This window comes from Serratia sp. YC16 (assembly GCF_009707615.1).
Classification (GTDB): domain Bacteria; phylum Pseudomonadota; class Gammaproteobacteria; order Enterobacterales; family Enterobacteriaceae; genus Serratia; species Serratia surfactantfaciens.
Map to the genome: position 1 here is coordinate 1 of NZ_WLYN01000015.1, position 55087 is coordinate 55087.

The 55087-nt window shown below is 60.4% G+C and carries 59 protein-coding genes (1 of these 59 cut by a window edge); 19 read left to right on the top strand and 40 right to left on the bottom strand.

The annotated features are described in order from the left end of the window. Positions 1-106 precede the first annotated feature (106 nt). The 8 genes from fusA to fkpA form a co-directional block, all read right to left on the bottom strand. Positions 107-2221: an elongation factor G gene (gene fusA / locus GKN89_RS22775; RefSeq protein WP_025159914.1), complete on the bottom strand. Its 2115-nt coding sequence runs from the start codon at positions 2219-2221 to the stop codon at positions 107-109. A 93-nt stretch (positions 2222-2314) separates the two neighbouring features. Continuing rightward, a complete protein-coding gene (rpsG, locus tag GKN89_RS22780) occupies positions 2315-2785 on the bottom strand; it encodes a 30S ribosomal protein S7 (RefSeq protein WP_004956203.1) in 471 nt (156 codons plus the stop codon). Between the two features lie 96 nt (positions 2786-2881). Further along, positions 2882-3256: a 30S ribosomal protein S12 gene (gene rpsL / locus GKN89_RS22785; RefSeq protein WP_004930426.1), complete on the bottom strand. Its 375-nt coding sequence runs from the start codon at positions 3254-3256 to the stop codon at positions 2882-2884. 143 nt (positions 3257-3399) lie between these two features. Beyond that, positions 3400-3687 carry a sulfurtransferase complex subunit TusB gene (tusB, locus tag GKN89_RS22790; protein ID WP_019456119.1) on the bottom strand — a complete coding sequence of 96 codons (288 nt, stop codon included), beginning with the start codon at positions 3685-3687 and terminating at the stop codon, positions 3400-3402. 9 nt (positions 3688-3696) lie between these two features. Continuing rightward, the gene (gene tusC, locus GKN89_RS22795) at positions 3697-4056 is read right to left on the bottom strand and encodes a sulfurtransferase complex subunit TusC (protein ID WP_063918427.1); all 360 of its coding nucleotides are present in this window, start codon (positions 4054-4056) and stop codon (positions 3697-3699) included. 7 nt (positions 4057-4063) lie between these two features. Further along, on the bottom strand, positions 4064-4453 hold the full coding sequence (tusD, locus tag GKN89_RS22800; RefSeq protein WP_019456121.1) for a sulfurtransferase complex subunit TusD: 390 nt from the start codon (positions 4451-4453) through the stop codon (positions 4064-4066). Beyond that, positions 4453-5175, bottom strand: a complete 723-nt coding sequence (locus GKN89_RS22805; RefSeq protein ID WP_019456122.1) for a transcriptional regulator — start codon at positions 5173-5175, stop codon at positions 4453-4455. Before GKN89_RS22805 ends, tusD begins: the two co-directional genes overlap by 1 nt. A 347-nt stretch (positions 5176-5522) precedes the next feature. Next, positions 5523-6362 (bottom strand): FKBP-type peptidyl-prolyl cis-trans isomerase, encoded by an 840-nt coding sequence (gene fkpA, locus GKN89_RS22810; RefSeq protein ID WP_019456123.1) that lies wholly within the window; start codon positions 6360-6362, stop codon positions 5523-5525. Between the two features lie 356 nt (positions 6363-6718). On the opposite strand from fkpA, the gene GKN89_RS22815 reads away from it, so the two are divergent. Then, positions 6719-6946, top strand: a complete 228-nt coding sequence (locus GKN89_RS22815) for a protein SlyX (RefSeq protein ID WP_019456124.1) — start codon at positions 6719-6721, stop codon at positions 6944-6946. A 15-nt stretch (positions 6947-6961) separates the two neighbouring features. On the opposite strand, the gene GKN89_RS22820 is transcribed toward GKN89_RS22815, so the two are convergent. From GKN89_RS22820 to kefG, 7 genes are all read right to left on the bottom strand, one after another. Beyond that, a complete protein-coding gene (locus GKN89_RS22820; RefSeq protein WP_154747829.1) occupies positions 6962-8134 on the bottom strand; it encodes a MalY/PatB family protein in 1173 nt (390 codons plus the stop codon). Position 8135: 1 nt separating this feature from the next. Then, a complete protein-coding gene (gene nhaC / locus GKN89_RS22825) occupies positions 8136-9575 on the bottom strand; it encodes a Na+/H+ antiporter NhaC (protein WP_154747830.1) in 1440 nt (479 codons plus the stop codon). Between the two features lie 122 nt (positions 9576-9697). Then, positions 9698-10726: a LacI family DNA-binding transcriptional regulator gene (locus GKN89_RS22830; RefSeq protein WP_019456127.1), complete on the bottom strand. Its 1029-nt coding sequence runs from the start codon at positions 10724-10726 to the stop codon at positions 9698-9700. Between the two features lie 92 nt (positions 10727-10818). Next, positions 10819-11406: a peptidylprolyl isomerase gene (gene slyD / locus GKN89_RS22835; protein ID WP_004930407.1), complete on the bottom strand. Its 588-nt coding sequence runs from the start codon at positions 11404-11406 to the stop codon at positions 10819-10821. A gap of 112 nt (positions 11407-11518) precedes the next feature. Continuing rightward, on the bottom strand, positions 11519-11722 hold the full coding sequence (locus GKN89_RS22840; RefSeq protein ID WP_015379274.1) for a YheV family putative zinc ribbon protein: 204 nt from the start codon (positions 11720-11722) through the stop codon (positions 11519-11521). Between the two features lie 14 nt (positions 11723-11736). Continuing rightward, a complete protein-coding gene (kefB, locus tag GKN89_RS22845) occupies positions 11737-13545 on the bottom strand; it encodes a glutathione-regulated potassium-efflux system protein KefB (protein WP_019456128.1) in 1809 nt (602 codons plus the stop codon). A gap of 2 nt (positions 13546-13547) precedes the next feature. After that, positions 13548-14099, bottom strand: coding sequence for a glutathione-regulated potassium-efflux system ancillary protein KefG (gene kefG, locus GKN89_RS22850; protein ID WP_025159909.1), 552 nt, complete (start codon positions 14097-14099; stop codon positions 13548-13550). Between the two features lie 129 nt (positions 14100-14228). On the opposite strand from kefG, the gene GKN89_RS22855 reads away from it, so the two are divergent. Then, on the top strand, positions 14229-16142 hold the full coding sequence (locus GKN89_RS22855; protein WP_019456130.1) for an ABC transporter ATP-binding protein: 1914 nt from the start codon (positions 14229-14231) through the stop codon (positions 16140-16142). A 3-nt stretch (positions 16143-16145) separates the two neighbouring features. Here the strand turns inward: GKN89_RS22855 and tauD are convergent, their stop codons facing one another. From tauD to GKN89_RS22885, 6 genes are all read right to left on the bottom strand, one after another. After that, on the bottom strand, positions 16146-16994 hold the full coding sequence (gene tauD / locus GKN89_RS22860; RefSeq protein WP_154747831.1) for a taurine dioxygenase: 849 nt from the start codon (positions 16992-16994) through the stop codon (positions 16146-16148). After that, positions 16991-17827, bottom strand: a complete 837-nt coding sequence (gene tauC / locus GKN89_RS22865) for a taurine ABC transporter permease TauC (protein ID WP_019456132.1) — start codon at positions 17825-17827, stop codon at positions 16991-16993. The genes tauD and tauC overlap by 4 nt, the downstream gene beginning before the upstream one ends. Further along, positions 17824-18591, bottom strand: coding sequence for a taurine ABC transporter ATP-binding subunit (gene tauB / locus GKN89_RS22870; protein ID WP_019456133.1), 768 nt, complete (start codon positions 18589-18591; stop codon positions 17824-17826). The genes tauC and tauB overlap by 4 nt, the downstream gene beginning before the upstream one ends. Positions 18592-18600: 9 nt before the next feature. Beyond that, positions 18601-19596 carry a taurine ABC transporter substrate-binding protein gene (tauA, locus tag GKN89_RS22875; protein ID WP_154747832.1) on the bottom strand — a complete coding sequence of 332 codons (996 nt, stop codon included), beginning with the start codon at positions 19594-19596 and terminating at the stop codon, positions 18601-18603. 114 nt (positions 19597-19710) lie between these two features. Then, entirely contained in the window at positions 19711-20493 is a 783-nt protein-coding gene (locus GKN89_RS22880; RefSeq protein ID WP_019456135.1) for a PhzF family phenazine biosynthesis protein, read from the bottom strand. A 10-nt stretch (positions 20494-20503) separates the two neighbouring features. Continuing rightward, entirely contained in the window at positions 20504-21106 is a 603-nt protein-coding gene (locus GKN89_RS22885) for a LysE family translocator (RefSeq protein ID WP_063918409.1), read from the bottom strand. Between the two features lie 119 nt (positions 21107-21225). Between GKN89_RS22885 and GKN89_RS22890 the strand changes: the two genes are divergently transcribed. The 3 genes from GKN89_RS22890 (at position 21226) to GKN89_RS22900 (ending at position 23457) form a co-directional block, all read left to right on the top strand. Beyond that, entirely contained in the window at positions 21226-22206 is a 981-nt protein-coding gene (locus tag GKN89_RS22890; RefSeq protein ID WP_019456137.1) for a hydrolase, read from the top strand. Further along, a complete protein-coding gene (locus tag GKN89_RS22895) occupies positions 22203-22436 on the top strand; it encodes a YheU family protein (protein WP_019456138.1) in 234 nt (77 codons plus the stop codon). The genes GKN89_RS22890 and GKN89_RS22895 overlap by 4 nt, the downstream gene beginning before the upstream one ends. A gap of 151 nt (positions 22437-22587) precedes the next feature. Then, on the top strand, positions 22588-23457 hold the full coding sequence (locus GKN89_RS22900) for a phosphoribulokinase (protein ID WP_004930374.1): 870 nt from the start codon (positions 22588-22590) through the stop codon (positions 23455-23457). Between the two features lie 38 nt (positions 23458-23495). On the opposite strand, the gene GKN89_RS22905 is transcribed toward GKN89_RS22900, so the two are convergent. Then, a complete protein-coding gene (locus GKN89_RS22905) occupies positions 23496-23903 on the bottom strand; it encodes an OsmC family protein (RefSeq protein WP_004930372.1) in 408 nt (135 codons plus the stop codon). A 382-nt stretch (positions 23904-24285) separates the two neighbouring features. Here GKN89_RS22905 and crp point away from each other — a divergent pair, with 382 nt between their 5' ends. Together crp and GKN89_RS22915 are read left to right on the top strand one after the other, a co-directional pair. Then, positions 24286-24918, top strand: coding sequence for a cAMP-activated global transcriptional regulator CRP (gene crp / locus GKN89_RS22910; RefSeq protein ID WP_004090925.1), 633 nt, complete (start codon positions 24286-24288; stop codon positions 24916-24918). A 49-nt stretch (positions 24919-24967) separates the two neighbouring features. Next, positions 24968-27046, top strand: a complete 2079-nt coding sequence (locus tag GKN89_RS22915) for a YccS/YhfK family putative transporter (RefSeq protein ID WP_063918408.1) — start codon at positions 24968-24970, stop codon at positions 27044-27046. A 40-nt stretch (positions 27047-27086) separates the two neighbouring features. Here the strand turns inward: GKN89_RS22915 and GKN89_RS22920 are convergent, their stop codons facing one another. The 3 genes from GKN89_RS22920 to GKN89_RS22930 form a co-directional block, all read right to left on the bottom strand. After that, complete coding sequence (locus tag GKN89_RS22920; RefSeq protein WP_074056087.1) at positions 27087-28304, bottom strand: aspartate aminotransferase family protein; 1218 nt, start codon at positions 28302-28304, stop codon at positions 27087-27089. Between the two features lie 130 nt (positions 28305-28434). Then, positions 28435-29010 (bottom strand): aminodeoxychorismate synthase component II, encoded by a 576-nt coding sequence (locus GKN89_RS22925; RefSeq protein WP_063918426.1) that lies wholly within the window; start codon positions 29008-29010, stop codon positions 28435-28437. Between the two features lie 72 nt (positions 29011-29082). Beyond that, positions 29083-30609, bottom strand: a complete 1527-nt coding sequence (locus tag GKN89_RS22930; RefSeq protein WP_019456142.1) for a helicase HerA-like domain-containing protein — start codon at positions 30607-30609, stop codon at positions 29083-29085. Between the two features lie 210 nt (positions 30610-30819). Here GKN89_RS22930 and GKN89_RS22935 point away from each other — a divergent pair, with 210 nt between their 5' ends. Beyond that, on the top strand, positions 30820-31089 hold the full coding sequence (locus GKN89_RS22935; RefSeq protein WP_004930356.1) for a hypothetical protein: 270 nt from the start codon (positions 30820-30822) through the stop codon (positions 31087-31089). A gap of 17 nt (positions 31090-31106) precedes the next feature. After that, entirely contained in the window at positions 31107-31385 is a 279-nt protein-coding gene (locus GKN89_RS22940) for a type II toxin-antitoxin system RelE/ParE family toxin (protein WP_015379287.1), read from the top strand. Here the strand turns inward: GKN89_RS22940 and btsR are convergent, their stop codons facing one another. From btsR to ppiA, 3 genes are all read right to left on the bottom strand, one after another. Beyond that, positions 31386-32111, bottom strand: coding sequence for a two-component system response regulator BtsR (btsR, locus tag GKN89_RS22945; protein WP_019456143.1), 726 nt, complete (start codon positions 32109-32111; stop codon positions 31386-31388). Next, on the bottom strand, positions 32111-33796 hold the full coding sequence (locus tag GKN89_RS22950) for a sensor histidine kinase (protein WP_019456144.1): 1686 nt from the start codon (positions 33794-33796) through the stop codon (positions 32111-32113). The genes btsR and GKN89_RS22950 overlap by 1 nt, the downstream gene beginning before the upstream one ends. Positions 33797-33952: 156 nt before the next feature. After that, positions 33953-34522, bottom strand: coding sequence for a peptidylprolyl isomerase A (gene ppiA / locus GKN89_RS22955; RefSeq protein ID WP_019456145.1), 570 nt, complete (start codon positions 34520-34522; stop codon positions 33953-33955). 353 nt (positions 34523-34875) lie between these two features. Here ppiA and GKN89_RS22960 point away from each other — a divergent pair, with 353 nt between their 5' ends. From GKN89_RS22960 to GKN89_RS22985, 6 genes are all read left to right on the top strand, one after another. Continuing rightward, positions 34876-35214, top strand: a complete 339-nt coding sequence (locus GKN89_RS22960; protein WP_019456147.1) for a PTS lactose/cellobiose transporter subunit IIA — start codon at positions 34876-34878, stop codon at positions 35212-35214. Then, positions 35211-36518, top strand: a complete 1308-nt coding sequence (locus GKN89_RS22965) for a 6-phospho-beta-glucosidase (protein WP_019456148.1) — start codon at positions 35211-35213, stop codon at positions 36516-36518. The genes GKN89_RS22960 and GKN89_RS22965 overlap by 4 nt, the downstream gene beginning before the upstream one ends. Positions 36519-36590: 72 nt before the next feature. Beyond that, a complete protein-coding gene (locus tag GKN89_RS22970) occupies positions 36591-37571 on the top strand; it encodes a LacI family DNA-binding transcriptional regulator (protein WP_019456149.1) in 981 nt (326 codons plus the stop codon). Between the two features lie 188 nt (positions 37572-37759). Beyond that, entirely contained in the window at positions 37760-38944 is a 1185-nt protein-coding gene (tsgA, locus tag GKN89_RS22975) for an MFS transporter TsgA (protein ID WP_004930336.1), read from the top strand. A 110-nt stretch (positions 38945-39054) separates the two neighbouring features. Further along, on the top strand, positions 39055-39303 hold the full coding sequence (locus tag GKN89_RS22980) for an AbrB/MazE/SpoVT family DNA-binding domain-containing protein (protein WP_025159908.1): 249 nt from the start codon (positions 39055-39057) through the stop codon (positions 39301-39303). Next, the gene (locus tag GKN89_RS22985) at positions 39297-39647 is read left to right on the top strand and encodes a type II toxin-antitoxin system ChpB family toxin (RefSeq protein WP_019456151.1); all 351 of its coding nucleotides are present in this window, start codon (positions 39297-39299) and stop codon (positions 39645-39647) included. The genes GKN89_RS22980 and GKN89_RS22985 overlap by 7 nt, the downstream gene beginning before the upstream one ends. Here GKN89_RS22985 and GKN89_RS22990 read toward each other — a convergent pair. Then, positions 39644-40912, bottom strand: a complete 1269-nt coding sequence (locus GKN89_RS22990; RefSeq protein ID WP_154747845.1) for a cytosine deaminase — start codon at positions 40910-40912, stop codon at positions 39644-39646. The two genes, GKN89_RS22985 and GKN89_RS22990, sit on opposite strands and share 4 nt — an antisense overlap. A gap of 303 nt (positions 40913-41215) precedes the next feature. Here GKN89_RS22990 and nirB point away from each other — a divergent pair, with 303 nt between their 5' ends. From nirB to cysG, 4 genes are read left to right on the top strand one after another with little or no spacing between them, the layout of a single operon-like run. Further along, the gene (nirB, locus tag GKN89_RS22995) at positions 41216-43765 is read left to right on the top strand and encodes a nitrite reductase large subunit NirB (protein ID WP_154747833.1); all 2550 of its coding nucleotides are present in this window, start codon (positions 41216-41218) and stop codon (positions 43763-43765) included. Then, positions 43762-44088, top strand: coding sequence for a nitrite reductase small subunit NirD (nirD, locus tag GKN89_RS23000; RefSeq protein WP_019456155.1), 327 nt, complete (start codon positions 43762-43764; stop codon positions 44086-44088). The genes nirB and nirD overlap by 4 nt, the downstream gene beginning before the upstream one ends. Positions 44089-44104: 16 nt before the next feature. Further along, positions 44105-44905, top strand: coding sequence for a nitrite transporter NirC (nirC, locus tag GKN89_RS23005; protein ID WP_154747834.1), 801 nt, complete (start codon positions 44105-44107; stop codon positions 44903-44905). A 50-nt stretch (positions 44906-44955) separates the two neighbouring features. Then, positions 44956-46359 (top strand): siroheme synthase CysG, encoded by a 1404-nt coding sequence (cysG, locus tag GKN89_RS23010; RefSeq protein WP_019456157.1) that lies wholly within the window; start codon positions 44956-44958, stop codon positions 46357-46359. 50 nt (positions 46360-46409) lie between these two features. On the opposite strand, the gene trpS is transcribed toward cysG, so the two are convergent. From trpS to GKN89_RS23065, 11 genes are all read right to left on the bottom strand, one after another. Then, complete coding sequence (trpS, locus tag GKN89_RS23015) at positions 46410-47417, bottom strand: tryptophan--tRNA ligase (RefSeq protein WP_063918397.1); 1008 nt, start codon at positions 47415-47417, stop codon at positions 46410-46412. A gap of 2 nt (positions 47418-47419) precedes the next feature. Then, entirely contained in the window at positions 47420-48118 is a 699-nt protein-coding gene (locus GKN89_RS23020) for a phosphoglycolate phosphatase (protein ID WP_019456159.1), read from the bottom strand. Further along, positions 48111-48788, bottom strand: coding sequence for a ribulose-phosphate 3-epimerase (gene rpe, locus GKN89_RS23025; protein ID WP_019456160.1), 678 nt, complete (start codon positions 48786-48788; stop codon positions 48111-48113). The genes GKN89_RS23020 and rpe overlap by 8 nt, the downstream gene beginning before the upstream one ends. A 51-nt stretch (positions 48789-48839) precedes the next feature. After that, positions 48840-49652 carry an adenine-specific DNA-methyltransferase gene (dam, locus tag GKN89_RS23030; protein ID WP_004930319.1) on the bottom strand — a complete coding sequence of 271 codons (813 nt, stop codon included), beginning with the start codon at positions 49650-49652 and terminating at the stop codon, positions 48840-48842. An 84-nt stretch (positions 49653-49736) separates the two neighbouring features. Further along, a complete protein-coding gene (locus GKN89_RS23035; protein ID WP_154747835.1) occupies positions 49737-50747 on the bottom strand; it encodes an SPOR domain-containing protein in 1011 nt (336 codons plus the stop codon). A gap of 156 nt (positions 50748-50903) precedes the next feature. Then, complete coding sequence (gene aroB, locus GKN89_RS23040; RefSeq protein ID WP_154747836.1) at positions 50904-52004, bottom strand: 3-dehydroquinate synthase; 1101 nt, start codon at positions 52002-52004, stop codon at positions 50904-50906. Between the two features lie 106 nt (positions 52005-52110). Beyond that, entirely contained in the window at positions 52111-52632 is a 522-nt protein-coding gene (gene aroK / locus GKN89_RS23045; RefSeq protein WP_004391482.1) for a shikimate kinase AroK, read from the bottom strand. Positions 52633-52981: 349 nt separating this feature from the next. Further along, positions 52982-54226 carry a DNA uptake porin HofQ gene (hofQ, locus tag GKN89_RS23050; RefSeq protein ID WP_154747837.1) on the bottom strand — a complete coding sequence of 415 codons (1245 nt, stop codon included), beginning with the start codon at positions 54224-54226 and terminating at the stop codon, positions 52982-52984. Further along, a complete protein-coding gene (locus GKN89_RS23055) occupies positions 54223-54579 on the bottom strand; it encodes a HofP DNA utilization family protein (RefSeq protein ID WP_154747838.1) in 357 nt (118 codons plus the stop codon). The genes hofQ and GKN89_RS23055 overlap by 4 nt, the downstream gene beginning before the upstream one ends. Further along, the gene (locus tag GKN89_RS23060; RefSeq protein WP_154747839.1) at positions 54572-55072 is read right to left on the bottom strand and encodes a hypothetical protein; all 501 of its coding nucleotides are present in this window, start codon (positions 55070-55072) and stop codon (positions 54572-54574) included. Before GKN89_RS23060 ends, GKN89_RS23055 begins: the two co-directional genes overlap by 8 nt. Continuing rightward, positions 55072-55087, bottom strand: partial view of a PilN domain-containing protein gene (locus tag GKN89_RS23065; RefSeq protein ID WP_154747840.1) — the 3' portion only. The gene runs 518 nt beyond the window's last position; only the last 16 of its 534 coding nucleotides appear in the window; the start codon falls outside the window, past its right edge; it ends in the stop codon at positions 55072-55074. Before GKN89_RS23065 ends, GKN89_RS23060 begins: the two co-directional genes overlap by 1 nt.

The following is a 55087-nucleotide window of genomic DNA, read 5'->3' on the forward strand; positions in this document are numbered from 1 at the left end:
GTGCGGTTTTGTACGTTCAAATTTTTCTTTAGACACGGCTATATTCCTTACTATAGCGCTCTCCCCTTCTGGAGAGAGCACGGGACTTTGGTTTTAACCCTGCGGCTTATTTGCCACGGGCTTCGATTACGGCCTGAGCGACGTTGTTCGGTGCATCATCATACTTCAGGAATTCCATGGTGTATGATGCGCGACCTTTAGTCAGAGAACGCAGCTGAGTTGCGTAGCCGAACATTTCGGACAACGGTACTTCAGCGTGGATCTTAACGCCAGTCACTTCAGATTCCTGACCGCGCAGCATGCCGCGACGACGGCTCAAGTCACCGATAACGTCACCGGTGTTCTCTTCTGGAGTCTCAACTTCAACCTTCATGATAGGCTCAAGCAGAACTGGTTTCGCTTTCTTAAAGCCTTCTTTAAAGGCGATAGACGCGGCCAGTTTAAACGCCAGTTCAGAGGAGTCAACGTCGTGGTAAGAACCGAAGTGCAGACGAATACCCATGTCTACTACCGGGTAACCAGCCAACGGACCAGACTTAAGCTGCTCCTGGATGCCTTTATCAACGGCAGGGATGTATTCGCCAGGAATTACACCACCTTTGATGTCGTTGACGAACTCGTAACCTTTCGGGTTAGAGCCCGGCTCCAGTGGGTACATGTCGATCACAACGTGACCGTACTGACCGCGACCACCAGACTGCTTGGCGTGCTTACCTTCAACATCGGTAATCTTCGCGCGAATCGCTTCGCGGTAAGCTACCTGAGGTTTGCCCACGTTAGCTTCAACGTTGAATTCACGCTTCATGCGGTCAACGATGATGTCGAGGTGCAGTTCACCCATACCGGCGATGATGGTCTGGTTAGACTCTTCGTCAGTCCATACGCGGAATGACGGGTCTTCTTTAGCCAGACGGCCCAGAGCCAGACCCATTTTTTCTTGGTCAGCTTTGGTTTTTGGTTCAACGGCGATAGAGATTACCGGCTCAGGGAATTCCATACGCTCCAGGATGATTGGAGAGTCTGGATCACACAGGGTGTCCCCGGTGGTCACGTCTTTCAGACCGATCGCAGCGGCGATGTCGCCTGCGCGAACTTCTTTGATCTCTTCACGCTTGTTGGCGTGCATCTGAACGATACGGCCGAAACGCTCGCGCGCAGCCTTAACGGAGTTCAGCACGGTGTCGCCGGAGTTAACAACGCCGGAGTACACGCGGAAGAAGGTCAGGTTACCCACGAACGGGTCGGTAGCGATTTTGAACGCCAGCGCAGAGAACGGCTCGTCATCACTTGCGTGACGCTCAGCCGGAGTGTCTTTGCCATCGTCCAGGATACCGTTGATCGCAGGAACGTCAGTTGGTGCCGGCAGGTATTCGATTACCGCATCCAGCATCGCCTGTACGCCTTTGTTCTTGAACGCAGAGCCACAGGTAACCAGGATGATTTCGTTGTTCAGCACGCGCTGACGCAGAGCGGATTTGATTTCTTCCTCGGTCAGCTCTTCGCCGCCCAGGTATTTTTCCATCAGCTCTTCGGAAGCTTCCGCAGCGGACTCGATCAGGTTCTGGCGCCATTCTTCAGCCAGGTCCATCATGTCAGCCGGCACGTCTTCGTATTCGAAGGTTACGCCTGCGTCTTCTTCGTTCCAGTTGATCGCCTTCATTTTCACCAGGTCGATAACGCCGGTGAATTTGTCTTCTGCGCCGATAGCCAGCTGCAGAGGAACAGGGTTGGCGCCCAGACGAGATTTGATCTGGCCTACAACTTTCAGGAAGTTAGCACCCATACGGTCCATTTTGTTAACGAACGCGATACGTGGCACTTTGTATTTGTTAGCCTGACGCCATACGGTTTCAGACTGTGGCTGAACACCACCAACAGCACAGTAAACCATTACCGCACCATCCAGCACACGCATGGAACGTTCTACTTCGATGGTGAAGTCAACGTGCCCTGGGGTGTCGATGATGTTTACGCGGTGCGGTTCGAACTGCTTGGCCATACCAGACCAGAAGGCAGTAGTCGCTGCAGAAGTGATGGTAATACCACGCTCCTGCTCCTGTTCCATCCAGTCCATGGTGGCAGCGCCGTCATGAACTTCACCGATTTTGTGGTTTACACCGGTGTAGAACAGAATACGTTCGGTAGTGGTGGTTTTACCGGCGTCGATGTGAGCACTGATACCGATGTTACGGTAGCGTGCAATGGGTGTTGTACGAGCCATTTGATTCCTCTATTCCTAGGGCGTTCAAGTTCAGTTAACCCAAGCGGGCCGATTTGACGCGCCCGCTTGGTTAGCATAACTATCGCGTGGTGATTACCAGCGGTAGTGGGCGAACGCCTTGTTGGCTTCGGCCATACGGTGAACGTCTTCACGCTTCTTAACAGCAGAACCTTTGTTCTCTGCTGCGTCAGACAGCTCGTTCGCCAGGCGCAGAGCCATGGATTTATCACCGCGTTTACGTGCAGCATCAACGATCCAACGCATTGCCAGAGCATTACGACGAACCGGGCGGACTTCAACTGGTACCTGATAAGTAGAACCGCCAACGCGACGCGACTTAACTTCTACAGTCGGGCGAACGTTGTCGAGAGCGACTTCGAAAGCTTCCAGGTGATCTTTACCAGAACGCTGAGCCAGGGTCTCCAGCGCGGTATAGACGATTGCTTCTGCAGTAGATTTTTTACCGTCTACCATCAGGATATTTACAAATTTGGCCAGCAGCTCAGATCCGAACTTAGGATCTGGCAGGATTTTACGTTGGCCGATTACGCGACGACGTGGCATGGAAATACTCCGTTGTTAATTCAGGATTGTCCAAAACTCTACGAGTTTATTTTGACATTAAAGTTAAAACGTTTGGCCTTACTTAACGGAGAACCATTAAGCCTTTGGCTTCTTCACGCCGTACTTGGAACGAGCTTGCTTACGGTCTTTAACACCGGAGCAGTCAAGTGCACCACGGACGGTGTGGTAACGCACACCTGGCAAGTCTTTTACACGACCGCCACGGATCAGGATTACGGAGTGTTCCTGCAGGTTGTGGCCTTCGCCACCGATGTAGGAAGTTACTTCGAAACCGTTGGTCAAACGCACACGGCAAACTTTACGCAGTGCGGAGTTTGGTTTTTTCGGGGTAGTGGTATATACGCGGGTGCATACGCCACGTTTCTGCGGGCAGGCTTCCAGCGCTGGAACGTTGCTTTTAGCAGCCTTCACAGAGCGTGGTTTGCGAACCAGCTGGTTAATTGTTGCCATTAAAAAAGCTCCTGGTTTTTGCTTCGTACTAGCTTCGTAAACATGTGATAAATCCCCTCGTATGCACTACTGGCAAAGTACGAGGACGCAGAATTTTATGGCTGACCAGTATGGGTGTCAAGAAATATACAACATCACTCTCATCACCAGGCCATTTGGCTGCGGTGTTGTTCGGTTAATTCAACGAAGTGATTATAGCCGACGACAGTGATTTTGTGCGAAAAATGACCAACCAATCCCCGGGCTTCCAGGTCGTCCTGCAGCGCATAAAGGGATATGGGGGCGGCGAGCAGCAATTCAAGATGAGCGCTGCCGGCAAGGCCTGCCAGCACGCCATCCTGCAGCAGCAATAGCGCGTCGCCCTCCGCCGTCAGGCGCAGCAGCGCAGGCAGGTCACATTGGTTTGGCGAATGGCTCAGGGTATACAGCATCAGAAGATCCTAAAACGTCATCACGGTATCGTAGCCGGCCAGTTCGCGGCGCAGTTCGTCCGGCGCCAGCACCTCGGCGTCCAGCACCCAATCGGTCACCTGGCCCAGCCCGCGCTCCTGCAGCGAAGCCTGGCACAGATAGCACCGTTCCACGTCATACAGCGGCAGCACGCCGAAGGTGGCGATGTAATTGCGCGCCAAAATTTTTTCCGGCTGTTGGCCCGGCAACAGCTGCAGCACGCCGTCACCAACAAAAAACACCCCTAGATCTTCACTGAGCGCCGACGTGGCGAGCAGCGCGTCCAGCCCTTCCCTGCCGCCGGCGCCGCCATGCGGCCCGTGGGTGAAAACAAAAGCGACTCGTTTCATCATATCCTCAGAACTGCACCAGACGGTCGCAACTCAGCGACGCTTCGGCCAGGGAACCCAGCCCGCTCAGGATAAAACCTGGCTGCAGGTTGGCGTTTGCCAGCCCCTGTTGCGCCGCCTCCTGCTCATCGGAGACGCCGCGGCGCAACGCGGCGGCCACGCAGACGTTGAGCGCCACGCCGTGTTGCTGCGCCAGCTGCGCCCAAGCGCGCACCAGATCGAACTCGTCGCTGGCGGGCGCGGTCAGTTGGTTGGCGTTCAGCACCCCTTCACGGTAGAAAAAGACGCTGGAAAGACGGTGCCCTTTCGCCAGCAAAGCCTGAGCGAACTGATAGGCGCTGCTGGCCTGCTGCGTGCCGTAAGCCGGGCCGGTGACCAACAGACAATAATCGAGCATCAACGGTCGCTTCCCGACAGATCGCCGCTCTTGAACTGGCGGATGTACAGATAGACGGTGTGTTTGGAGATATTCAGACGATCCGCCACCTGGTTGATCGCATCCTTGATGTCGAAGATGCCTTTCTCATAGAGGTTTAGCACCACCTGACGGTTCTTGGCGTTATTGGACACCGAGCGGTCGGCGTTCACCTCTTCGATGGTGAACTCCAGCGTCTGCGCCACCAGATCGTCGACAGAAGAGGCGAAATTCACCGACGACGGCACGTCTTGCGTGGCCGGCGGCATAAAGGTCTGCATGATCTGTGAGAACGGCACATCGAGGTTCATGTTGATGCACAGCAGGCCGATCACCCGTTGTTCGCGATTGCGAATGGCGATGGTCACCGACTTCATCAGCACGCCGCTCTTGGCTCGCGTGAAGTAGGCTTTCGACACGCTGCTGTCGTCGCCGGCCATGTCGTGCAGCATGCGCAGCGCCAAGTCGGTGATCGGCGAGCCGATTTTGCGCCCGGTGTGTTCCCCGTTGGCGATGCGCACCGCCGAACTGTTCAGGTCTTCCAGCGCGTGCAATACGATCTCGCAGTGGCCGCCGATCAGCATCGCCAGCCCGTCGACCACCGCTTCATAGGATTTCAGGATTTCATGATCCGTTTGAGTAAACGGACGTTCATTCAGCAAATCAAGTTCGCTGGCTTCGCTGGATAAAAGCGAATTCGACATCGAAGATACCACCCTCATAGATCGCCTGTGCCAGGGGGCGCAGCTAAAATCGCTCGGACCGGCTCGCGGCCGTCGTCAGACATGCGCAGCGCAGTTGGCTGAGATCGACATGAAGCGGCCGGGAACAATTTTAGGTACACGCCCTAAGGGGCAGACGCATGACTGATAAGTCAGAATTATTAGTCTAGCAAAGCGGCCGGAGCAAAGTCCTTGCGTTTGCGCGTGGTATTGACGTTAAGCCCGATGCCCGGCAGGCGTCAAGCGTTCAATGGAGAGAGAGGCGGCGGCGGCCGAAATGAAAACCGCCGCGGAGGGCATCCGCGGCGGTGGCAAACAGAGCGACGAGATTATTTCGCTTTGGCGCCTGCTTTCGCGTCAGCCGGTTTCTCGGCTTTAGCGTCGGCTTTCGGCGCCGCTTTCACGTCCAGCAGCTCAACGTCGAACACCAGCGTGGAGTTAGCCGGGATGCCCGGAACGCCGGTTTTGCCGTAGGCCAGCGCCGGTGGGATCACCAGCTTGATTTTGCCGCCTTTCTTGATGTGCTTCAGACCTTCGGTCCAGCCTGGGATCACGCCGTCCAGACGGAACGACAGCGGCTCGCCGCGGGTGTAGGAATTATCGAACTCGGTGCCGTCGGTCAGGGTGCCTTTGTAGTTCACCACTACGGTGTCGCTGTCTTTCGGCGCTTCACCTGCGCCCGGCTTCTCTACCTGGTACAGCAGACCGGATTCGGTTTTCTTCACGCCTTTTTCTTTGGCGAAGCTGTCACGGTACTTGGCGCCTTTGGTTTCGTTGTCCTTGGCGTCCTGTTCCATCTTCGCCTGAGCGGAAGCCTTCACGCGCGCTTCGAAGCCCTGCAGGGTCTTCTCGATATCGGCGTCGTTCAGCTTGCTCTTGTTGGCGAACGCGTCCTGGACGCCGGCGATCAGCTGATCTTTGTCCAGTTTGATGCCCAGCTTCTCTTGCTCTTTCAGAGAGTTGTCCATGTAACGGCCGAGAGAGGCGCCCAGTGCGTAAGCCGCTTGCTCGTCGTCGTTTTTGAACTTGCCGGTGCTTGGCGCTGCTGCCGCGTCCGCTGGTTTAGCGGCTTCTGCCGGTTTGGCGGCATCGGCTGCCATGACCTGGGTCGCATTCAGAGCAAAAGCCATGGTGGTTGCCAGAAGCGTGACTTTAAACAAAGATTTCATCCATTTCTCCAGTGTCTGAAGCAATGCCCCAAACAATCATTAGGTAAGATAACCGGGCTACTATAGCTGCCTGAAACAAAACAAAACAGTCGCACAGGTAACCAATCGAGTCAAAGTGTGACTCCCACTTTGCCAAGAAGTTTCCCATCCCGCGCTACTCACATGATAAATCAGATTTTTCTTGCAGAATATTCGGCGAGGTTAGCAAAAAACGGCATATCGAGCGCATAACTTTTCAGCACTTTACACTGCCGATCGCAACGTTGCGCGCCGACCAGAGAAATAGCGCGAGCAAACCCGGCGCCAGCTGTTACCATAGCGCCGAATCAGGATTTTATCGCGTCAGAGGTAGCCTCATGCACAATCACGACATTCAAGGTCTGCTACAGCGGCTTGAAGAACTGGAAAGCCGTCAGGCCTTTCAAGAGCTCACCATCGAAGAGCTCAACCAAACGGTCATTCAGCATCAAATGGAAATGCTGAAGATGCGCGAACACCTGCGCATGTTGACCGACAAGCTGCGTTCGACCCAAACCTCGATGATCGCCTCGCAATCGGAAGAAACGCCTCCGCCGCACTATTGATAGCCCGCCATGCGCTCATTTCAGGCGCGCCAGCCCGGCGACGGCGCGCTCGAGATACTGGCGCGGGCATCCCAAATTGATGCGAATGAAGCCGCTCCCCTGCGGGCCGAAACCGCAGCCCATCGACGGTGCCAGCTTCGCCTCCTCCACCAGCGCTCGCTGCAATTCCACATCGCTCAAACCCAGAGCGCGGCAATCCAGCCAGGCGAGATAGGTTCCTTCGGCCCGGGTCAAGGTGCACCAGGGGGCGGCGGCCGCGAGCGCCTGCGCAAACCAGCGCCGATTTTCCGCCAGATAGCCGAGCAGCTCGTCAAGCCAAACCGCGCCACGTTGATAAGCCGCAGTCGCCGCCACCATCGACAGCGCGTTGAACACATCAAGGCCGTGAGCGTTCAGTCGATCAACAAACGCCTGCCGCAGCTGGGCGTTGGGGATCAGGAAATTCGAAATGCGCAGCGAGGAGAGGCCAAAGGTTTTGCTGGCGGACGTCGCCACAATCACCCTTTCGCGATAGTCCTCGTTCAGATGCAATACCGAGGTAAACGTCTCGTCGGGCAGCAGCAGGTCGGCCCAGATTTCATCGGAGATCACCGTGACGTCGTGGGCGTGACAAAGCGCCATTAACCGCTCCAGCTCATCGCGGGTCCAGCAACGGCCGGTCGGATTGTGCGGATTACACAACAGCAGCAGCGGCGGCTTACGCTGCGCCAGGCAGGCGGCCAGCCGGTCAAAATCTATCCGGTATCCCTGCGGGGTTTCCTGCAGCGGATTTTCAAGCACTTCTCGGCCGTTCATGGTGATTATCTTGGCGAACGAGCCATAGTACGGCCCCTGCACCACCACGCCGTCCCCCGGCTGGCTGAGCAGTTGGATCAGCATCGCCAACCCGGGCACCACCCCTTCAACCGAGGTGAACCACTCGCGCCGCAGCGGTAAATCGTGCCGCTTGGTGAACCAGTCGATCGCCGCCTGATAGTAGGCGTCGTCGCGCTCGCTGTAGCCAAAGACGCCGTGTTCCACCCGCTGATGCAGCGCCTGCTGCACCTCCGGCGGGCACGGAAAGTCGAAATCGGACACCCACATCGGCAGCAGTTCGCTGCCGTCCAGTTGCAAATAGCGGTCGATGAAGTCCCACTTCACGGAGCCGGTGTTGTGACGGTCGATAATGGCGCTGAAATTAGTCGTCATGTCAGGCTTCCTTACGCTGCAAATCGTTCTGAGGCTGGAGTTTGGCGATACCGAAGCCGGTGAAGCCATAAATCAGGGCGAACACCACCGCGGCATAACATTGAATCGCCCACGGCAACAGATCGAGCGTGCTCACTCCCAGCGTGGTCGCCATGTAGATGCCGGCGGCCGTCCACGGGATCAGCGGTTCGATGACGGTGCCCGCGTCCTCGACGGTACGCGACAGGTTTTTATTGTCCAACCCCATGCGACGATAGGCCCCTTTGAACAGCTCCGCCGGGATCAGCAGCGCCAGCTTGCCGTCGCTGGTCGCACCGGTCACCAGGATGGTGGTGGCAACGGTAGCGGCGATCAATTGACCGGTGGTGTGCACCACTTTCAGCAGTCGGCTGATGATCACCGTCAGCGCGCCGGTCAGCGTCAACGCGCCGGCAAAGGAGAAGGCGCAGAACACCAGCAGGATCGTGCTCATCATCGAGAACATGCCGCCACGGTTAAGCAGGCGCGGCACGTCGGCGACGATCCCCTCGACGTTGTGGCCCTGGGCGGCGAACATCGACAGATTGAAACCGTCCATCAACGCATTCAGCCCCTGCTGCAGGCTAAAGCCCTGCAGCGCGACGCTGATGGCGATCGCCAGCGCGCAGGCGGCCAGCATGACGGGGATCACCGGCCGTTTGGTCACCGCGCCCCACAGCACCAGCACCGGCGGCAGGATCAGCAGCAGATTGAAATGGTAAAGCCCCTCGAGCGCGCTGACGATTTCGGTCACTTTTTCCGGCGTAGCCACGCTGGCCACCGCGCCGGTGTGCCCGGCGATCAGGTACACCACGGCGGCCAGGATGAAGCTCGGCAACGTCGTGTACATCAGATGCTGGATATGGCTGTAGAGATCGGTATCCGCGACGATGGCCGCGAAGTTCGTCGAGTCGGACAGCGGCGAGATTTTGTCGCCGAAGTAAGCGCCGGACACCACCGCCCCGGCCGCGGCGGCCAGCGGCACGTCCAGACCTGCGGCCACGCCCATCAGCGCCACGCCCACGGTGCCGGCCGCTCCCCAGGAGGTGCCGGTGCATACCGAGATCACGCTGGTGATGAAGAACGCGGCGATCAGAATATATTGCGGGCTGATCAGCTTCAGCCCCCAATACACCATGTAAGGGATAGTGCCGCTGATCATCCAGGTGCCGATCAGGCCGCCCACGCAGATCAGGATCATGATCACCGGCATGGCCTTCGCCAGTTTGGCCACGATGGCCTCGATGATGTCGTCCCAGCGGTAGCCTTGCCACCAGGCCAACGCGGCGGCGATAGCGGCGGACACCAGCAGCAGCGGTTCAATGCGCAGGCCAAACTGGCCATAGCCGATGATGAGCAGCAACAGCATGGCCACAATCGGCAGCGTCGCCAACCCAAGGTTGAGCGTTTTCTTATTATCCATATACGGCTCCTGTTGAAGATGGGGTACTGCAACAGCGTAATGGCTTCGATAACCGGAGGATGTGAGCGCAGACAACTGCCCATGTAATCGGTTTCATGCAATAAAATTGTGTGAGCCGCCTCTCATTCACCGCGCTTGCTTTGCTCATGCGGCTCGCCCGCGGCCACGGAGTCTCGCAGGATAAGTTCGGCCGAAAAGCGGTTGTTCTGCGGCGCAACGCCGCTGCCGCTGTGGATCTGTAGCGCCAGGCGCGCGGCGCGGCGGGCCATTTTTTCGATGGGGTAATGCACGGTGGTCAACGAGGGGTGGAGATATTTCGCCAGGGCAATGTCGTCAAAGCCGACGATCGACAGCGCCTCAGGCAGCTGAATTTGCCGTTGGTGGCAGGTGCGCATCATGCCGGCGGCCATCACGTCGTTGAACGTCACCGCCGCGGTAAAGCGTTGATCGCTGCCCAAAACGCGCTCGGCCGCCAGTTCGCCCCCTCTTTCGTTGAAGGGCACGCTGATGATCCAGGCACCCGGCACCTCAATGCCGGCGGCCGCCATGGCCTGGCGGTAACCCGTTAACCGCTGTGCGCGATCGTCGATCGGCAGATCCGCCGTCACGCAGGCAATTCTTCGATGCCCCTGACGAATAAGCAATTCGGTCGCCGCCTGCGCCGCATTGGCGTTGTCGAGCCAGATGCAACGGTTGGCGATGGCGGGCAGGTAGCGGTTGATCAGCACCAGCGCGGGCGTGTGAGCAGCGTAACGCAGCAGTTCGTCCTCCCTCATGCGCGTGACGTGTGCCACGATGGCCTCACATCCCTGGTTGATGAGAAAGTCGAGGCCGCTTTTTTCCAGCTCCGCCTGATGTCCGCCGCTGCACAGCATCAGGCGCACGCCGGCCTGCCGCGTGATGTCTTCCACGCCTCGCGCCAGGCGCGAGAAAAACGGATCGTCGAGGTTGCCGGTCAGCAGCCCCAGCATATTGCCGCTTCTTTTCGCCAACGCCAGCGCGGCGGCGTTACGGTGGTAGTTAAACTCGCGCATCGCCTTCTCGACACGCTCGCGGGTCACCGGCTCAACGTAGGCGGTATTATTGATCACCCGGCTGACGGTGGCCGTGGAAACGCCGGCACGGCGCGCAACGTCTTTCATGGTGGCCATGACATGTCCTGTCGTGCTGTTCGGCGCCCGGCGCGCCGCGCATAAAAAAGGGCAGCCGATGGCCGCCCTCTTGTCTCGTGATCGCGTTCTGCTTAGTGGCAGCCGCAACCGCCGTTACCGCAACCGCCTTTACCGTGGTCGTGACCATGGTCGTGATCGTGGCTGTGGCCGTGACCGCCGCAGCAGCCTTCACCGTGTTCGTGGTGATGGTCGTGCTCGCCGTGTACGTGACCGTGTGCCAGTTCTTCTGCAGTTGCTTCGCGGATCGCGACAACTTCCACGTTGAAGTTCAGGTTTTGGCCGGCCAGCATGTGGTTGCCGTCAACCACAACGTGGTCGCCGTCAACTTCGGTGATTTCAACCGGTACCGGACCCTGATCGGTGTCAGCCAGGAAACGCATGCCGACCTGCAGTTCGTCAACGCCCATGAAGACGTCTTTCGGTACGCGCTGCACCAGGTTTTCGTCGTAGTTGCCGTACGCGTCGTTCGCGCCGACGTGAACGTCAAAACGATCGCCAACGTCGTGGCCTTCGAGTGCTTTTTCCAGACCTGCGATCAGAGAACCATGCCCGTGCAGATAGTCCAGCGGTGCGCTCACCGGAGACTCATCAACCAAAACACCGTCTTCTGTACGTACTTGGTAAGCCAGGCTGACCACCAAGTCTTTTGCTACTTTCATGATATCTCCTACCGTTGGCTACTAGGACGCACACCGTTATCGGGATGCGCGCCTTTTCCGGACAGATTGTAACGGAAATCTGTCGCGCTGTACCCTCCGGGATAAAAAAACGCTACTTCGGCTGGAAAATGCCGATCACCTGCTCTTGCGGGCGAACGTGTTTTTCCACCTGTTGTTCGGTCTGGCGCTGATGATGGCCGCACTTGACGCACTCCACCACTTCCACCTGATCCTCCCGCCACACCGCCAGCGTATCCATGGCGCTACAGCTCGGGCACACCGCCCCGGCGATAAATCTCTTACGTGTTGCAGACATCGTTATGCTCCCGCTTATTCATATTCATCCCAGCCGTCGAACTGGCGACTTTCTTTTTGCATTTCGCGATGGAACAGCTCTTCCAACTCGCGCCGCGCCTCTTTCACGCGGGAAATTTGCGCCACGTCGCCCTGATGCGGCGGCATCAGTTCACGCAGCATGCGCATATCCAGGCGGCGGAAATGCTGCTGGGCGCGGAAGGCCTGATGCGGGTGCATGCCCAACTCCATCAGCGCCTTGCGCCCCAGTTCCAGCGCGCTGGAGAAGGTCTCGCGGCTGAACTGTTTCACCCCCGCCTGCAGCAACTCATGCGCCTCCACGCGGCCGCGCGCGCGCGCCAGAATGCTCAGGTTCGGGAAGTGCTGCTGGCACAGCCGCACGATCTCCATGGTGTCTTCCGGCTCATTGCAGGTGATCACGATCGACTTGGCCTTCTCGGCGCCCGCCGCGCGCAACAGCTCCAGCTCGGTGGCATCGCCGTAATAAACCTTGTAGCCGTAGCGCCGCAGTACGCCAACGGCGCTGACGTCGCGCTCCAGTACGGTAATGCGCATCTTGTTGGCCATCAGCAGGCGGCCGATCACCTGGCCGAAACGCCCGAAGCCGACGATGATCACCTGCGGATCGTCGTCTTCCACGTACGGCGTTTCCTCATCCTCGTCCTTGGCGTTGTATCGGCGCGCCAAAATGCGGTCGATGGCCTGCATCAGCAGCGGCGTGGTCATCATCGACAGCGTCACCACCACCAGCAGTAAAGAGAGTTGATCCGGCTGCAGCACCTTTTGGGCGCCCGCCGCAGAAAACAACACGAAGGCGAACTCACCGCCCTGGCTGAGCACGCCGGCGAACTGCAGGCGCACCGAGCTGCGCAGGCCGAACAGGCGCGACACGCCGTAGAGCACGCCGGATTTGACCGCCACCAGCGCCAGCACGCCGATCAACACTTCGGCCAGGTGGGTGTAGAGCACGCCGATATTCAACACCATACCCACCGAGATAAAGAATAACCCCAGCAGCAGCCCTTTAAACGGCTCGATGGAAATTTCCAACTCGTGGCGGTATTCGCTCTCCGCCAGCAGCACGCCGGCAATGAAGGTGCCGAGCGCCATCGACAGGCCGAGCGTCTCCATAAACAGCGCCGAGCCGAGCACCAACAACAGCGCCGCGGCGGTGAAGATTTCGCGCACGCCGGAAGCGGCGATATAGCGGAACAGCGGCCGCAGCAGGAAGCGGCCGCCGATCAGCATGCCGCCGAACGCCGCCACCTTGAGCGCGATTTTCGCCCAATCGTCGCTGGTGCCACCCGCGCCGGCCAGAATCGGGATCAACGCCAGCGCCGGGATCACCGCCATATCCTGGAACAGCAGCACCGAAAAGCCGAGCTGCCCCCCTTCGTTGCGGTTCATGCCCTTCTCGCGCATCAGCTGCAGCGCCATCGCGGTGGAGGACATCGCCAGACCGACGCCGCCGATCACCGCCGCCTGCCAGGCAAAGTGCGTCAGGTACAACAACGCGCCCAGCACCGCCGCGGTGATCAACACCTGGCCGGCGCCGGCGCCGAAGATCGAGCGCCGCAGTTCCCACAGCTTGCTGGGGTTCAGCTCCAGGCCGATGATGAACATCAGGAACACCACGCCCAGTTCGGAGAAGTGCAGGATCTCGTCAACGTCGCGAATGAAGCCCAATCCCCAGGGGCCGATGGCGATGCCGGCGATCAGATAGCCCAGCACCGCGCCGATCCCCAGGCGACGAGCGATCGGCACCGTCACCACCGCGGCGAACAGGAACAGTAAAATGGCGGTCAGTAAGGTTGATCCTTCCATGCTCACCGCCCTCCGTGCGGCAGCGGGTGGCTCAGCCACTCGCCGTAGGCGTCCGCATGGCTGCGCAGCACCTCCGGCTTCTGCCGCCGCGCCCAATACACCACGAACGGCGTCAACCAGTGCATATGGCACATTCCGGCGGTCAACTCGAACGGCCGCAGGATATCTTCCATCGGATAATGGTTATAACCGCCGGTGCGATAGGCGCCTTCCGGCTCGCCGGTGGTGATCACCGAGCGCCAGTATTTGCCCGCCAACGCATTGCCGCCCACCCCGCTGGCGAAGCCGCGCGACAAGACCCGATCCAGCCACTCCTTCAGCAGCGCCGGGCAGCTGTAGGTATAGAGAGGATGCTGAAACACGATGACCTGATGCTCACGCAGCAGCTGTTGTTCGTGATGGATATCGATAAAAAAATCAGGATAGTGCGCGTAAAGATCGTGCACGGTGACATGTTCCAACTGCTGCGCCGGTCGAAGCAAAACCCGGTTCGCCACCGAGTCATGGGATTCCGGATGGGCATACAGCAGCAAGACCTTGGGCGGCTGCGACATCATTCCCCTCCAAAGCGTCGTCAGGGTAGCGGTTTTCCGTTACCATGCATCGCAAAGACAAAAACAGCGCGCGGTGCGCGTTCTGTTACCTTAATGATAATTTAACATACTCTGAACATACGGCGCTTTATGATTGTATTCTCCTCGCTACAAATCCGACGCGGCATTCGCGTCCTGCTGGACAACGCCACGGCGACGGTTAATCCCGGTCAGAAGGTCGGCCTGGTGGGCAAAAACGGCTGCGGCAAATCCACGCTGCTGTCGCTGCTGAAGGGCGAGATCGCGGCGGACGGCGGCAGTTTCACCTTCCCCGGCAACTGGGCGCTGGCTTGGGTCAACCAGGAGACGCCGGCGCTGGACGTGCCGGCGATCGAGTATGTTATCGACGGCGACCGCGAGTTTCGCCAGCTTGAAGCCGAACTGCAGGCGGCCAACGACCGCAACGACGGCCACGCCATCGCCACCCTGCACGGCAAGCTGGACGCCATCGACGCCTGGACCATCCGTTCCCGCGCCGCCAGTCTGCTGCACGGCCTCGGCTTCTCCAACGAACAGCTGCAAAGCCCGGTACGCGACTTCTCTGGCGGCTGGCGCATGCGCCTTAACCTGGCACAGGCGCTGGTGTGCCGTTCGGACCTGCTGCTGCTCGACGAACCGACCAACCACCTGGATCTCGACGCGGTGATCTGGCTGGAGCGCTGGCTGAAAAGCTATCCCGGCACGCTGGTGCTGATCTCGCACGACCGCGACTTCCTCGATCCGATCGTCGACAAGATCCTGCATATCGAACAGCAGACGATGAACGAGTACACCGGCAACTATTCTTCGTTCGAACGCCAGCGCGCCACCAAACTGGCGCAGCAGCAGTCGCTGTATCAGCACCAGCAAGAGAAAGTGGCGCACCTGCAAAGCTATATCGACCGTTTCCGCGCGCAGGCCACCAAGGCCAAGCAGGCGCAGAGCCGTATCAAGATGCTGGAGCGCATGGAGCTGATCGCCCCGGCGCACGTCGACAATCCGTTCACCTTCAGCTTCCGTCCGCCGGAAAGCCTGCCGAACCCGCTGCTGCGCATGGAAAAGGTCAGCGCCGGCTATGGCGAGAAAGTGATCCTGAAGTCAATCAAGCTGAACCTGGTGCCCGGATCGCGCATCGGCCTGCTCGGCCGCAACGGCGCCGGCAAATCGACGCTGATCAAACTGCTGGCCGGCACCCTGGAACCGCTGAGCGGCGAGATCGGCCTGGCGAAAGGCATCAAGCTGGGCTACTTCGCCCAGCACCAGCTGGAATTCCTGCGCGCCGACGAATCGCCGCTGCAACATCTGAGCCGCATCGCCCCAAGGGTGCTGGAGCAGCAGCTGCGCGACTATCTGGGCGGTTTCGGCTTCCAGGGCGACAAGGTCAGCGAAATGACCGAGCGGTTCTCTGGCGGCGAGAAGGCGCGGCTGGTGCTGGCGCTGATCGTCTGGCAGCGCCCGAACCTGCTGCTGCTCGATGAACCGACCAACCACCTGGATCTCGACATGCGCCAGGCGCTGACCGAGGCGCTGATCGATTTCGAAGGCGCGTTGGTGGTGGTATCGCACGACCGTCATCTACTGCGCTCCACCACCGACGATCTGTATCTGGTGCACGACGGCCAGGTCGAGCCTTTCGAGGGCGACCTCGACGACTACCAGCAGTGGCTGATCGATCTGCAGCGTCAGGAAAGCCAGCAGGACGCACCGGAAAAAGAGAGCGGTGGCAACAGCGCACAGGCGCGCAAGGATCAAAAACGCCGCGAGGCGGAATTCCGCACCCAGACCCAACCGCTGCGCAAGCAGATCGCCAAACTGGAACAGCAGATGGAAAAACTGGGCGCCGAACTGGCGGCGGTGGAAGAGCAGTTGGCGGACTCCGCACTGTACGACATCAGCCGCAAGGCCGAGCTGACCGACTGCCTGCAAAAGCAAAGCCAGGCCAAATCCGCGCTGGAAGAGACGGAAATGACCTGGCTGGATGCGCAGGAACAGCTGGAGCAGCTAACGCAGGCGTTCGACGCCTAAGCCTCAGGCCTTGTAAAAAGGTTTATCCCCCAGAATGGTCGCGCGGTGCATGATGCGCCGCTGCGGCAGATAATCCGCGTTGGCGTAGTGTTGCGTCACGCGGTTATCCCAGATCGCCACGTCATTCTCCTGCCAGCGCCAGCGCACCTGAAACTCCGGTTTGGTGATGTGAGCAAACAGGAAATTCAGTAAAGTGTCACTCTCCTTCGGCGCCAGATCGACGATCCGCGTAGTGAATCCTTCATTGACGAACAGCGCCTGCCGGCCGCTGACCGGGTGGGTGCGCACCACCGGATGCAGCAGCGGCGGGTTTTTCTGCACCGCCTGTTGCCAGCGCTGATGTTCCTCGTCACTGCCGCGATGCTTGTGCTCCGGGAACGACTTGGTGAAGTCATGCTCCGCGCGCAGCCCCGCCAACAGCGTTCTGAACGGCGTCGACAGCGCCTCGTAGGCGGCGATGCCGCTGGCCCACAGCGTATCGCCACCGGTGGAAGGCAAGGTCTTGGCCGCCAGGATCGCCCCCAGCGGCGGGTTCTCGATAAAGGTCACGTCGGTGTGCCAGTTATCGTTGTCCGGCGGGTTGTCGTCGTGGGTATCGAGCACGATGATCTCTTCCACGTCGGTGGCGTGCGGATAGACCGGATGAATATGCAGATCGCCGAAGCGGCCGGCCAGATCGCGCTGCTGCAGCGGCGTGATCGGCTGATTGCGGAAGAACAGCACCTGATGCTTCAGCAGCGCATGATAGAGCTGTTCAAACTGGCCGTCACCCAGCGGCCGGGCTAATTCGACGTTTTCCACCAGCGCCCCGATGTAAGGCCCCAGCGGGGTGATATTCAGACGTTCGTTCATTGCTGTACTCCATGCCACGGGGTCAATCGACGCTGCAGGGCGCGCAGCCCCAGCTCCAGACCAAAAGCAATCACCGCAATCACGCCGATGCCGGCCAACACTACGTCGGTCGCCAGAAACTCACCGGCGGATTGCACCATAAATCCCAGGCCGCGCGTGGCGGCGATCAGTTCGGCGGCCACCAGCGTCGACCAGCCGACGCCCAGCCCGATGCGAATGCCGGTCAGGATCTCCGGCAGCGCGCTCGGCAACACCACGAAACGCAGCACCTGCCAGCGCGTAGCGCCCAACGCGCGGGCGGCGCGCACCCGCACCTGCGCCACGCTGCGCACACCGGCCACGGCGGAGAGCGTCACCGGTGCGAAGATAGCCAGATAAATCAGCAAGATCTTCGAGGTTTCGCCGATGCCGAACCAAATCACCATCAGCGGCAGATAGGCCAGCGGCGGCACCGGACGATAGATCTCAATCAGCGGATCGAGGATGCCGCGCACCGTGTCGTTCAGCCCCATGGCGATGCCCACCGGAATGCCGACGATCACCGCCGCCAACAGCGCCACCAAAATGCGTCCCAGGCTGGCCGCCAGATGCTGCCACAGCGTGGCGTCCATAAAGCCCTGCGGGCTGGCGATGGTGATCAGCTGGTGCAGCACCTGCTGCGGCGCCGGCAAAAACAGCGGGCTGATCAGCTGCAGCGCCGTCACGCCCCACCAGACGATCAATACCGTCAATAGCGTGGCGCCGCTCAGCCAAACGTTGCGCGGTACGCTGAAACGGCGTACCGGCTTGTCCTGCGGCTGCGCCGCGGCCTTCAGAGTGGAATGCAGGCTCATAGCAAGGCCTCGCGCTGTTGGAAAACTTTGCCCAGCACGTATTCGCGCTGCGCGATAAATTCAGGATCGGACTTAATCGCGCGGCAGGCTTCGCCGTCGGCATAGCGTTGGCCGAAGTTCAGCGACAGCCGCTCCACCACCTGCCCCGGCCCCGGCGACAACAGCAGCAGCTCGCTGGCGAGGAACACCGCCTCTTCGATATCGTGGGTGATCAGCAGCACCTGCTTGCCGGTGTCGCGCCAGATGGTCAACAACAGCTCCTGCATCTGCTCGCGGGTGAACGCGTCCAGCGCGCCGAACGGCTCGTCCAGCAACAGCAGGCGCGGATCGGCGGCCAGGGCGCGGGCGATGCCGACGCGTTGACGCATGCCGCCGGAAAGCTGCCAGATAAAATGCCGTTCGTAACCGGCCAGCCCCACGCGCTGCAGCATCTGCTCTGCTACCTGGCGACGCTGCGCCTTGCCGACGCCGGCCAACTGCAGGCCGAATTCGACGTTGTCCACCACGTTGCGCCACGGCAGTAAGCCCTCATGCTGGAACACCACGCCCCGCTCGGCGCTCGGGCCGTGAACGGGCGTTCCATCCAGCGTGATGCTGCCAGCTGAAGGCTCGATAAACCCGGCGATCAAATTCAGCAGCGTGGTCTTGCCGCAGCCCGACGGGCCGAGCACCACCACCAGTTGCCCGGCGGCGATCTGGAACGACACGTCGCGCAGCGCCGGCCGCCCCTGATACTCTGCTGAAAGATGATTGACGTTTAGCATCCTGCTTCCTTACGACTGCGGCGCAGCCTGCACCTGTTTCACAAAACGGTCGGTCACATACGCGCTGTAGTCGCTGTCGACCTGCGGGATCTTGCCCTGCTGCTTGAGGAATTCGGCGGTATCGCGGATCGCCTTATCCACCGGCTGGCCGAGCTGGGCAACCTGATCCGCCACCGGCAGATAACGGTTCCCCTTCACCAACTCCGGCACCTGCGCTTGCGGCACGCCGCTCAGGCGCGCCAGCGTGCTGAGATGGTTCGGATCTTTCAGCCACTGTTCCGGCGCCGCCAGGTAGGCCTGTTGCGCCTGCAGCGCGCTGGCGGCAAAGGCGGTCACCACGTCGGGATGTTTCTCGGCGAAGTCCTTGCGCACCACCCACACGTCCAGCGTCGGCGAGCCCCATTCGCCTACCTGCGCGGAGTCGGTCAGCACCTTGCCCTGCTTGGCCAGTTCATTGACCACCGGCGCCCAGACGTACGCGCCGTCGATGTCGCCGCGCTGCCAAGCGGCGGCGATGGCGGGCGGCTGCAGATTGAGGATCTTCACTTGCTCAGGCTTGATGCCCCAATGTTTGAGCGAAGCCAGCAGGCTGTAATGGGTGGTGGAGATAAACGGCACCGCGATGCGCTTGCCGATCAGATCCTGCGGGCTTTTGATGTCATTCTTCACCACCAGCGCTTCGGAGCTGCCGAGCTGCGAGGCGATGAGGAACACTTCGATGGGGAGTTTTTGGCTGGCGGCCACCGCCAGTGGACTGGAGCCGATATTGCCGATCTGCACGTCGCCGGAGGCCAGCGCGCGCAGCACGCTGGAGCCGCTGTCGAACTTACGCCAGTCGACGGTCGCGCCGGATTGTTTGGCGAAGCTGTTTTCCGCCTGCGCCACCTTGGCCGGTTCCGCCGACGTCTGATACGCCACGGTCACGTCCACCGCGTAGGCGCTGGCCGCGCTGAGCGACAACGCCAACAGCGCCGCGTTGCGTAAGGAAAAGAGTTTGCCCGCCATGTTCCGCTCCGTTGATAAAAATCTGTTCAGTTGCTGACAGTTTTATCTGAGCGATGACGGGCGATAAAAGAATAAAAAAGTCTTCTTTATTACCTTAAGTAATATTAGGGTAAATTACAGCGCGATCGTCCCGCGCAAGAACACGTGAGCATAGCCCCCAAGCAGCGTGCGGTCCCCTTGCAGTTCACAGAACAGCTCACCGCCGCGCGCCGAGATCTGCCGGGCATGCAAGCGATGGCGGCCGAGACGCGCCGTCCAGTAAGGCATCAGCGTGCAGTGTGCGGAGCCGGTGACCGGATCCTCGCCGCCGTCGAGGGTGAAATAGCGCGACACAAAGTCCACCGCGTCACCCGGCGCGGTGACGATCACCGCCCGCCCGGCCAGTGCGATCAGCGCGGGAATGTCCGGCCGCAGCGCGCGCACCTGCGCCTCGTTTTCCACCACCACCAGCAGCGCTTTCGCCTGCCACACTTCTTGCGGTTGCACGCCCAACAGCGCCGAAAGGCCCGCCGGCTCGGCGACTTTCTGCGGCGGCCGGGCGGGGAAATCAAGCACCAGCCGCTCCCGGTCCTGCGCATCGCGCTTGACGAACAGCTCGCCGCCGGCCGAACGGAAACGAATATCCTGCAGCGCCGGGTTAACCGCGCTGAACATGACATGCGCCGCCGCCAGCGTGCCGTGGCCGCAAAGATCGACCTCGCGTTCCGGGGTAAACCAGCGAATGGCGGTCATGTCGCCATCATCCCAGACAAAGCTGGTTTCCGGCAGACCGATCTCGTTGGCGATCGCCTGCAGCCGCTCCGTCGGCAGCGGTTGCGTCAGCAGACAGACCCCGGCCGGGTTGCCGCGCAGCCCTTCGCCGGTAAAGGCGACCACGTGATAATAGTTTTCCGCCATCGTTCGCTCCTTAATGCCAGATCAGTAACACACAGGCTGCAGTCAACAACCCCATGGAAACGTTGAAGATAACCCAGGCTTTTTTGCTGTGCAGCAGGCGGCCGATCACGGTGCCGAACGCCAGCCAGATAATGCCGGCGACGATGTTCACCGCCAAAATGCCCAGCGCAATCGCCGCAATGGAACCGTTATACCTGTCGCCCGCCAGGCTGAAACTCGCCACTGCGCCCAACGCCATCAGCCAGGCTTTCGGGTTGAGGAACTGCAGCAGCCAGCCCTGATAAAGCCGCACCGGCTGCGGCGGCGCCACCTCGGTTTCCAGCTTTTCATAGGCGGCGGTGGCCACTTTCCACGCCAGCCACAGCAGGTACAGGCTGCCGAGGATTTTCAGGATCAGGTGCAGCGACGGATAGACCAGGATCAGGCTGCCGACGCCGAAGGCCACCAACAGCAAAATGCTTTGCATGCCGAGCATGATGCCGATCATCAGCCCCAGCGATCGCATAAAGCCAAAGTTCGCGCCGGAGGTGGTCAGCAGCAGGTTATTGGGGCCGGGCGTGATGGCGGCCACCCACAGGAAGCCCAGCATCGACAGGAATAAACTCGGTTCCATGGCACGGGTGCTCCTCACCCAAGGCGCTTTTTTGCAGTATCATTGTTAGTTATTGGTATTGAAGCTAACAGTGCGTCTGGGATCTCACAATAGTCGCCAACAACATTTTTACTCAACCTATGCATGACGTCTTTCGCCCCCTGACCGGGGCCAGTAACCCGCACCTGCAAACGCTGTTGCCGCGGCTGGTGCGCCGCCGCGTGTTATTGAAACCGCATTGGCAACGGCTGGAATTGCCCGACGGCGATTTCGTCGATCTCGCCTGGAGCGAGGATCCGGCGCAGGCGCGCGACAAACCGCGCGCAGTGCTGTTTCATGGCCTGGAAGGCAGCTTCTACAGCCCCTACGCGCACGGCCTGCTCAACGCCTGGCGCGAGCGCGGCTGGCTCGGCGTGGTGATGCACTTTCGCGGCTGCAGCGGCGTGCCCAACCGCAAGCAGCGCATCTACCACTCCGGTGAAACCGAAGACGCGCGCTTCTTCCTGCGCTGGCTGCGCGACAGCTACGGCGAGGTGCCGACCGCGGCAGTAGGCGTTTCGCTCGGCGGCAACATGCTGGCCTGCTATCTGGCGCAGCAAGGCGCCGACAGCCTGCTGCAGGCGGCGGTGGTGGTCTCGGCGCCGCTGATGCTGGAGCCCTGCGCCTATCGCATGGAGCAAGGCTTCTCTCGCGTTTATCAGCGCTACCTGCTGGGACAGTTGAAACAAAACGCCACCCGTAAGTTGTTGCACTACCCGGACACCCTGCCGCTCAAGCTGTCACAGCTTAACGGCCTGCGGCGCATCCGCGAATTCGACGACGCCATCACCTCGCGCATTCACGGCTTCAGCGACGCTATCGACTATTATCGCCGCTGCAGCGCCCTGCCGCTGTTGCCGGCTGTCCAGACGCCGCTGCTGATCATCCATGCGAAGGACGATCCCTTCATGACCCATGAGGTGATCCCCGACGTCGCCGGCCTGCCGCGCAATATCGAATACCAGTTGACCGAGTACGGCGGCCACGTCGGCTTCGTCGGCGGCACGCTGAAAAAACCGCACATGTGGCTGGAGCATCGCATTCCGGCCTGGCTTTCCCCTTATCTGGACATCCCGACGTGATCATTCCCTGGCAAGAGCTGACAACCGATACCCTGAACAGCCTGATCGAATCCTTTGTACTGCGCGAAGGCACCGATTATGGCGAGCACGAGCGCTCGCTGGAGCAGAAGGTGGAGGACGTGCGCCGCCAGCTGAAAAACGGCGACGTGGTGCTGGTGTGGTCGGAACTGCACGAGAGCGTCAACATCATGCCACGCGGCCAGTTCCGCGCCGGGCAAGAAGAAATTTAGTGGCGCTCGGTTCTATGACTGACGGAAAAAATCAGGTAACAATGGGGCATTGCAAACCAGCGCGCACCATTTTTTCCTGACATAGAGAGCGTCAACAAGAGCCACAATAATCCCCTGACGCCGGCGCATTCAACACGGAGTGACAACCACCATGTCTGCCAAACATCCCGTTATCGCGGTGACCGGTTCCAGCGGCGCCGGCACCACCACCACCAGCGTGGCGTTCCGCAAAATCTTCCAGCAGCTCAACATTCGCGCCGCCGAGCTGGAGGGCGACAGTTTCCACCGCTACACCCGGCCGGAGATGGACGCGGCGATCCGCAAGGCGCGCGATCTGGGCAGACACATCAGCTATTTCGGCCCCGAGGCCAACGACTTCGGCCTGCTGCAACAAAGCTTTATCGACTACGGCAAGAACGGCACCGGCCGTTCGCGCAAGTACCTGCACACCTACGACGAAGCGGTGCCGTACAATCAGGTGCCGGGCACCTTCACCCCGTGGGAGCCGCTGCCGGCGCCGACCGACGTGCTGTTCTACGAGGGGCTGCACGGCGGCGTGGTCACCGAGCACCATGACGTGGCCAAACATGTCGATCTGCTGGTCGGCGTGGTGCCGATCGTCAACCTGGAATGGATCCAGAAGCTGATCCGCGATACCGGCGAGCGCGGCCACTCCCGCGAAGCGGTAATGGATTCGGTGGTGCGTTCGATGGAAGACTACATCAACTACATCACGCCGCAGTTCTCGCGCACCCACATCAACTTCCAGCGCGTGCCGACGGTGGACACCTCCAACCCGTTCGCTGCCAAGGCCATTCCGTCACTGGATGAAAGCTTCGTGGTGATCCACTTCCGCGGGCTGGATCAGATAGACTTCCCCTATTTGCTGGCGATGCTGCAAGGATCGTTTATTTCGCACATCAATACGCTGGTGGTGCCGGGCGGCAAGATGGGGTTGGCGATGGAGCTGATCATGGCGCCGTTGGTGCAGCGGCTGCTGGAAGGCAAGAAGATCGAATAAGCGCATTGAGCGCGGCGGCTGGCCGCGCTCCGTCTCGATTACGCCGGCTGGCGGATCTCGAAGCTGTGGGTCACCGTGGCGGCTTTGTTGAGCATCAGCGCCACCGAGCAGTATTTCTCCGCCGACAGGTTCACCGCTCGCTCTACGATCTTGTCGGTCAGATCCTGACCGGTGACGATGAAGTGCAGGTTGATATGGGTGAACAGCCGCGGGGCTTCTTCGCGGCGCTCGGAGGTCAGCTTCACCTCGCAATCGCGCACGTCATTGCGCCCTTTTTGCAGGATGGACACCACGTCGATCGCGCTGCAGCCGCCTACCGACATCAGCACCATCTCCATCGGGCTGGGCGCTTTATCGCCGGCGTTGCCGTCCATCAGTACCTGATGGCCGGAGGCCGATTCACCCAAAAACGTTAACCCTTCCACCCATTTAACTCTTGCCTGCATTCTGGTCACTCCGGTTGATTTCTTAAAATCAGAGTACGCTTTCGCATAGAAACAGGCAACGTAACCTGATGCTAATCATGCTGAAGCGAGACAACACGAGACACCCGCCTTACTCTGTGCTACAAACAGAGCCGCAATAAATCTTTCCGGGACACTGCATTTCAGGGAAACGCCCAGAGAAAGGCTCCTTTACCGGTATGTTAACAGAATGTAGCTTGCAGCGCTTACGGCAAGTTAATATGCTAGAGCGACAGCGTATTTTTATGACACGCCTCAAAACTTGCCGGTAGCCCTCGCTCATAACAGCGGCTACAGGCGGGTTTTACAGGGAACTCTGACCCCTGTGACACAAGGCAGCGATAACAACAGAGGATAACAGCGAATGGTTCTCGGCAAACCGCAAACAGACCCTACTCTCGAATGGTTCCTGTCTCATTGCCATATCCACAAATATCCATCGAAGAGTACGCTGATTCACCAAGGTGAAAAGGCCGAAACGCTTTACTACATCGTGAAAGGCTCCGTCGCGGTGCTGATCAAGGATGAAGAAGGTAAAGAGATGATCTTGTCCTACCTCAACCAGGGGGATTTCATCGGCGAGCTCGGATTGTTCGAAGAGGGCCAGGAGCGCAGCGCCTGGGTTCGCGCGAAAACCGCCTGTGAAGTGGCCGAAATTTCCTACAAGAAATTCCGCCAGCTGATCCAGGTGAACCCGGACATCCTGATGCGTCTGTCCGCCCAAATGGCGAGCCGCCTGCAGGTCACTTCCGAAAAAGTGGGCAACCTCGCCTTCCTGGACGTTACCGGCCGCATCGCGCAAACCTTGCTGAATCTGGCGAAGCAACCCGACGCAATGACTCACCCGGACGGCATGCAGATCAAAATCACCCGTCAGGAAATCGGCCAGATCGTCGGCTGCTCGCGCGAAACCGTTGGCCGTATTCTGAAAATGCTGGAAGACCAAAATCTGATTTCCGCCCACGGCAAAACCATTGTCGTCTACGGCACCCGTTAATCCCTGAAAAAACGGCGCAATCTGCGCCGTTTTTTATCTGCTCGCTGCCATGTGGCGTCGTCTGATCTACCACCCGGAAGTCAATTACGCACTGCGACAAACGCTGGTGTTGTGCTTGCCGGTGCTGTTCGGCCTGCTGATCGGCCAGCTGCAGCTCGGCCTGATGTTCTCTCTGGTGCCCGCCTGCTGCAATATCGCCGGTCTGGACACGCCGCATAAGCGCTTCTTTAAACGGCTGATCGTCGGCGGTGCGCTGTTCGCCCTCAGCAGCCTGCTGCTGCAACAGGCCCTGCTGTGGCATCTGCCGCTGCCGGCGCTGATGCTGGGTCTGGCGCTGTTGCTCGGCGTCACCGGCGAAATCAGCCCGCTGCACGCCCGGCTGTTGCCGGCGGCGCTGGTAGCCGCCATCTTCGCTCTCAGCATGGCCGGCACGGTGCCAATCTGGCAGGCGCCGCTGTTGTACGTCATCGGCACCGCCTGGTACGGCTTATTCACCTGGTTCTGGTTCAAACTGTGGAAAGAGCAGCCGATGCGCGAGACGTTGAGCCAGCTTTATCTGGAACTGGCGGACTACTTCGAAGCCAAGTATTCGCTGCTGACCCAGCACACCGACCCGCAAACCGCGCTGCCGCCGTTGCTGGTGCGCCAGCAAAAGGTGATGGATCTGATCAGCCTACTGTACCAACAGCTTAATTTCCTGCCACACGCCAACAACCTCGATCAAAAGCGCCTGCAGCGCGCCTTTCAGGTGGCGATGGACCTGCAGGAGCACATCACCGTCAGCCTGCATCTGCCGGAAGAAGTGCAGAAGCTGATGGAGCAGAGCCAGGCCGAAGCGATCATTCGCCGCAACGCCCAGGTGATCGCCGGCCGGCTGCGCGTGGTGGCGCACGATATTCTCTACCATCAACATTCGAAGCGCTTTTCCATGACGCACGAGCTGGCAGCGCTGGAAAAAATGGCGGCGCAGCATCCCGACAACCCGGTCGGCCAGTTTTGCTACTACCATTTCAGCCGCATCGCCCGCCTGCTGCGCACCCAGCACCCGCTGTACCGCCGCGATTTGATGCCCAGCCAGCACCGCCTGCCGTTTTGGCCGGCGTTGGCCAGCTACCTGTCGTTCAAATCCACCGCCCTGCGCAATGCCGCGCGGCTGGGGGTAACGCTGGCGGTCGGCAGCAGCCTGGGGGCGGTATTCAACCTGCCGAAGCCTTACTGGATCCTGCTCACCATCATGCTGGTGAGTCAAAACGGCTATAACGCCACCCGGGTGCGCATTCAGCACCGTGCGCTGGGCACGATCGCCGGCCTGTTGCTGGCGGCGGGTCTGCTGCAGCTGCAGTTACCGGAAGGGGAAACGCTGAGCATCATGCTGGTGATCACCCTGCTGGCCTACCTGGTTTCGCGCAAGAACTACGGGCTGTCGGTGATCGGCTTTACGGTCACGGCGGTTTACACCCTGCAGCTGCTGGCGCTGAACGGCTCGCATTTTCTGGTGCCGCGCCTGATCGATACGCTGATCGGCTGCGTGCTGGCGTTCGGCGGCACCATTTGGCTGTGGCCGCAGTGGCAAAGCGGGCTGCTGCGCAAAAATGCCCATCAGGCGCTGGAGAACGATCAGGCCGCGCTGCGGCTGATGCTGAAGCAACCCGAGCCGGACGCCGCCTCGCTGGCCTACGCCCGCATGCAGGTCAACCAGGCACACAATGCGCTGTTCACCGCGCTCAATCAGGCGATGCAGGAACCGGGATTCGCCTCGAACTATCTGGCTGACATGCGGCTGTGGGTCACTCATAGCCAGTTCATCGTCGAGCACCTGAACGCCATGACCATTCTGGCGCGCGAGCACTACATGCTGACGCCGAAGCTGGCGGAAGAGTATCTGCAAACCTGTGAAATCGCGCTGCAAAGCTGCCAGCAGCGGCTGGAATACGATGGCCCGAGCAGCGACAACAGCGGCATCATGCAGCCGCCGGACCTGCATCCGGACATGCCCGTCACCGAGATGGAGCGCCATCTGCGGCGCATCCTGTCGCACCTGAGCGTGATGCATACCATTTCGTCGCTGGCCTGGCGCCAGCGCCCGCACCACGGCATCTGGCTCAAACGCAAACTGCGCGATCAATAAGGGCGCGGCATGCCGCGCCCCGTTATTCGCCGCACGGGCTTCAGGCGTTGATCACGTCCTGCACCGCCAGCTCGAACAGCGCCATGCCGGCTTCGATATCCTGCAGCTCCACCACCAGCGACGGCGCAAAACGAATCACGTTCGGCCCGGCGTTGAGGATCATCAGCCCACGCGCAGCGGCGGCGGTGAGGAAGTCACGCGCTCTGCCGTGATAATGCGGCGTCAGCTCAGCGCCGATCAGCAACCCCATACCGCGAATGGCGGTGAAAATACCGTATTTATCGCCGATATTCTGCAAAGCTTGCACATACAGCGCATGGCGCTGCTCAATGCCGCTCAACACCTCCGGCGTATTGATCACATCCAGCGCCGCCTCCGCCACCGCGCAGGCCAGCGGGTTGCCGCCGTAGGTAGTGCCGTGAGTGCCCACCTGCATCACCGACGCGATCTCTTCGGTGGTCAGCATGGCGCTGACCGGGAAACCGCCGCCCAGCGCCTTGGCGGTGGTGAGAATGTCCGGCGTCACGCCATAATGCATGTAGGCGAACAGCTTGCCGCTGCGCCCCATGCCGCTCTGCACTTCGTCGAACACCAGCAGCGCCTGATGTTGGTCGCACAGCTCGCGCACGCCTTTGAGGAAGCCGGCGTCGACCGGCGTAATGCCGCCCTCACCCTGAATCGGCTCCATCACCACCGCGCAGGTATGGTCGTCCATCACCGCTTTCACCGCCGCCAGATCGTTAAACGGCACGTGCACAATGTCGGCCGGCTTCGGCCCGAACCCGTCGGAGTATTTAGCCTGCCCGCCCACCGAAACGGTGAACAGCGTGCGGCCGTGAAACGCGTTATAGAAGGCGATGATTTTGGTTTTGTATGGGCTGTGGCGAGTGATGGCGTAATGGCGCGCCAGCTTGAACGCCGCCTCGTTGGCCTCCGCGCCAGAGTTGGCGAAGAACACCCGATCGGCAAAGGTGGCGTCGATCAGTTTACTCGCCAGACGCAGCGCCGGTTCATTGGTGAAGACGTTGCTGGTATGCCACAGGGTTTCTCCCTGACGTTTGAGCGCGTCGACCAGCGCCGGGTGGCAATGTCCCAGCGCCGTTACCGCGATGCCGCCGGAAAAATCGATGTACTCTTTTCCCTGCTGATCCCAGACCCGGCTGCCTTTGCCGCGCACCGGCACGAACTGGGCAGGTGCATAAACAGGCAGGATAACCTGGTCAAAGGTGCTGCGGCTCACTGCGAATTTGTCAGTCATTTTCGGCTCCACCCCGAAGGTTTTTCGGCGCTATTTCGATGTCACATTGAAAACATAATCACGAAATATGCATAAAAAACCAATCAAGCGCAAACGCAAAACGCCTGACGGGCGAAAAAACGCGAAAGTATTAACGCTTGAGGAAATTATCCAGCAGCTGGTGGCCCTGCTCGCTGAGCACGCTTTCCGGATGGAACTGCACGCCTTCCAACGCCAAAGTGCGGTGGCGAATGCCCATGATCTCATCACGCACGCCGTCGCGCTCGCTCCAGGCGGTCACTTCAAAACAGTCCGGCAGCGTCTCGGCTTTCAGCACCAGCGAGTGGTAACGGGTCACGGTCAACGGATCGCTCAGGCCGCGAAACACGCCGACGCCCAGGTGACGAATGGCCGAGGTTTTGCCGTGCATCACCGCACGGGCGCGCACCACCTCGGCGCCGAACGCCTGCCCCAGCGCCTGATGCCCCAGGCACACGCCGAGGATCGGCAGTTTGCCGGCGAAATGTCGAATGGCGGCCAGCGAGATACCCGCTTCGTTCGGGGTACAGGGGCCAGGAGAAATCACCAGATGCTGCGGCGCCAGCCGCTCGATATCGGCCAGCTGCAGCTCATCGTTGCGCTTCACCAGCACCTCGGCGCCCAATTCGCAGAAGTACTGGTAAAGGTTATAGGTAAAGGAGTCGTAGTTATCGATCAGCAGCAGCATGTTAGGTCCGGCAGAGAAAAACGCCGCCATAGTTTACTGATTTAACCCGCCGCTGCCGACGATAATTTCCGCTTACTTTTTACGGCCGCCGGTGATCGACCCCAGCACGCCGCGCAGGATCTGGCGGCCGAGATCGCGCGCCATGCTCTTGGCGGCGGTCTGGACGATGCCGTCGCGCTTGCCGCCGCGCGGGCCGGTGGAACCGAACAGCAGCTCGTTCAGGCCGTCCATCAGGCCGCCGCCCGCCTGCTGTTGTTGCTGTTGCGCCTGCGGTTGCTGCCCCTGCTGCGGGGTGCCGACGGTGGCAAAGCCACCCGACGACAGCTTCTCGTAGGCGGACTCGCGATCGATCATATCCTCATAGCGGCCATACAGCGGCGACTTGTTGATTGCGCTGTTCAGCCCTTCCGCGCCAAGCATGCCCATCTTGGATTCCGGCGCGATCACCATCGCCCGCTCCACCACGTTCGGGCGGCCCTTCTCGTCGAGGAACGACACCAGCGCTTCGCCCACGCCCAGCTCGGTGATCGCCGTTTCGGCATCGAAGGCCGGGTTGGCGCGCAGGGTTTGCGCCGCCGTCTTCACCGCTTTCTGATCGCGCGGGGTAAAGGCGCGCAAAGCATGCTGTACGCGGTTGCCCAATTGGCCCAATACGCTGTCCGGAATGTCCAGCGGGTTCTGGGTGACGAAGTAAATGCCGACGCCTTTGGAGCGGATCAGGCGCACCACCTGTTCGATCTTGGTCAGCAGCGCCGCCGGCGCGTCGTTGAATAGCAGGTGCGCTTCATCGAAGAAGAACACCAGCTTCGGCTGTTCGGGGTCGCCCACTTCCGGCAGGTGCTCAAACAGCTCGGCCAGCAGCCATAGCAGGAACACCGAATACAGCTTCGGCTGATTGATCAGCTTGTCCGCCGCCAGCAGGTTGATCACGCCGTGACCGTTGGCGTCGGTTTTCATCAGATCGTTGATGTCCAGCATCGGCTCGCCGAAGAACTGGTTGGCACCCTGTTCTTCCAGCGTCAGCAATCCACGCTGGATGGCGCCGATCGACGCGGTAGAGATATTGCCGTACTGGGTCTGGAATTGTTTGGCGTTATCGCCGACGAACTGCACCATGGCGCGCAGGTCTTTCATGTCCAGCAGCAGCAGCGCATTGTCATCGGCGATTTTGAACACCAGCTGCAGCACGCCGCTTTGCACCTCGTTCAGATCCAACAGGCGCCCCAGCAGCAACGGCCCGAGATCGGAAATCGTGGCGCGGATCGGGTGGCCTTTTTCACCGTAAATATCCCACGGGATAATGGTGCAAGCCTGCGGTTGCCAGTCGGTAACGCCGATCGCCGCCAGACGCGCCTGCAGTTTCTCGGAAGGCACGCCCTCAGCGCCGATGCCGGACAGATCGCCCTTCACATCCGACAGGAACACCGGCACGCCGATGCGTGAGAACTGTTCGGCCATTTTCTGCAGCGTCACCGTCTTGCCGGTGCCGGTTGCCCCGGTGATCAAGCCGTGGCGGTTGGCCAACGCCGGCAAAATCACCAGATCCTGTTCCGGTTTTCCGTCTTTCATCGCTTTGGCGATAATCCGTGGTTCACTCATTTTCTGTTCCTTTGACGCTGACGCGGCGCGAAACGCGCCTGTGGATGCAATAAAGCTATAAGCGCCGCGTAACCCCGTCAAGGACAAACAAAATGGGCGCCGTCGGGGCCTGATGAATTCAGATTGCGCTTAACGTCAGAGCGTCTTTGCTTGAACAATAAAGCACCAGTGCTATAGTGAGCATTACGCTGTATATACGAGGTAAATACCATGTCTGAATCTACCGTGGTAATCCGCGTGGATGACGAGTTAAAAACCGCTTTCGCCAGCGCGGCAAAGGCCGCCGATCGCACGGCTTCGCAACTGTTGCGCGATTTCATGCGCGAGTTTGTCAGCCGCCAGGCGCAGCAGGAAGAGTACGACCAGTGGTTAAAGGAAAAGGTCGAGGTGAGCCGCAAGGCGTTGCGTGAAGGCAAGTTCGCCGACGATGAAGAGGTGGCCGCTTATTTCGCCGAACGCAGAGCGAAATCAACGCAATAAAACACAAAAGGACTTTTGTGAAACTGACATGGACGGTACCCGCCATCGCCGATCGTCTGGCGATTTATGAATGGTTGGAACTTAAAAATCCGGCCGCCGCCGCAGAAAATGATGCAAAAATCGCTGACGCGGCGGCACGCCTCGTGCATCATCCCACCAGCGGGAAAACGGGTCGGATAGCCGGCACGCGCGAGCTGGTCATCTCCCCGTCCTATCTGCTGGTCTATGAATTGGCGGCTCAACGCGTCATCATATTGGCCATCGTGCATACTCGCCGCCGGTGGCCGCCGGCATAGTCACCCCCGCAGCCCCAGTTGTTCCTTCAGCGCCTTCAAATAGCGCCGGCTGACCGGAACCGGATCGCCGGCCGACATGATCATCTCCGCCGCGCCGCCCTCTTCGAAGCGGATCTCGCGCACCTGCTCCAGATTGACCAGATACTGCCGATGGCAGCGCACCAGCGGGGTGCGGCTTTCCAGCGTGCGCAGCGTCAATTCGGTGAAACACTCCATGCCGTCGCTACGCACCACAAATACCCCGCTCAGTTTGGAACGGATCGCCAGCACCTCGTCGAACCGCAGCAGATAGATGCGGCTGTGGCCGGTACAGGGAATGTATTTCAGGTAACCGGCGCTCTCATCCAGCACCGCCACGTCCTGCGGTGCACTGCGCTGCCGCAGGCGTTGCAGCGTTTTGCTCAACCGCTTCGGCTCCGCCGGCTTCAGCAGATAGTCGAAGGCATGCTCTTCGAACGCCTGCACCGCGTATTCGTCGTAGGCGGTCAGAAACACGATGTGTGGCATGCGATTGGGATCCAGCATGCCGACCATTTCCAGCCCGCTGATGCGCGGCATTTGGATATCGAGAAACACCACGTCCGGCTGCAGCCGGTGGATCTGGCTGATGGCTTCGATGGCGTTGGCGCATTCGCCGATAATCGCAATCTCCGCCTCGGCCTCCAGCAGATGGCGCAGGTTGTCGCGCGCGGAAGGTTCATCGTCAACAATCAGAGCGTTTAACATCAGGCGGCCCTCTCCATGGGAACATTGAGCGTAATGCGGGTGTAGGCGTCCGGCCGGCAATCCACCCGTACGCCATAGCCCTCGCCGTAGCGCACGCGAATGCGCTTATCCACCAGGTTCATCCCCAGCCCGCTGCAGTTCGGTTTCGGCTGGAACAGCCCGGCGTTGTCCGTCACCTGCAGCAGCAGATGCTCACCCTCACAGCAGGCACCGATTTCGATGCGTCCCACGCCCAACAGGTGCGAGGTGCCATGCTTGATGGCGTTCTCGACGATCGGTTGCAGCGAGAACGCCGGCAGCCGCACCGCCAACAGCGCCTCCGGCAGCGATACCGCGATCTCCAGCCGATCGGCGAAGCGCGCTTTCTCGATCTGCAGATAGGCGTTCACATGTTCAATCTCGTCCGCCAGGCTGACTTCGTCATCCGAGCGCTTGAGGTTTTTGCGAAAGAACGTCGAGAGGGACTGCACCAGCTCGCAGGCGCGCTCGCCGTCGCGACGGATCACCGCCACCAGGGTATTCAGCGCATTAAACAGGAAATGCGGGTTGACCTGCGCATGCAGCAGCTTGATCTCCGACTGCGCCAGCAGCTGTTTGTGGCGCTCGTACTGTCCGGCCATGATCTGCGCCGACAGCAGGCTGGCGATGCCTTCGCCCAGCGTCCGGTTGATGGTGCTGAACAGCTGACTTTTCGGTTCATACAGCTTGATGGTACCGATGACCCGCTGGTTTTCGCCGCGCAGCGGGATCACCAGCGTCGATCCCAGTTTGCAGGCCGGATTGATCGAGCAGCAGTAAGAGAGCTGATTACCGTCGGCATAGACCACCTCGTTGTTGTCGATGGCGCGATGCGAATGCACCGAGGCGATCGGCGTGCCCGGCAGGTGGTGATCGTCGCCGATGCCGATGAACGCCAGCAGCTTGTCGCGATCGGTGATCGCCACCGCGCCGATGCCCAGCTCCTGATAAATCACCCGGGCGACCTTCATGCTGTTTTCCTGATCGAACCCCTGCCGCAGAATGCCCTCGGTGCGCTCGGCGATCTTCAACGCCTTGGACGAAAAGGCGCTGGTGTACTTCTCGAACATGGCGCGCCTGTCCAGCAGGATTTGCATAAACATCGCCGCGCCGACGGTATTGGCGATCATCATCGGCAGCGCGATGTGTTCCACCAGCTGCAACGCCTCGTCGTAAGGGCGTGCCACCGCCAGAATGATCGCCATCTGCAGCACCTCCGCCACCAGCGCCACGCCGCCGACGAACAGCGGGTTAAACAGCAGCTCGATGCGCCCGCGGCGCATGGCGATGCTGTGTACGATGCCGCCGACCAGACCTTCCGACACCGTGGAGATCGCACAGGCCACGTCGGTCATGCCGCCGAGCGTATAGCGATGCAGGCCGCCGGTCAGCCCGACCAGAAAGCCCACCGACGGCCCGCCCAGCAGCCCGCCCAGAACCGCGCCTATCGCACGGGTGTTGGCGATCGAATCCTGAATGTGCAGCCCGAAATAGGTGCCCATGATGCAGAACACCGAGAAGATCACATAGCACAGCAGCTTGTGCGGCAGGCGAATGGTCACCTGCATCAGTGGGATAAACAGCGGGGTTTTGCTCAGCAGATAGGCGATAACGAGATAGACGCACATCTGCTGCAACAGCAACAGCACCTGGTTAAATTCATACATGGCAGCAACTCATCCAGAGACAACAAAGGGCGAACGCCGGATTTCCGGTCTGGTTATTGTCTGCCGATTAGAGCATGAGGCGCGGGAGAAAACAGTGATGAAGGCAAGGCTTCACGAGGAAGGAGCGGCCGACCCCGGCGGGATCGGCCAAAAAATTTACGGCAGCACCTTGGCCGACAGAATCACCACCGGTTTGGTCGGCACATTCTGGTATGGGCCGACGTTGCCGGTTGGCACCTGAGCAATCTTGTCCACCACGTCCATGCCTTTCACCACTTTGCCGAACACCGCGTAACCGAAGTCGCGCTGGCCGTGATCCAGGAAGGCGTTATCCGCCACGTTGAGGAAGAACTGGCTGGTGGCGCTGTCCTTGTCGGCGGTGCGCGCCATCGAGATGGTGCCGCGCAGGTTGCGCAAGCCGTTGTCGGCTTCGTTCTTGATTGGCGCCTTGGTGGATTTCTGCTGCATGTCAGCGGTGAAACCGCCGCCCTGGATCATGAAGCCCGGGATCACGCGGTGGAAAATGGTGTTGTTGTAGTACCCGCTGTTCACGTAATCGACGAAGTTCTGGGTAGAAACCGGTGCCTTCTTGCTGTCGAGCGCCAATTCGATATTCCCCGCCGAGGTCGTCAGCATGACGTGGGTCTCACCGGCGGCGAGTGCGGCTGGCGCCACTGCGGTCAGGGAACACAGCGCGACGAAGGTCACTAAAGTACGTTTGAACATTAACGGGTCCTTTCTCTGAGAGACAAACAACGGAAAAGCGCTTTGATTCTAAAGAGCTGTATCGGCAAGTGCCAGCCATTTACCTATATTTACCCAATTACGGGACATATCCTAGGCGGCCCTGAATTTTGCTGCGGAAAGTATGGGCGCAGAAGACTTTTTTGCCAACCGCATCACGCATTTTTTGCCCAGCGCCGCCCTGGGGCGGTTTTTGCGATCCACCTCTCAGTTTGCACACGTATTGTCGTTACTCTATATAAATGAGAGCGCTCTCATTTTAAAAAGAACGGATACTGAGGCATTCCACGACGGCGTCGCCGCGCAACCCCTGGAGAAATGACGTGAGTGAATTGATGACTGAAATCAGCCCCGAGTTTGAAAGCACCATCATGGAACTGCTGGTGTTCTCCGGCAGCGCGCGCAGCAATGCGCTGACGGCGTTGCGACAAGCGCGCGCCGGCGACTTCGCCGCCGCAGCCAAACACATGGCCGAATCCAAAGAGTGGGTGAAGAAGGCGCACCTGATCCAGACTGAGCTGATCGGTCTGGACGAAGGCTGTGGCAAGTTGGCGATCAACCTGATCACCGTGCATGCGCAGGATCATCTGATGAACGCCATGGTGATCCAGGATCTGGCCGAGGACATGATCGAGCTCTATCGCCGCCAGTCGCAGATGGAGGGCCGCCCATGAACGCGCTCAAAATCGCCGTGATCGGCGGCGGCAGCAGCTATACCCCCGAGCTGGTCGATGGGCTGATCCAACGCATCGAGGAACTGCCGGTCACCGAACTGGCGTTGGTGGACGTCGAACCGGGCCGGCAAAAAGTGGAAATCATCGCCGCCCTGACCCGCCGCATGCTGGCGCGCCACGGGCTGGAGCAGGTGAAGGTCAGCGTGCACTTCGCGCTGGACGAGGCGATTCGCGGCGCCGCTTTCGTGCTGACCCAGTTCCGCGTCGGGCAACTGCCGGCGCGCGCCGCCGACGAACGGCTGGGCCTGAAATACCAGCTGCTCGGTCAGGAGACCACCGGCGTCGGCGGCTTCGCCAAAGCGCTGCGCACCATCCCGGTGATGCTGGATATTGCCCGCCGGGTGGAAAAACTGGCGCCGGACGCCTGGATCATCAACTTCACCAACCCGGCCGGCATCGTCACCGAGGCGGTATCCCGCTTCACCAAGGCGAAGATCATCGGCCTGTGCAACGTACCGATCAGCATGCACCACATGATCGCCAACATGCTGCAGGCGCCCTACGCCGATGTGCAGCTGCGATTCGCCGGTCTGAACCACATGGTCTGGGTGCATCAGGTCACGCAGCAGGGACGCGACGTCACCGCCAAGGTGATCGACATGCTGTGCGACGGCGCGGCGCTGACCATGAACAACATCAAGGAAGAGCCCTGGCAGCCGGACTTCCTGCGCGCGCTCGGCGCCATCCCCTGCCCGTATCATCGCTATTTTTACCAGACCCGCGAGATGCTGGCGGAAGAGATGGCCGCCGCCGGCGAGCGCGGCACCCGCGCGGAACAGGTGATGCAGGTGGAAAAAGAGCTGTTCGAGCTGTATGCCGATCCGCAGCTGAACACGAAACCGGAGCAGCTCAGCTTCCGCGGCGGTTCTTTCTATTCCGAAGTTGCGCTGGAGCTGATTCGTGCTATCCATAATAATCTCGGCACGCAATTAGTGGTCAACACCGCAAACCGCGGCGCAATCCATGGCCTGCCGGACGATGCTGTGATAGAAATCAACTGTATCGTCGATGCCCAGGGCGCGCATCCGCTGACTTTCGGCCCGCTGCCGGAACCGATGCAGGCGCTGACGCAGCAGGTAAAAGCCTACGAACGCCTGACCATCGAAGCTGCGGTGCACGGCGATCGCCGCAGCGGGTTGCTGGCGCTGATCGCTAATCCGCTGGTGGGCAACGCCAATCTGGCGCAGCCGCTGCTGGACGAAGTGTTGGCGATCAACGCGCCGTATTTGCCGCAGTTCAGGTAAGCGCTTAAGCGCAGCCAGACAAGGGTTCGGCGCGCCGAACCCCTTTTTTTAGCCGTAATCAGGAGTTGGACGATGGTGACACTGGAAGATGTCGCGGCGTTGGCGGGCGTATCGCGCGCCACCGTATCGCGCGTGGTGAACGGCGACAGCAACGTCAAGGCGCCGACCCGCGAGAAGGTTGAACGCGCCGTCGCCCAGCTCGGTTACACCCCCAATCCGGCGGCCCGCGCGCTCGCCTCCAGTCACAGCAATACCCTCGGGCTGGTCACCACCTCGTATCGCGGCGGTTTCTTCGGCGCGCTGATGGACTTCGTACAGACCGAGGCCGAATCCCACGGCAAGCAGCTGCTGGTGACCCAGGGCCGCAACAGCGCCGAAAACGAATGGCAGGCGGTGCAGCGGTTATTTAGCCTGCGCTGCGACGGCGTGATCCTGCACGTGCGCTTTCTCAGCGACGACAGGCTGCGTCAGCTGGCGGCGGAGCAACGTCATTTCGTGTTGCTCGATCGCCTGGTGCCTGGGCTGGAGGCCCGCTGCGTCACCTTCGATCACCCGCTCGCCAGCCGCATGGCGACGCAACAGCTGCTCGATGCCGGGCACCGGCGCATCGCCTGCATCAGCGGCCCGCGCGAGCGCCCGTCGAGCCGCCTGCGGCTGCAGGGGTTTGAGGAAGCCATGCAGGCGGCGAACATCGAACCGTTGGCCTGCCTGGAAGGTGTCTACGATCTGGAAAGCGGTTATCGCTGTGCCGATCGGCTGCTGCGGCAAGACGCGCGGCCCAGCGCCATCTACTGCTGCAACGAAGAGATGGCGATCGGCGCCCTGCTGGCGATCAACGAGCATCGTTTGCGGGTGCCGCAAGATATCTCGTTGATCTGCTACGACAGCGGCGAACGCGCGCCTTTCGTGCGCCCGGCGCTGAGCAGCGTACATTTTCCCATCAGCGAGATGGCGCAATACGCTGCGCGGCTGTTGATCGATCCCGCCACTCCGGCGCGCCGTTTTGAGCCGGCGATTATCAACCGCGATTCTATTGTGACTGCGCGCAAATAGATCACAACAACAGGCATCAGCCTTTCATAAATTGCATCAAAAAATCGACAGCCATCACAAAAAATCCCGTTGTCTGTGCTAGGATCCGCCCCCTGGCGGCCTGATCGGGACTTTTCTGCTTTGCCGGGAAAAGCCAGCGGCCTTATGCCAGCGTTAAAACCTCTAACAGACATATTCAGGCCTATACAATGAATGACAGTAACCGCATACGGCTTACCTGGATCAGCTTCTTTTCATACGCGCTGACCGGTGCTTTAGTGATCGTCACAGGGATGGTGATGGGAAACATTGCAGAGTACTTTAATCTGCCGGTTTCCAGCATGAGTAACACCTTTACTTTCCTCAACGCCGGCATTTTGATTTCGATCTTCCTCAATGCCTGGCTGATGGAAATCATCCCGCTGAAGCGTCAGCTGATCTTCGGCTTTGTCCTGATGGTGCTGGCGGTCGCAGGCCTGATGCTCGGTAAGAGCCTGACCATGTTCTCGCTGTGCATGTTTATCCTCGGCGTGGTTAGCGGTATCACCATGTCGATCGGCACCTTCCTGATCACCCACATGTATGCCGGCCGCCAGCGCGGCTCGCGCCTGCTGTTCACCGACTCCTTCTTCAGCATGGCCGGTATGATCTTCCCGATCGTCGCCGCGATGCTGCTGGCCCGCCATATCGGCTGGTACTGGGTTTATGCCTGCATCGGCCTGCTGTACGTGGCGATCTTCGTGCTGACCCTGTGCTCCGAATTCCCGGTGCTGGGCAAGAAAGGCGCCGACGCCGGTCAGCCGGTCGAGAAAGAAAAGTGGGGTATCGGCGTGCTGTTCCTGTCGATCGCCGCGCTGTGCTACATCCTCGGCCAGTTGGGCTTCATTCAGTGGGTGCCTGAGTACGCCACCAAGTCCTTCAACATGGACATCGGCCAGGCCGGTAAGCTGGTGAGCGACTTCTGGACCTCTTACATGGTCGGCATGTGGGTGTTCAGCTTCATCCTGCGCTTCTTCGATCTGCAGCGCATCGTCACCGTGTTGGCCGCACTGGCTACCGGCGCGATGTACCTGTTCGTCAGCACCGACAATCCGGAGCACCTGGGCTACTACATCATGGCTCTGGGCTTCGTTTCCAGCGCCATCTACACCACGCTGATCACCCTCGGCTCGCTGCAGACCAAGGTCTCCTCACCGAAGCTGGTCAACTTTATCCTGACCTGCGGCACCATCGGTACCATGCTGACCTTCGTGGTCACCGGCCCGATCGTCGCGAAAGGTGGCGCGCACGCGGCGCTGACCACCGCCAACGGCCTGTACCTGGCGGTGTTCGTGATGTGTCTGCTGCTGGGCTTCGTGACCAAGCACCGCAGCCACGGTCATGTGACGCACTAACGTCTTCGCATCAGATGCACCCAGGGCGCCCGCAAGGCGCCCTTTTTTATGTACATTTTTCACACTTGATTATACATTGTTTATACATGAACAATGGAGAGGGATTGCTCATGAAAGTCTCTATCAAAAAATGGGGCAACAGCGCGGGAATGCTGGTGCCCTCAGCGCTAATGAACGAGCTGGAACTACAGGTAGGTCAGGAAATGGACATGCAGGTTATCGATGGAGCGTTGGTCATTAAGCCGGTTAAGAAACGCTATTCACTGCAGCAATTGCTCGATGGCTGCGACGGTGAAGCGCCGGCCGCCGCAGACGACAGCTGGGAACACATGCCGCCGGCGGGGAAAGAAGTATGGTGAAGCGCCCCGTTTTTCAGCGCGGAGATCTTATCCGGGTCAGCCTGAATCCCGTGGTTGGCCGTGAGCAACAAGGCGACTTTCGTCCGGCACTGGTGCTGTCTCCCCGCGAGTTCAATGCGCTGGGCATGGTATTGGTCGCCCCCATTTCCCAAGGGGCGAATTTTGCCCGTACAGCGGGTTTCACCGTCAGCCTGAGCGGCAGTGGCACCGCAACGCAGGGCGTCATCTTGATCAATCAGGTTCGCATGATGGATCTGGCCGGGCGCAGCGCGCAATTCGTCGAGCATGCCCCCGGCGAAGTCATCGCCGATGCACTGGCGCGGCTTCAGGCGATCATCGACTAACGCCGAAAATCCACCGTCTCATCCTGCTGCAGATGCAGCGTAGTTTCCGCCGGCCGCGTCTCGGCGATCACCGCCCCCTGGCGGATCGAATAACGCACCGGCGTCTGGCGGCGCACCGCATCGAAGCCGCTTTCCGCCGGCAAGATCACCAGGTTGGCGCTGTTGCCGGCCGCCAGACCGTAGTCGTTCAGGTTAAGGGTGCGCGCACTGTGGCTGGTGATCAGCTTCAACCCGTCGTCGATCTGGCCATAACCCATCAGCTGACACACGTGCAGCCCCATATGCAGCACCTGCAGCATGTTGGCAGTGCCGAGCGGATACCAGGGATCGAACACGTCGTCGTGGCCAAAGCAGACGTTGATCTCCGCCTCCAGCATCTCCTTCACCCGCGTCACGCCGCGCCGTTTCGGGTAGCTGTCGAAACGCCCCTGCAGATGAATATTCACCAGCGGGTTGGCGACGAAGTTGATGCCGGACATTTTCAGCAGGCGGAATAGCCGCGAGGCGTAAGCGCCGTTGTAAGAGTGCATCGCCGTGGTGTGGCTGGCGGTGACTTTCGCCCCCATCTCCAGCTTCAGCGCCAGCGCCGCCACGGTCTCGACGAAGCGCGATTGCTCGTCGTCGATCTCATCGCAGTGCACGTCCACCAGCCGATCGTATTTTTGCGCCAGCGCGAACGCCTTGTGCAGCGACTCCACGCCGTACTCGCGGGTGAATTCGAAATGCGGAATGGCGCCCACCACGTCGGCCCCCAACCGCAGCGCTTCTTCCAGCAGCGCTTCGCCGTTGGGATAAGAGAGGATCCCCTCCTGCGGGAAGGCGACGATCTGCAGCGTCACCCAGGGCTCCACCTCCCGTTTCACCTCCAGCATGGCGCGCAGCGCGGTCAGCGTGGGATCGGAGACGTCGACGTGGGTGCGCACATACTGCACGCCGTTGGCAATCTGCCACTTGAGGGTTTGCCAGGCGCGCTGCTTGACGTCTTCATGGGTCAACAGCGCTTTGCGTTCGGCCCAGCGCTCGATGCCTTCGAACAGCGTGCCGGACTGGTTCCAGGCCGGCTGGCCGGCGGTTTGCGTGGTATCCAGGTGAATATGCGGTTCGACGAACGCCGGCAGCGCCAGCCCGCCCTGCGCATCCAGCACGTCGCTGCGCCACTCCTGCCCTTCCGGCTGCGGCACCAGATGCGCAATGCGCCCCTGCTCAATCGCCAGTTGCCACAATCCTTCATGCCCGCTTAAACGCAGGTTGTCGATAAACTTCAATGGACGTTTCGCCACCCTTCACCTCTGCCGTTGCGCTGGTTTTCTTCATCATACTGGCAGCGGATCGCGCTGACAAAGTCGCCGTTTCGCTCCTACCTCCTGCGGCTACCCCCTGCGGGGTAATTGGCATGCAAACTGACTCGCTTCAGCTAAAGGTGAATAAAATCCGCAACTTATCAAAAATCGTGAAAAATCATCCATATACCACGTTAGAGGTATATAAGAGTGTGATTGATTTGCATCAATAAATTGCCCATCGGGAGAGATAAGGTAAGCCTAGGAAACCAGAATTTTGAGGCAATAATGAGCAGAGTCAAACTTGCCGTCGTCGGCAATGGCATGGTCGGCCACCGGTTCATCGAAGATCTGTTGGATAAAGCAGACAAAGACCAGTTCGAAATCACCGTATTTTGCGAAGAGCCGCGCATCGCTTACGATCGCGTGCATCTCTCTTCCTACTTCTCGCACCACACCGCCGAAGAGCTGTCGCTGGTGCGCGAAGGCTTTTACGAAAAACACGGCGTGAAGGTGCTGATCGGCGAGCGCGCCATCACCATCAATCGCGACGAGAAGGTCATCCACTCCAACACCGGCCGCACCGTCTATTACGACAAGCTGATCATGGCCACCGGCTCTTACCCGTGGATCCCGCCGATTAAAGGCTCAGATAGCCAGGACTGCTTCGTTTACCGCACCATCGAAGACCTGAATGCCATCGAAGCCTGCGCGCGCCGCAGCAAACGCGGCGCGGTGGTCGGCGGCGGGCTGCTGGGGCTGGAGGCCGCCGGCGCGCTGAAAAGCCTGGGGGTGGAAACGCACGTGATCGAGTTCGCTCCGGTGCTGATGGCCGAACAGCTCGACCCGATGGGCGGCGACCAGCTGCGCCGCAAGATCGAACGCATGGGCGTCAAGGTGCACACCGGCAAGAATACCCAGGAGATCGTCAACGGCGGCGGCACGGCGCGTAAAACCCTGCATTTCGCCGACGGCAGCCTGCTGGAAGTGGATTTCATCGTGTTCTCCACCGGCATCCGCGCCCAGGACAAGCTGGCGCGCCAGTGCGGGCTGGAGATCGGCCGCCGCGGCGGCATCGCCATCAACGACAGCTGCCAGACGTCGGATCCGAACGTCTACGCCATCGGTGAGTGCGCCGCCTGGCGCGATCGCACCTTCGGCCTGGTGGCGCCGGGTTACAAAATGGCGCAAGTGGCCGCCGATCACCTGCTGGGCCGCGAAAACGGCTTCCAGGGCGCCGACATGAGCGCCAAGCTGAAGCTGCTGGGCGTGGACGTCGGCGGCATCGGCGATGCCCATGGCCGCACCGAAGGCGCCCGCAGCTACGTCTATCTGGATGAAAACAAAGAAGTCTACAAACGGCTCATCGTCAGCGCCGACAGCAAAACCCTGCTCGGCGCGGTGCTGGTGGGCGACACCAGCGACTACGGCAACCTGCTGCAGATGGCGCTGAACGGCATCGAACTGCCGGAGAACCCGGACGGCCTGATCCTGCCGGCTCATGCGGGCAGCAAACCGGCCATCGGCGTGGATTCGCTGCCGGAAAGCGCGCAGATCTGCTCCTGCTTCGACGTCAGCAAAGACGACATCATTCAGGCGGTCAACAAAGGTTGCCACACCGTGGCGGCGCTGAAAGCCGAAACCAAGGCCGGCACCGGCTGCGGCGGCTGCATCCCGCTGCTCACCCAGGTGCTGAACGCCGAGCTGAGCAAGCAAGGCATCGAGGTCAACCACCACCTGTGCGAACACTTCGCCTATTCACGCCAGGAGCTGTTCCACCTGATCCGCGTCGAAGGCATCAAATCGTTCGAGGCGTTGCTGGCCAAATACGGCAAAGGCTACGGCTGCGAAGTCTGTAAGCCGACCGTCGGCTCGCTGTTGGCCTCGTGCTGGAACGAATACGTTCTCAAGCCGCAGCATACGCCGCTGCAGGATACCAACGACAACTTCCTCGGCAATATCCAGAAAGACGGCACCTATTCGGTAATCCCGCGCTCCGCCGGCGGCGAAATCACCCCGGACGGCCTGCTGGCCATCGGCCAAATCGCCAAGGAGTACAACCTCTACACCAAAATGACCGGCTCGCAGCGCATCGGCATGTTCGGCGCGCAGAAAGACGACCTGCCTGCCATCTGGAGCAAGCTGCTCGCCGCCGGCTTTGAAACCGGCCACGCATACGCCAAGGCGCTGCGCATGGCGAAAACCTGCGTCGGCAGCACCTGGTGCCGCTACGGCGTCGGCGACAGCGTCGGCTTCGGCGTCACGCTGGAGCACCGTTACAAAGGCATCCGCACCCCGCACAAAATGAAGTTCGGCGTCTCGGGCTGCACCCGTGAATGCGCCGAAGCGCAGGGCAAGGACGTCGGCATCATCGCCACCGAGAACGGCTGGAACCTGTATGTCTGCGGCAACGGCGGCATGAAACCGCGCCACGCCGACCTGCTGGCTGCCGACCTCGATCGCGAGACCCTGGTGCGTTACCTCGACCGCTTCATGATGTTCTATATCCGCACCGCCGATAAGCTGCAGCGCACCTCGGTGTGGTTGGAAAGCCTGGAAGGCGGCATCGATTACCTGCGCAAGGTGATCGTCGACGACAAGCTCGGCATCAACGATCAATTGGAAGCGGAGATCGCCCGCCTGCGCGACGCAGTGATCTGCGAGTGGAAAGAGACCGTCGAGCATCCGGAAACGCAGCTGCGCTTCGCCCACTTCATCAACAGCCCGCTGCGCGATCCGAACGTGCAGGTGGTGGCCGAACGCGACCAGCACCGCCCGGCGCGCCCGGACGAGCGTATCCCCGTCACCCTGATCGATACCGAGGAGAGCCACGCATGAGCCAGTGGATTACCGTTTGTCCCGTCGCCGACATCCTGCCAGGCACCGGCGTGTGCGCCCTGATCGGCGATCGGCAGGTGGCGGTGTTCCGCCCCTATGCCGACGAACAGGTGTTCGCCATCAGCAATATCGACCCGTTCGCCCAGGCCAGCGTGCTGTCGCGCGGGCTGATCGCCGAACATCAAGGCGAGTTGTGGGTCGCCAGCCCGCTGAAGAAGCAGCATTTCCGCCTGTACGACGGCCACTGCCTGGAAGATGACAGCCGTTCCGTCGCCAGCTTCGCCAGCCGGGTGGTCGACGGCATCGTGCAAGTCGCGGCATAACCTTTCGGGAGGCCACATGTTTACCGACACCCTCAACAAATGTGCCGTCAACGCGGCGCGCATCGTCCGCCTGGCGAAGGAGAGCCCGCTCGGTTTCTGGATCAGCTCGGCGATGGCCGGCGCCTACGTCGGCCTCGGCATCATCCTGATCTTCACCCTCGGCAATCTGGTCGATCCAGGCGTGCGGCCGCTGGTGATGGGCGCCACCTTCGGCATCGCGCTGACGCTGGTGATCATCGCCGGTTCCGAGCTGTTCACCGGCCATACGATGTTCCTGACGCTCGGCGTCAAGGCCGGCACCATCCGCCAGAGCCAGATGTGGGCGGTGCTGCCGCAAACCTGGCTCGGCAACCTGCTCGGCTCGGTGCTGGTGGCGCTGATGTATTACTACGGCGGCGGCAGCCTGCTGCCGGTGGATACCAGCCTGGTGCACAGCGCCGCGCTGGCGAAAACCACCGCGCCGGCCGAAGTGCTGTTCTTCAAGGGCGTACTGTGCAACTGGCTGGTTTGCCTGGCGATTTGGATGGCGATCCGCGTTGAAGGCGCCGCCAGGTTCATCGCCATCTGGTGGTGCCTGCTGGCCTTCATCGCCTCGGGTTATGAGCACTCCGTCGCCAATATGACGCTGTTCGCCCTCTCCTGGTTCGGCAACCACAGCGAGGCCTATACCCTCGCCGGTATCGGCCACAACCTGCTGTGGGTGACGCTGGGCAATATCCTGTCCGGCTCGGTGCTGATGGGCCTGGGTTATTGGTACGCCACACCGCGTGCCGAACGCCCGCAGGCGGCGAAAGCCGCCGCACGTCAGACCGCCTGAGTTTTCGGGGGCGCCTTTCGCCCCCGCACTGATTATCCCGAGGAGTGCCGATGGACTACCTGCCGATTTTCTGCCAACTGCAACATAAAGCCTGCCTGCTGGTCGGCGGCGGCGAGATAGCCGAACGCAAAGCGCGCCTGCTGCTGGACGCCGGCGCGGCGCTGACCGTCAACGCCCTGGAGTTCACCCCGCAGTTCCGCCAATGGGCGGAAGAAGGCCTGGTGACGCTGACCGAAGGCGAATTCAACCCAAGCCTGTTGGCGGAAAAATGGCTGGTGATCGCCGCCACCGATCGGCTGGAAGTCAACGCGCTGGTGTACCAATGCGCCAACCAGCAGCGGGTATTCTGCAACGTGGTCGATGACCCGAAACGCGCCAGCTTTATCATGCCGTCGATCATCGATCGTTCGCCGATCATGGTGGCGGTATCCTCCGGTGGCAAAGCGCCGGTATTAGCACGGCTGCTGCGCGAGAAGCTGGAGGCGATGTTGCCGCAGCACCTCGGAAAACTGGCCCAGTTAGGCGGTTCGCTGCGGCAGCGGGTAAAACGACGCTTCAGCAGCCTCGGCGCGCGTCGTCGCTTTTGGGAACGGTTGTTCGCCCACGATCGGCTAGCGCAGTCGCTGGCCAACGACGACGCCGCGCTGGCTGAACGCCAGCTCGAGCAGCTGTTCAGCGAACAGCCGGAAGATCGCGGTGAAGTGGTACTGGTGGGCGCCGGGCCAGGCGATGCCGGCTTGCTGACGCTGAAAGGGCTACAGCAGATCCAGCAGGCCGACGTGGTGGTTTATGACCGGCTGGTCTCTGAAGATATCATGACGCTGGTGCGCCGCGACGCCGAGCGCATCTTCGTCGGCAAACGCGCCGGCCACCACTGCGTGCCGCAGGAGCAGATCAACCAAATCTTGCTGCAGCAGGCGTTGCAAGGCAAACGCGTGGTGCGTCTGAAAGGGGGCGATCCCTTTATCTTCGGCCGTGGCGGCGAAGAGCTGGAGACGCTAGCGGACGCCAACGTGCCATTCTCGGTGGTGCCAGGCATTACCGCCGCCTCTGGCTGTTCCGCCTACAGCGGCATCCCGCTCACCCACCGCGACCACGCGCAGAGCGTGCGCCTGGTGACCGGCCACGCCAAAGCCGACGGTGGATTGGACTGGGCGACGCTGGCTGCCGGGCAACAGACGCTGGTGTTTTATATGGGGCTATCGCAAGCGGCGGAGATCCAACGCCAGCTGATCGCTAACGGCCTGCCGGCCGCCACGCCGGTGGCGCTGGTGGAAAACGGTACCTCCTGCCGTCAGCGAGTGATCGAAGGCGAGCTCGGCCAACTGGGCGCCTTGGCCCTGCAGGCCGCCAGTCCCAGCCTGATCATCGTCGGCAGCGTGGTCAGCCTGCGCGGCAAGCTCAATTGGTTCGCCAGCGAGGCAGCGCCCGCCAGTCTGGCGCAAATGGCGTGATAGCGACGTAAAAAAAGCGGCCTAGGCCGCTTTTTTTATTTGTGCCGGCGTTACGCCTGCGGCGGTACGAAACCGACGGCCTGATAGACCTTCGCCAGGGTTTCCTGCGCCCGCGCACGCGCTTTGGCCGCGCCATCGCGCATCACCTGCTGCAGGTAGGCTTCATCGTTGCGGAAGCGATAGTAACGCTCCTGCAGCTCGCCCAACATGCCGGAGACGGCGTCCGCCACCGCGCCTTTCAGATGGCCGTACATTTGGCCCTCGAACTCGGCTTCCAGCTGTGCGATGCTCTTGCCGCTCACGCCGGCGAGGATATCCAGCAGGTTGGAGACACCCGCCTTGTTGGCCACGTCGTAACGCACGACAGGCGGCTCTTCCGAGTCGGTCATTGCGCGTTTGATCTTCTTGCTCACCGCTTTCGGATCTTCCAACAGACCGATCACGTTGTTGCGGTTGTCGTCCGACTTGGACATCTTCTTGGTCGGTTCCTGCAGCGACATTACGCGCGCACCGGATTTAGGGATAAACGGCTCCGGCACTTTGAACACGTCGCCGTACAGCGCGTTGAAACGCTGGCCCACGTCGCGGCTCAGCTCCAGGTGCTGTTTCTGGTCTTCGCCCACCGGCACCTGATTGGTTTGATACAGCAGGATGTCCGCCGCCATCAGCACCGGATAGCTGAACAACCCGGCGTTGATGTTCTCCGCATAGCGTGCGGATTTGTCCTTGAACTGCGTCATGCGGCTCAGCTCGCCGAAATAGGTGTAGCAGTTCAGCACCCAGCTCAGCTGCGTGTGCTCAGGCACGTGCGACTGCACGAAGATGGTGCTTTTTTCCGGATCGATGCCGCAGGCCAGGTACAGCGCCAGCGTATCCAGCGTGGCCTTGCGCAACTTCTCGGCGTCCTGGCGCACGGTGATGGCATGCAGATCGACGATGCAATAGATGCAGTCGTAGTCGTCCTGCATCTGAACCCACTGACGCAGCGCACCCATGTAGTTGCCGATGGTCAGTTCGCCGGACGGCTGCGCGCCGCTAAATACGATGGGCTTACTCATGTTTAAATTTCCTGATTCTCTAAAGATGACAGCCCAAGAGCGGGCAACAAATCGGCGAAGCGCTCCAACACCCGATCGGGGTGGCTCAGGGCGATCGATTCGCCGTAGTTATAACCGTAGGTGAAACCGACACTCGGGCAACCGGCGCCCTGTGCGGCTTGAATATCGTTGCGTGAGTCGCCGACGAACAGCAGTTCATGCGCGCGCAGGCCAAGCTTGCCGAGCACCAGGTACAACGGCGCAGGATGCGGTTTCTTTTCCGTCACGTCGTCGCCGCCGATCACCAGCGAGAAATAGTCGCCAATGCCCAACGACGCCAGCAGCGGCGCCACGAACGGCGTCGGCTTATTGGTCACCAACGCCATCGGGTAACCGTGCGCCGCCAGTCGGGCCAGCGTCTCTTGCACCTGCGGGAACAGGCGGCTGCCACTGTCGACGGTCTGCGCATAGAAATGGTCGAAGCGTTCACGCAGCCGGCCGCATTGCTCCGGCGTGCCTTCCGCTTCCGCCCAGCGCAGCGCGCGCTGCACCAGCACGTCGGCGCCGTTGCCGATCCAGGTGCCGACCCGCTCCTCACCCGCTTGCGGCAGGTTCATCTCTTCCAGCGCCATATCGATGGCGGCCGCCAGGCCCGGCGCACTGTCGACCAGCGTGCCGTCCAGATCGAAGGCCAGTGCGCGGATCGCGCCGAAATCAGCCATGGGAAACCTTCGCCAGCTCGCTGCGCATCTCGTCGATCACCTTGCGGTAGTCCGGCTGGCCAAAGATGGCGGAACCGGCGACAAACATATCGGCGCCCGCGGCGGCGATTTCGGCGATGTTGTCCACTTTAACCCCGCCGTCGACTTCCAGACGGATATCGCGGCCGCTGTCGTCGATCAGCTTGCGCACCTGGCGCAGCTTGTCGAGGGTACCGTGAATGAACGACTGGCCGCCGAAGCCCGGGTTGACCGACATCAGTAGGATCACGTCGATTTTATCCATCACGTAATCGAGATAGCTCAGCGGCGTGGCCGGATTGAACACCAGGCCGGCTTTGCAACCGTGCTCTTTGATCAGCTGGATGGTGCGATCGACATGTTCGGACGCTTCGGGGTGGAAAGAGATATAGGATGCGCCGGCCTTGGCGAAATCAGGCACGATGCGATCCACCGGCTTGACCATCAGGTGCACGTCAATCGGCGCGGTAATGCCGTAGTTACGCAGCGCTTCGCACACCATCGGACCGATGGTCAGATTGGGCACGTAGTGGTTGTCCATCACGTCGAAGTGCACCACGTCGCCGCCAGCGGCCAGCACGTTAGCGGTATCTTCACCTAACCGGGCAAAATCTGCCGACAGAATGGACGGGGCAATCAAAAACTTTTTCATCCGCTTCTCCAAACGTAGGGTCGAGTTGTTATACGCCGGGGAGCCCCCGGCTTAGCGATACAGCGCCAAAAGCTCGTTCACTTTGCTGCGGCCGAGAATATTGCGGCTGATCGTGCGGCGCGCTTTCACCACATACAGCGCAGCATGCTGATACCAGTCGCGCGTCAGCTCGGTATCGTGATTGGAGATCAATACCGGCACCTGGCTCTCTACCGAGAGCTGGTGCGCCAGATGCGCCAGGCTCTGCTGATCGGCGATGCTGAAGCTGTTGGTGTGGTAAGCGGTGAAATTCGCCGTCGCCGACAGCGGCGCGTAAGGCGGATCACAATACACCACGGCGCCGGCCACGGCCTTCGCCATGGTATCGCGGTAATGCTCGCAGACAAAAGTGGCATTGCGCGATTTTTCGGCAAACCAGTAGAGCTCTTCTTCCGGGAAGTACGGTTTCTTGTAGCGGCCAAACGGCACGTTGAACTCGCCGCGCAGGTTATAGCGGCACAGGCCGTTATAGCAGTGACGGTTCAGATACAGGAACAGCAGCGCCCGGCGGTAAGGCTCGGTGCTAGTATTGAACTCTTCTCGCAGCAGGTAAAACTGATCCGAGTTATTGAATTCATCGGCGAAAAGCGTGCGGGCATCGCGCACGAAGTCATCCGTGCGCAGCTTAACGATGTTATACAGGTTGATAAGATCGCTATTGATGTCGGCGAGAATGTAGGCGTCGTAATCCGTATTCAGAAAGACGGATCCCGCACCCACGAAGGGCTCGATTAAGCAGTCTCCCGCCGGCAGATGGCGACGAATCTCATCTACCAGCGGGTATTTTCCACCAGCCCATTTTAAAAAAGCGCGGTTTTTCTTCATGCCGTCAATTAGCTACTTATACAATTCAGAGCGGCGGATTGTACTCTGTTTCAGACAGCACATCAGCGCACAAATTTAAATGATTTATTTTTTAAGATCTTGCTGCACTTGGTGTACAGGTCGGACCCATGGTTTTTTCGCCTGCACATCCGCCGGCAACGAAGCGATGGCGCGCTTCGCTTCCGCAGAAGACGCGTAGTTGCCGCTCACCAGCACGTACCACGGCTTACCGTCGCGCTTGGTGGCGTACACCAGGTAATTCTGCAGCTTCTGTTGCTTGGCGTAGGCGTTCAGCGTATCGGAGCGCGAAGCGCTGCTCAGCTGCAAGGTATAGTGGCTGCCCGGCGCAGACTGCAGAGAACTGCCGCTGCTGCTGACCGCCTCCGCTTTCGCGGTGGAAGACGGCTTGGCCGGCGGCGTATACACCGTAGTCGGTGATTTATGCTGCGTAGCGTTCGGTTTAGTCACGGCGGTTTTCGCCGGCGTTTTATGCTGCTGCGCGGTGCCCTGCACAGGACGTGTCGCTTCGCGCGCCGCGGCGCCGCTCATCACCGTCGCCGGTGCGGTCGGCAACGTCGACGCTGCGCCGGTCATGCCCTGGGTCGCGGCATCCACCTGCCCCTGCTGCTGCGACAGCGCATCCGCCATGTTGCCCGGCAAGTCGACGCGCTGCTGCGCACCGCCCTGCTGAGGCTGAGTTTGCGCTTCGGTCGGCGTGCCAGAGATCGGCGGAACGCTGACGTTCTGCGGTTGCTGCGGCTGAGTCGCGCTTACGCCGCTGTTGTCGTGGGTATCTGTCGTGCCGCCCGGCACGCCGTTATTGGCGGTGGTCAGCGACGAAGAACCGGACAGGTTGATATCGCGGGCAGCGCCGTTTTGCGCGCCGCTCTCCTGAGCCGCCTCATGTTTGGTCGGCGCCTTCAGGGCGGAACCGATGCCGATAATCAGCAGCAGCAACACCAAAATGCCGATGCCAATCATCAAATGCTGGCGCGAAACGGCGAAGCGCGGCGCAGCGGCCGGCTTGCGCGAACGCGTAGGACGACGATCGCTGCTATCAGGTCTGAGATCGTCTTCCGGTTTAAACTCGTCCATCTGAAACCCTCCAACTAGAGGCAAAAGCCCACCACCGTAGACCTACCGTGGCACGGGCAGATTAACCCGATGATGGCAAAGCGACACCCGTCGTGCTCTGCTCACTGTATTAATATAGATGCAAATGGCGGCTAAGCCACTGTTACTTAGTCCGATTTAATTACGCTTCTGCTCAGGCAGGCAGGCGGCGATCGACGCCAACACCAGCTCATACCCTATGCCGCCGCGCACTTCCGCCGCGCCGATCGCGGTCGGCAGCACCAGACGCAGTTCACCCGCCAGCACTTTCTTGTCGCGCAGCATGTGCGGCAGATAGGATGCCGGCGTCATTTCCTGCGGCCCGCAGACCGGCAAGCCGGCGCGCAACAGCAGCGCTTTGACGCGTTCGATGTCTTCAACGGAGAACTGGCCGAGACGATATGCGGTTTCCGCCGCCATCACCATGCCCGCAGCCACCGCTTCGCCGTGCAGCCATACGCCGTAGCCCATTTCGGCTTCGATGGCGTGGCCGTAAGTATGGCCCAGATTCAGCAAGGCGCGCAGACCGCTTTCGCGTTCGTCGGCGGCCACGACCTCAGCCTTCAGTTCGCAGCAGCGGCGAATACAGTAGGCCAACGCCTGCATATCCAGCGCCATCAGCGCATCGATATTGTTTTCCAACCAGACGAAGAATTCGCGATCGAGGATGATCCCGTATTTGATGACTTCAGCCAGGCCGGAAGAGAGTTCACGCGCCGGCAATGTCTTCAGGCAATCCAGATCAACCACCACCGAAGCGGGTTGATAGAAAGCGCCGATCATGTTTTTGCCGAGCGGGTGGTTGACGGCGGTCTTGCCGCCCACGGAAGAGTCCACCTGCGACAACAGCGTGGTGGGAACCTGAATAAAGCGCACGCCGCGTTGATAGCACGCGGCGGCAAAGCCGGTCAGATCGCCGACAACGCCGCCACCAAGCGCGATCAACGTGGTGTCGCGCCCGTGCGGTTTTTCGAGCAGCGCCGAAAACACCTGCTCCAACACCGCCAGAGATTTGTACTGTTCACCATCGGGAAGGATCACCTGATCCACCACGACGCCGCCCTGCTCCAGCACCTGCCGGACACGCTCCAGATAGAGCGGCGCCAGGGTCTGGTTGGTGACCAACATCGCTTGCTCACCCGCCTTTAACGGCATAAAAGAAGCCGGATCGTTAAACAATCCGGCGGCGATGGTAATCGGGTAGCTGCGCTCCCCAAGCGTTACAGTAATTCTCTCCATGTCGCGCTCAGTTCTCTGTATGGTGCGGCGGTGGTTGCTCCCCGCAGCGGCGGGGAACACAAATCAGTTTTCCGCATTAGCCGACGGCGAACGCGAAAATCGGCAATCAGTTGCTTTCCAGCATGTTGATGATCTGGTTGGCAACCACTTTAGCGCTCTGATCGTCGGTGCGGATGGTGACATCAGCAATCTCTTCATACAACGGATTGCGCTCTTTCGCCAACGCTTCCAACACCTCGCGCGGCGGAGAGTCGACCTGCAGCAGCGGGCGTTTTTTATCACGCTGGGTGCGAGCCAGCTGCTTCTCGATCGTGGTTTCCAAATAGACCACCACGCCGCGCGCGGACAGACGGTTGCGCGTTTCGCGCGACTTCACCGAACCGCCGCCGGTCGCCAACACAATCCCTTGTTTTTCCGTCAGTTCATTAATGACTTTTTCTTCACGATCGCGGAAACCTTCTTCCCCTTCCACGTCGAATACCCAGCCCACGTCAGCTCCGGTACGTCGCTCAATTTCTTGATCGGAGTCGAAGAACTCCATATTGAGTTGCTGAGCTAACTGACGGCCAATAGTGCTTTTGCCGGCACCCATAGGCCCAACCAGAAAGATATTGCGTTTCTCTGCCATGTTTTTCGGTATTACTAAGACAATTCGTTAATGTTAACCCGCCCCGCCAATCAAATCAGCGGCGGGACCTAAACTGAAACCTCATGAGCGATAGTGCGAGATCAGACGAAAAATTATCTCAACACTCTTGGTAGTTTGGCAACCGAATAAATCGCAATCCACGCCGCGGGAGGGAAACCATATGTTTTTAACGGCGTCTTGGCGCTAACAAAAAACCTCGGTGCTCAATTCGGTAACCCTTGTAAGCTAAATCGGCCGCAGCGTCAAACGCAGATCCCCCCAAGGGGATAAAAAAGTGTATCTGCTCATCAACTTTAGGAGATTTGCCGTCCGGCCGACAGGCAGCCGCTTATCCCTTAATCAACGTCGGCGTAATGAAGATCACCAGCTCGCGTTTTTTCTGCTGTGCGCCACTCTGCCGGAACAAGCCCCCCAGCAGCGGCGCGTCTCCCAACCCCGGCACCTTGTCCGCCGTATTGCCTTGATGCCGTTGAAAAATGCCGCCGAGCACCAGGGTTTCGCCGTTTTTCACCGTGATCTGCGTCTTAATCTCCTGTTTATCGATGGTCAGCGCTTCGCCCGCCCCCCGGCTGATGGCGCGCCCCGGCATATTTTGGCTGATGTGCAGCGTCAGCGTGATGCGCCCGTCCGGCAACACCTTCGGCGTCACCTCCATGCCCAGCACCGCCTCTTTGAACTCGATCGCGGTCGCGCCGCTGGCGCCGCTTGAGACTTCGTAAGGGATCTCCGTGCCCTGTTTGATGCTGGCGGTTTGCAGGTGCGCCGTCAGCAGGCGCGGGCTGGCGATGATCTCCACCTGATTCTCCTGCTCCAGCGCCGTCAACTCGAGACTCAGCAAGCGCCCGCTGATGCGCGCCAGGTGGAAACCGGCGTTCACCGCGCTGCGCTCCAGCGGCAGGTTGACGCCGAGATTGCCCGGCCGCAGCGGCTGTGCCGGCCTGTCGTCGGGTGCCAATCCCCAGCGCACGCCAAGTTCACGCAGGCTTTCGCTGTTGATGGTCACGATATGCGCCGCCAGCTGCACCTGCGCCAGCGGCGCGTCCATTTCCGTTACGCGCTTTTTCAACTGTGCCAACATCGGCGTGGTGTCACGCAACAGCAGCGTATTGGTGCGCTTATCCGCCAGCACGCTGCCACGCTCGCTAAGCAAGGCGCCGCGTTGGGCGTTGAGGCTTTCGGCAATCTCCGCCGCATCGCCGTTTTGCAACGTCAGCGTCAGGCTGTGCAGCGGTTGCCTTTGCGCCAGCGCCTCTCGCTGCTGTTTTTTTTGCTGCTCGTCCGGCTCCGGGGAGACAAGCATCACGTTGCCCTCACGCGTCATCGCCAGTTTGCCCATGCGCAAGGTCAGCGTCAGTGCCTGCGGCCAGGGCACATTCTCCAGCCGCAGCGTCAGGTTGCCGCTCACACCGGGCGCGGCGATCAGGTTCATCTGCCGATAATCCGCCAGCGCCTGCAGGATGACCGTGACCGGCGCGTCTTGAAACTCCAGCGAAATAACCTGTTTATCCTGCGCCTGCGCGGCGCCGAGCATCAGAGACCACAGCGCCATACCCAGTCCAGCGCGTCCTTTCATGATTTGCCATCCTTGTTGTCCATCGTCAGCGATACGTCGCCGTGATCTGCCGGGCAATCCGGTTCGGCCGCCAGCGCCGTTAACGTCAGGCTGCGCGCCTGCACCTGCGTTACCTGCCAGCGTTCGGCGAGCACCCGCTGCTGCGGCCGCAGGCGCAGCCATTGACCCGCCGGCGTCACCACCCAGCCATAGCGCTGCGTTGGTTGCCCGATGACGCCCTTCAGCCGCCAACCTGCCGGCGATGCCGCCTGGACACAAGCAGGCGGCGAAGGCGGCGCAAACGGATCGCGCGATTCCGCGCATAAGGCCCACGGCCATAGCAGCCACCACCCAAGGCCGAGTCTTCTACTCATGCTCATCGCCTCGCTCCTCGGAGACATCCTGCAGCACCAACCGCGCCGTCATGCCCTGCGGCGGGGTCTCCACGCGCAGTTGTACAAGGCGCAAATTGGCCGGTAGCGCCTCCAGCAACGTCAGTAAACCGGCGTAGTCAATGCGCAAGCTCAGCGTTTGCCGCAGCGGTTTTTCCTGCTGCTGCCAGCGCAGCAAGTCGCCCCCTGCCCGTTGCAGCGCGCTCGCCAGATCGCCGGTTGGGAATGGAGGAACTGGCGCTGCGGGGATAACGGCCTGCGGCGCCTCGTCCAGCTGGCTCCGCACCATGGCAATCTGTTGCAGCAAGCGTTGTTGCCGCTCCGTCGCGCTTTCCCGCTGGCGCCATTCGTCTTGCAGCATCCAGCCGCCGCCCAACAGCGCCAACGTGCCGATGCCCAGCCATTGCGCGGCCAGCAACTGCCAACCCGACAGGCTCAGCCAGAAGCGCAGCCCGGATGACAAACGGTTATCCATCACGCCCCCCATGGC

Excerpts from the sequence above, each read along its gene's own strand:
- aroK (WP_004391482.1), bottom strand. The coding sequence starts at position 52,632 with ATGGCAGAGAAACGCAATATCTTTCTGGTTGGGCCTATGGGTGCCGGC.
- rpsG (WP_004956203.1), bottom strand. The coding sequence starts at position 2,785 with ATGCCACGTCGTCGCGTAATCGGCCAACGTAAAATCCTGCCAGATCCT.
- rpsL (WP_004930426.1), bottom strand. The coding sequence starts at position 3,256 with ATGGCAACAATTAACCAGCTGGTTCGCAAACCACGCTCTGTGAAGGCT.
- crp (WP_004090925.1), top strand. The coding sequence starts at position 24,286 with ATGGTTCTCGGCAAACCGCAAACAGACCCTACTCTCGAATGGTTCCTG.
- GKN89_RS23060 (WP_154747839.1), bottom strand. The coding sequence starts at position 55,072 with ATGGATAACCGTTTGTCATCCGGGCTGCGCTTCTGGCTGAGCCTGTCG.
- GKN89_RS22880 (WP_019456135.1), bottom strand. The coding sequence starts at position 20,493 with ATGGCGGAAAACTATTATCACGTGGTCGCCTTTACCGGCGAAGGGCTG.
- fkpA (WP_019456123.1), bottom strand. The coding sequence starts at position 6,362 with ATGAAATCTTTGTTTAAAGTCACGCTTCTGGCAACCACCATGGCTTTT.
- GKN89_RS22930 (WP_019456142.1), bottom strand. The coding sequence starts at position 30,609 with ATGAGTGAACCACGGATTATCGCCAAAGCGATGAAAGACGGAAAACCG.
- kefG (WP_025159909.1), bottom strand. The coding sequence starts at position 14,099 with ATGTCGCAGCCGCCCAAGGTCTTGCTGCTGTATGCCCATCCGGAATCC.
- GKN89_RS22970 (WP_019456149.1), top strand. The coding sequence starts at position 36,591 with ATGGTGACACTGGAAGATGTCGCGGCGTTGGCGGGCGTATCGCGCGCC.
- tusB (WP_019456119.1), bottom strand. The coding sequence starts at position 3,687 with ATGCTGTATACCCTGAGCCATTCGCCAAACCAATGTGACCTGCCTGCG.
- GKN89_RS22925 (WP_063918426.1), bottom strand. The coding sequence starts at position 29,010 with ATGCTGCTGCTGATCGATAACTACGACTCCTTTACCTATAACCTTTAC.
- tauB (WP_019456133.1), bottom strand. The coding sequence starts at position 18,591 with ATGCTAAACGTCAATCATCTTTCAGCAGAGTATCAGGGGCGGCCGGCG.
- GKN89_RS22890 (WP_019456137.1), top strand. The coding sequence starts at position 21,226 with ATGCATGACGTCTTTCGCCCCCTGACCGGGGCCAGTAACCCGCACCTG.
- tusC (WP_063918427.1), bottom strand. The coding sequence starts at position 4,056 with ATGAAACGAGTCGCTTTTGTTTTCACCCACGGGCCGCATGGCGGCGCC.
- tsgA (WP_004930336.1), top strand. The coding sequence starts at position 37,760 with ATGAATGACAGTAACCGCATACGGCTTACCTGGATCAGCTTCTTTTCA.
- GKN89_RS22885 (WP_063918409.1), bottom strand. The coding sequence starts at position 21,106 with ATGGAACCGAGTTTATTCCTGTCGATGCTGGGCTTCCTGTGGGTGGCC.
- GKN89_RS23035 (WP_154747835.1), bottom strand. The coding sequence starts at position 50,747 with ATGGACGAGTTTAAACCGGAAGACGATCTCAGACCTGATAGCAGCGAT.
- slyD (WP_004930407.1), bottom strand. The coding sequence starts at position 11,406 with ATGAAAGTAGCAAAAGACTTGGTGGTCAGCCTGGCTTACCAAGTACGT.
- GKN89_RS22840 (WP_015379274.1), bottom strand. The coding sequence starts at position 11,722 with ATGTCTGCAACACGTAAGAGATTTATCGCCGGGGCGGTGTGCCCGAGC.
- GKN89_RS22965 (WP_019456148.1), top strand. The coding sequence starts at position 35,211 with ATGAACGCGCTCAAAATCGCCGTGATCGGCGGCGGCAGCAGCTATACC.
- kefB (WP_019456128.1), bottom strand. The coding sequence starts at position 13,545 with ATGGAAGGATCAACCTTACTGACCGCCATTTTACTGTTCCTGTTCGCC.
- btsR (WP_019456143.1), bottom strand. The coding sequence starts at position 32,111 with ATGTTAAACGCTCTGATTGTTGACGATGAACCTTCCGCGCGCGACAAC.
- fusA (WP_025159914.1), bottom strand. The coding sequence starts at position 2,221 with ATGGCTCGTACAACACCCATTGCACGCTACCGTAACATCGGTATCAGT.
- GKN89_RS22830 (WP_019456127.1), bottom strand. The coding sequence starts at position 10,726 with ATGGCCACCATGAAAGACGTTGCGCGCCGTGCCGGCGTTTCCACGGCC.
- tauA (WP_154747832.1), bottom strand. The coding sequence starts at position 19,596 with ATGGCGGGCAAACTCTTTTCCTTACGCAACGCGGCGCTGTTGGCGTTG.
- GKN89_RS22980 (WP_025159908.1), top strand. The coding sequence starts at position 39,055 with ATGAAAGTCTCTATCAAAAAATGGGGCAACAGCGCGGGAATGCTGGTG.
- GKN89_RS22950 (WP_019456144.1), bottom strand. The coding sequence starts at position 33,796 with ATGTATGAATTTAACCAGGTGCTGTTGCTGTTGCAGCAGATGTGCGTC.
- trpS (WP_063918397.1), bottom strand. The coding sequence starts at position 47,417 with ATGAGTAAGCCCATCGTATTTAGCGGCGCGCAGCCGTCCGGCGAACTG.
- nhaC (WP_154747830.1), bottom strand. The coding sequence starts at position 9,575 with ATGGATAATAAGAAAACGCTCAACCTTGGGTTGGCGACGCTGCCGATT.
- GKN89_RS22820 (WP_154747829.1), bottom strand. The coding sequence starts at position 8,134 with ATGACGACTAATTTCAGCGCCATTATCGACCGTCACAACACCGGCTCC.
- tauC (WP_019456132.1), bottom strand. The coding sequence starts at position 17,827 with ATGAGCCTGCATTCCACTCTGAAGGCCGCGGCGCAGCCGCAGGACAAG.
- GKN89_RS22905 (WP_004930372.1), bottom strand. The coding sequence starts at position 23,903 with ATGCAGGCAAGAGTTAAATGGGTGGAAGGGTTAACGTTTTTGGGTGAA.
- dam (WP_004930319.1), bottom strand. The coding sequence starts at position 49,652 with ATGAAGAAAAACCGCGCTTTTTTAAAATGGGCTGGTGGAAAATACCCG.
- nirC (WP_154747834.1), top strand. The coding sequence starts at position 44,105 with ATGTTTACCGACACCCTCAACAAATGTGCCGTCAACGCGGCGCGCATC.
- GKN89_RS22920 (WP_074056087.1), bottom strand. The coding sequence starts at position 28,304 with ATGACTGACAAATTCGCAGTGAGCCGCAGCACCTTTGACCAGGTTATC.
- GKN89_RS22985 (WP_019456151.1), top strand. The coding sequence starts at position 39,297 with ATGGTGAAGCGCCCCGTTTTTCAGCGCGGAGATCTTATCCGGGTCAGC.
- hofQ (WP_154747837.1), bottom strand. The coding sequence starts at position 54,226 with ATGAAAGGACGCGCTGGACTGGGTATGGCGCTGTGGTCTCTGATGCTC.
- GKN89_RS23020 (WP_019456159.1), bottom strand. The coding sequence starts at position 48,118 with ATGGCTGATTTCGGCGCGATCCGCGCACTGGCCTTCGATCTGGACGGC.
- GKN89_RS22960 (WP_019456147.1), top strand. The coding sequence starts at position 34,876 with ATGACTGAAATCAGCCCCGAGTTTGAAAGCACCATCATGGAACTGCTG.
- GKN89_RS22900 (WP_004930374.1), top strand. The coding sequence starts at position 22,588 with ATGTCTGCCAAACATCCCGTTATCGCGGTGACCGGTTCCAGCGGCGCC.
- nirB (WP_154747833.1), top strand. The coding sequence starts at position 41,216 with ATGAGCAGAGTCAAACTTGCCGTCGTCGGCAATGGCATGGTCGGCCAC.
- GKN89_RS23055 (WP_154747838.1), bottom strand. The coding sequence starts at position 54,579 with ATGAGTAGAAGACTCGGCCTTGGGTGGTGGCTGCTATGGCCGTGGGCC.
- tusD (WP_019456121.1), bottom strand. The coding sequence starts at position 4,453 with ATGCTCGATTATTGTCTGTTGGTCACCGGCCCGGCTTACGGCACGCAG.
- cysG (WP_019456157.1), top strand. The coding sequence starts at position 44,956 with ATGGACTACCTGCCGATTTTCTGCCAACTGCAACATAAAGCCTGCCTG.
- GKN89_RS22935 (WP_004930356.1), top strand. The coding sequence starts at position 30,820 with ATGTCTGAATCTACCGTGGTAATCCGCGTGGATGACGAGTTAAAAACC.
- GKN89_RS22805 (WP_019456122.1), bottom strand. The coding sequence starts at position 5,175 with ATGTCGAATTCGCTTTTATCCAGCGAAGCCAGCGAACTTGATTTGCTG.
- GKN89_RS22915 (WP_063918408.1), top strand. The coding sequence starts at position 24,968 with ATGTGGCGTCGTCTGATCTACCACCCGGAAGTCAATTACGCACTGCGA.
- GKN89_RS22815 (WP_019456124.1), top strand. The coding sequence starts at position 6,719 with ATGCACAATCACGACATTCAAGGTCTGCTACAGCGGCTTGAAGAACTG.
- aroB (WP_154747836.1), bottom strand. The coding sequence starts at position 52,004 with ATGGAGAGAATTACTGTAACGCTTGGGGAGCGCAGCTACCCGATTACC.
- tauD (WP_154747831.1), bottom strand. The coding sequence starts at position 16,994 with ATGAACGAACGTCTGAATATCACCCCGCTGGGGCCTTACATCGGGGCG.
- ppiA (WP_019456145.1), bottom strand. The coding sequence starts at position 34,522 with ATGTTCAAACGTACTTTAGTGACCTTCGTCGCGCTGTGTTCCCTGACC.
- nirD (WP_019456155.1), top strand. The coding sequence starts at position 43,762 with ATGAGCCAGTGGATTACCGTTTGTCCCGTCGCCGACATCCTGCCAGGC.
- rpe (WP_019456160.1), bottom strand. The coding sequence starts at position 48,788 with ATGAAAAAGTTTTTGATTGCCCCGTCCATTCTGTCGGCAGATTTTGCC.
- GKN89_RS22855 (WP_019456130.1), top strand. The coding sequence starts at position 14,229 with ATGATTGTATTCTCCTCGCTACAAATCCGACGCGGCATTCGCGTCCTG.